The 48762-nt window shown below is 73.6% G+C and carries 40 protein-coding genes; 12 read left to right on the forward strand and 28 right to left on the reverse strand.

Annotated features, from left to right (window positions below):
* Together IE182_RS21175 and IE182_RS21180 are read right to left on the reverse strand one after the other, a co-directional pair.
* Window positions 1–460, reverse strand: a 460-nt coding sequence (locus tag IE182_RS21175) for a molybdenum cofactor biosynthesis protein MoaE (RefSeq protein WP_190111470.1), incomplete at its 3' end; no start/stop codon positions are given.
* 109 nt (window positions 461–569) lie between these two features.
* The gene (locus IE182_RS21180) at window positions 570–1694 is read right to left on the reverse strand and encodes an SDR family oxidoreductase (RefSeq protein ID WP_190111471.1); all 1125 of its coding nucleotides are present in this window, start codon (window positions 1692–1694) and stop codon (window positions 570–572) included.
* A gap of 204 nt (window positions 1695–1898) precedes the next feature.
* Between IE182_RS21180 and IE182_RS21185 the strand changes: the two genes are divergently transcribed.
* Together IE182_RS21185 and IE182_RS21190 are read left to right on the forward strand one after the other, a co-directional pair.
* Entirely contained in the window at window positions 1899–3314 is a 1416-nt protein-coding gene (locus IE182_RS21185; RefSeq protein ID WP_190111472.1) for a zinc-dependent metalloprotease, read from the forward strand.
* Window positions 3311–3832 (forward strand): NUDIX hydrolase, encoded by a 522-nt coding sequence (locus tag IE182_RS21190; RefSeq protein ID WP_190111473.1) that lies wholly within the window; start codon window positions 3311–3313, stop codon window positions 3830–3832. The genes IE182_RS21185 and IE182_RS21190 overlap by 4 nt, the downstream gene beginning before the upstream one ends.
* A gap of 87 nt (window positions 3833–3919) precedes the next feature.
* On the opposite strand, the gene IE182_RS21195 is transcribed toward IE182_RS21190, so the two are convergent.
* From IE182_RS21195 to IE182_RS21215, 5 genes are all read right to left on the reverse strand, one after another.
* Window positions 3920–4678, reverse strand: coding sequence for an AIM24 family protein (locus IE182_RS21195; RefSeq protein WP_190111474.1), 759 nt, complete (start codon window positions 4676–4678; stop codon window positions 3920–3922).
* 17 nt (window positions 4679–4695) lie between these two features.
* On the reverse strand, window positions 4696–5379 hold the full coding sequence (locus IE182_RS21200; RefSeq protein WP_190111475.1) for an AIM24 family protein: 684 nt from the start codon (window positions 5377–5379) through the stop codon (window positions 4696–4698).
* An 11-nt stretch (window positions 5380–5390) separates the two neighbouring features.
* A complete protein-coding gene (locus IE182_RS21205; protein ID WP_190111476.1) occupies window positions 5391–7058 on the reverse strand; it encodes a TerD family protein in 1668 nt (555 codons plus the stop codon).
* Between the two features lie 93 nt (window positions 7059–7151).
* Window positions 7152–7748 carry a M48 metallopeptidase family protein gene (locus tag IE182_RS21210; RefSeq protein ID WP_190111477.1) on the reverse strand — a complete coding sequence of 199 codons (597 nt, stop codon included), beginning with the start codon at window positions 7746–7748 and terminating at the stop codon, window positions 7152–7154.
* Between the two features lie 99 nt (window positions 7749–7847).
* Window positions 7848–8111, reverse strand: a complete 264-nt coding sequence (locus IE182_RS21215; RefSeq protein WP_190111478.1) for a hypothetical protein — start codon at window positions 8109–8111, stop codon at window positions 7848–7850.
* Window positions 8112–8133: 22 nt separating this feature from the next.
* On the opposite strand from IE182_RS21215, the gene IE182_RS21220 reads away from it, so the two are divergent.
* Both IE182_RS21220 and IE182_RS21225 read left to right on the forward strand, forming a co-directional pair.
* On the forward strand, window positions 8134–9297 hold the full coding sequence (locus IE182_RS21220) for a ThiF family adenylyltransferase (protein WP_190111479.1): 1164 nt from the start codon (window positions 8134–8136) through the stop codon (window positions 9295–9297).
* Between the two features lie 50 nt (window positions 9298–9347).
* Window positions 9348–10712 (forward strand): ABC1 kinase family protein, encoded by a 1365-nt coding sequence (locus IE182_RS21225; RefSeq protein WP_190111480.1) that lies wholly within the window; start codon window positions 9348–9350, stop codon window positions 10710–10712.
* Between the two features lie 63 nt (window positions 10713–10775).
* Here the strand turns inward: IE182_RS21225 and IE182_RS21230 are convergent, their stop codons facing one another.
* From IE182_RS21230 to IE182_RS21250, 5 genes are all read right to left on the reverse strand, one after another.
* Window positions 10776–10970: a hypothetical protein gene (locus IE182_RS21230; protein ID WP_372458477.1), complete on the reverse strand. Its 195-nt coding sequence runs from the start codon at window positions 10968–10970 to the stop codon at window positions 10776–10778.
* A gap of 117 nt (window positions 10971–11087) precedes the next feature.
* Window positions 11088–11411, reverse strand: a complete 324-nt coding sequence (locus tag IE182_RS21235) for a putative WhiB-interacting protein (protein ID WP_190111481.1) — start codon at window positions 11409–11411, stop codon at window positions 11088–11090.
* Window positions 11408–11770, reverse strand: a complete 363-nt coding sequence (locus IE182_RS21240; RefSeq protein WP_190111482.1) for a WhiB family transcriptional regulator — start codon at window positions 11768–11770, stop codon at window positions 11408–11410. The genes IE182_RS21235 and IE182_RS21240 overlap by 4 nt, the downstream gene beginning before the upstream one ends.
* A 132-nt stretch (window positions 11771–11902) precedes the next feature.
* A complete protein-coding gene (locus tag IE182_RS21245; protein WP_190111483.1) occupies window positions 11903–12190 on the reverse strand; it encodes a hypothetical protein in 288 nt (95 codons plus the stop codon).
* Between the two features lie 160 nt (window positions 12191–12350).
* Entirely contained in the window at window positions 12351–14567 is a 2217-nt protein-coding gene (locus IE182_RS21250) for an ATP-dependent DNA helicase UvrD2 (RefSeq protein ID WP_308432144.1), read from the reverse strand.
* Between the two features lie 178 nt (window positions 14568–14745).
* Here IE182_RS21250 and IE182_RS21255 point away from each other — a divergent pair, with 178 nt between their 5' ends.
* Complete coding sequence (locus IE182_RS21255; protein ID WP_190111484.1) at window positions 14746–14988, forward strand: mycoredoxin; 243 nt, start codon at window positions 14746–14748, stop codon at window positions 14986–14988.
* 180 nt (window positions 14989–15168) lie between these two features.
* Here the strand turns inward: IE182_RS21255 and nudC are convergent, their stop codons facing one another.
* From nudC to IE182_RS21280, 5 genes are all read right to left on the reverse strand, one after another.
* A complete protein-coding gene (gene nudC, locus IE182_RS21260) occupies window positions 15169–16098 on the reverse strand; it encodes an NAD(+) diphosphatase (RefSeq protein WP_190111485.1) in 930 nt (309 codons plus the stop codon).
* 66 nt (window positions 16099–16164) lie between these two features.
* Window positions 16165–17601 (reverse strand): dipeptidase, encoded by a 1437-nt coding sequence (locus tag IE182_RS21265; protein ID WP_190111486.1) that lies wholly within the window; start codon window positions 17599–17601, stop codon window positions 16165–16167.
* A gap of 47 nt (window positions 17602–17648) precedes the next feature.
* On the reverse strand, window positions 17649–21209 hold the full coding sequence (locus tag IE182_RS21270; RefSeq protein ID WP_190111487.1) for an ATP-dependent DNA helicase: 3561 nt from the start codon (window positions 21207–21209) through the stop codon (window positions 17649–17651).
* Between the two features lie 30 nt (window positions 21210–21239).
* A complete protein-coding gene (locus IE182_RS21275) occupies window positions 21240–24509 on the reverse strand; it encodes an ATP-dependent helicase (protein ID WP_190111488.1) in 3270 nt (1089 codons plus the stop codon).
* Between the two features lie 206 nt (window positions 24510–24715).
* Window positions 24716–25072 (reverse strand): MGMT family protein, encoded by a 357-nt coding sequence (locus IE182_RS21280; protein ID WP_308432145.1) that lies wholly within the window; start codon window positions 25070–25072, stop codon window positions 24716–24718.
* Between the two features lie 185 nt (window positions 25073–25257).
* Between IE182_RS21280 and IE182_RS21285 the strand changes: the two genes are divergently transcribed.
* The 7 genes from IE182_RS21285 (at window position 25258) to IE182_RS21315 (ending at window position 35719) form a co-directional block, all read left to right on the forward strand.
* Complete coding sequence (locus tag IE182_RS21285; protein WP_190111490.1) at window positions 25258–28011, forward strand: flippase-like domain-containing protein; 2754 nt, start codon at window positions 25258–25260, stop codon at window positions 28009–28011.
* Window positions 28012–28077: 66 nt separating this feature from the next.
* Window positions 28078–28470 (forward strand): TOBE domain-containing protein, encoded by a 393-nt coding sequence (locus tag IE182_RS21290; RefSeq protein ID WP_190111491.1) that lies wholly within the window; start codon window positions 28078–28080, stop codon window positions 28468–28470.
* A 13-nt stretch (window positions 28471–28483) separates the two neighbouring features.
* Entirely contained in the window at window positions 28484–29257 is a 774-nt protein-coding gene (gene modA / locus IE182_RS21295; protein WP_190111492.1) for a molybdate ABC transporter substrate-binding protein, read from the forward strand.
* Window positions 29254–31200 (forward strand): ABC transporter permease, encoded by a 1947-nt coding sequence (locus IE182_RS21300; RefSeq protein WP_190111493.1) that lies wholly within the window; start codon window positions 29254–29256, stop codon window positions 31198–31200. Before modA ends, IE182_RS21300 begins: the two co-directional genes overlap by 4 nt.
* Window positions 31201–31384: 184 nt before the next feature.
* Window positions 31385–32953, forward strand: a complete 1569-nt coding sequence (locus IE182_RS21305) for an alpha/beta hydrolase (RefSeq protein ID WP_229844993.1) — start codon at window positions 31385–31387, stop codon at window positions 32951–32953.
* A 144-nt stretch (window positions 32954–33097) separates the two neighbouring features.
* A complete protein-coding gene (locus IE182_RS21310) occupies window positions 33098–34129 on the forward strand; it encodes a hypothetical protein (RefSeq protein WP_190111495.1) in 1032 nt (343 codons plus the stop codon).
* 63 nt (window positions 34130–34192) lie between these two features.
* On the forward strand, window positions 34193–35719 hold the full coding sequence (locus tag IE182_RS21315; protein WP_190111496.1) for an alpha/beta hydrolase: 1527 nt from the start codon (window positions 34193–34195) through the stop codon (window positions 35717–35719).
* Window positions 35720–36335: 616 nt separating this feature from the next.
* Here the strand turns inward: IE182_RS21315 and moeZ are convergent.
* The 11 genes from moeZ to IE182_RS21365 all read right to left on the reverse strand — a co-directional run.
* Window positions 36336–37514, reverse strand: a complete 1179-nt coding sequence (gene moeZ / locus IE182_RS21320; protein ID WP_190111497.1) for an adenylyltransferase/sulfurtransferase MoeZ — start codon at window positions 37512–37514, stop codon at window positions 36336–36338.
* Window positions 37515–37598: 84 nt separating this feature from the next.
* A complete protein-coding gene (locus IE182_RS21325) occupies window positions 37599–38390 on the reverse strand; it encodes a spherulation-specific family 4 protein (protein WP_190111498.1) in 792 nt (263 codons plus the stop codon).
* Window positions 38378–39292, reverse strand: a complete 915-nt coding sequence (locus tag IE182_RS21330) for an NAD-dependent epimerase/dehydratase family protein (RefSeq protein WP_190111499.1) — start codon at window positions 39290–39292, stop codon at window positions 38378–38380. The genes IE182_RS21325 and IE182_RS21330 overlap by 13 nt, the downstream gene beginning before the upstream one ends.
* 46 nt (window positions 39293–39338) lie before the next feature.
* Window positions 39339–40514, reverse strand: a complete 1176-nt coding sequence (locus IE182_RS21335; RefSeq protein ID WP_190111500.1) for a hypothetical protein — start codon at window positions 40512–40514, stop codon at window positions 39339–39341.
* Window positions 40511–42040: a DUF3492 domain-containing protein gene (locus tag IE182_RS21340; protein ID WP_373303591.1), complete on the reverse strand. Its 1530-nt coding sequence runs from the start codon at window positions 42038–42040 to the stop codon at window positions 40511–40513. The genes IE182_RS21335 and IE182_RS21340 overlap by 4 nt, the downstream gene beginning before the upstream one ends.
* Before the next feature lie 161 nt (window positions 42041–42201).
* On the reverse strand, window positions 42202–43866 hold the full coding sequence (locus IE182_RS21345) for a dipeptide ABC transporter ATP-binding protein (protein WP_190111502.1): 1665 nt from the start codon (window positions 43864–43866) through the stop codon (window positions 42202–42204).
* Window positions 43863–44852: an ABC transporter permease gene (locus IE182_RS21350; RefSeq protein WP_190111503.1), complete on the reverse strand. Its 990-nt coding sequence runs from the start codon at window positions 44850–44852 to the stop codon at window positions 43863–43865. Before IE182_RS21350 ends, IE182_RS21345 begins: the two co-directional genes overlap by 4 nt.
* Window positions 44849–45850: an ABC transporter permease gene (locus IE182_RS21355; protein WP_190111504.1), complete on the reverse strand. Its 1002-nt coding sequence runs from the start codon at window positions 45848–45850 to the stop codon at window positions 44849–44851. Before IE182_RS21355 ends, IE182_RS21350 begins: the two co-directional genes overlap by 4 nt.
* Complete coding sequence (locus IE182_RS21360) at window positions 45847–47568, reverse strand: ABC transporter substrate-binding protein (RefSeq protein ID WP_190111505.1); 1722 nt, start codon at window positions 47566–47568, stop codon at window positions 45847–45849. The genes IE182_RS21355 and IE182_RS21360 overlap by 4 nt, the downstream gene beginning before the upstream one ends.
* A 164-nt stretch (window positions 47569–47732) precedes the next feature.
* The gene (locus tag IE182_RS32835; protein WP_311775271.1) at window positions 47733–47825 is read right to left on the reverse strand and encodes an Ms4533A family Cys-rich leader peptide; all 93 of its coding nucleotides are present in this window, start codon (window positions 47823–47825) and stop codon (window positions 47733–47735) included.
* Window positions 47826–47890: 65 nt separating this feature from the next.
* Window positions 47891–48762: DUF3152 domain-containing protein (locus IE182_RS21365; protein ID WP_190111506.1), on the reverse strand; the 872-nt coding region annotated here is incomplete at its 5' end.

The raw sequence follows: 48762 nt of genomic DNA on the forward strand, positions 1-48762 counted from the left end.
CGACCCATTCTTCTGTCCCGTCCGCGAACCTCTGGTGCTTCCAGATCGGCACCTCTCGCTTGAGGTCGTCGATCAGTCTTCGGCACGCCTCGAACGCCTCGGCCCGGTGCGCGCAGGAGACCGCCACCACCACCGCCAGGTCGCCGACGGTCAGCTCGCCCACGCGGTGCACGGCGGCCAGGGCCCGGACGGGGAAGTCGGCCGCGACCTTCTCCGCGACGCGGCGCAGCTCGGCCTCGGCGCTGGGGTGGGACGAGTAGCCGAGGCCCTCGACGTCCGCGCCGCCGTCGTGGTCGCGGACGGTGCCGACGAAGAGCGCGGTGCCGCCCGCGGCGTCGTCGCCGACCGCCGCGAAGACCTCGTCCAGGGACAACGGGGTGTCCCTGATCGCCAGAAGCCGGATCGGGTCGGCGGCCGTGCGTTCGCCGGGGTGCTCGGGGGTGCGCTCCATGCGGTCCATCGTGCCGTACGGAGGCCGCCGGGAGGAACGGCGGTTCGACCAGCGGCCGCCTGCGGGCCTGCGCGGGCTCCGGGCCCCCAGAGGGCCCTCCGTGGGCCGCAGGGCCGTCCTACAGCCGGCGGCGGGCCTTGCGGGCCCTGCGGACCAGGGCGGCGGTGCCCAGCAGGGCGACGGTCGCGCCGGCGGCGCCCGCGGCGGTGGCGTCCTTGCGGCCCAGCCGGCGGCCGGCGACCGTGTGCCGGCCGGCGACCTCTTCCAGCAGCTCCGCGAGGACCTCCTCGTTGGTCCAGCGGGGCCGCCAGCCGGCGTCGTGCAGGCGGTGGCCGCTGACCACCCAGGGGTGCATCGTGTATTCCAGGTCGCCGGCGGGCGAGGGGGTCAGGCCCAGGCGGTGCAGGCGGGAGGCCGCGCCGAGGGCGACGGCCGAGGGCAGCTCCATGCGCCGGATGCCGGTGAGCTCCTCCACCTCTTCCTGCTCCAGCCATCCGTCGCAGCCGACGGCGAGCTCTCCCTCCGCCTTTTCCAGGGCGGCGAACTCCAGGGCGCTGACCAGGTCCTCCACGTGGCAGAACTGCCAGGTGGGCCGGGATCCGGCGACCACCAGGAGGCGGGGCGACTCGAAGTAGCGGGTGAGCGCGGTGTCGGTGCCGCCGACCAGGACGGCGGGCCGCAGCACGGTCACGTTCAGGCCGGGGTGCGCGCGGGGCGCACGCCTGGCCAGCCGCTCTATCTCCAGCAGGTCTCCCACGCCCGTGGCCTCCGCGGTGGCGCGCAGCTCGGCGTCCTCGGCGAGGGGCACGTCGTTGTCGGGGCGGGCCCCGTAGACCATGGCGGAGGTGCACAGGACCACGCGGTGCACGCCGGCGGCGGCCGCGGCCGTGAGCACGGTCTGGGTGCCGCGCACGTTGTAGGCGGTGCGGGCCGCGTCGTCGGTCTCCAGGTCGAGGTCGAGCGCGAGGTGGACGACGACGTCGACGCCGCGCAGCTTCTCGGCGATCACCGGGTCGCGCACGTCCAGGACGTGCCACTGCGCCTCGGTCACGTCGCCGCGGCGCTCGTCGATCGCCACGACGTGCTTGATCTCCTCGGACGCGGCCAGCTGCCGCGTGAGCAGCGCTCCGACGCCGCGGGCGGCACCGGTGACGGCCACCACGGGCCGTCGGCCGTGGGCGGTCGCACCGCTCGGCGCGGAACCGTTTCGCGCTGCGCGAACTTCTCGATCAGGGGAACTCACCGGGCGTCTCCAGCGGTTGTCTTCAGTACGTATGTGCCATCACCTTTGTCATGACGCGTACGTACCAGGTGACGTCCATCCTGCCGCAGGCCCCGGGCGAGCGGAGCACCAAGCCCGGATAGCGGCGGGGTGTCTACGCTTGGTGGTGTTGTCGGGCATTTCGCCGCCGGTCCCTGCCGGCGGCCCTACGAGCCGAGGAAACCCGTGAGTGACACCCCATTCGGATTCGGTCTTCCGCCGGAGGAGCCGGAGAACGGCGACGACGGCAAGAAGAAGGGCGGTGGCCAGGGCGGCCAGCAACCCGCGAATCCGTTCGGGTTCGGCGGGCCCGCCGGCGGTGGGGACAACCCCTTCGCCGCGATGTTCGGGTCCATGAACCCGGGCGATCTTGGCGCCGCCTTCCAGCAGCTGGGACAGATGCTCTCCTACGAGGGCGGCCCGGTGAACTGGGACATGGCCAAGGACATCGCGCGCCAGACCGTGGCCCAGGGCACGGCGGACGGCAGCAAGGACGCCAGCGTCTCGGCGGGCGAGCGGGCCGCGGTCGAGGAGGCGGTGCGCCTGGCCGACCTGTGGCTGGACGGTGTGACGTCGCTGCCGTCGGGTTCGGGCACGGCCGTCGCCTGGAGCCGCGCGGAGTGGGTCGAGGCAACCCTGCCGGTGTGGAAGGACCTGGTCGACCCCGTCGCCGAGCGCGTGGGGGCGGCCATGGGCGGCGTGCTGCCCGAGGAGATGCAGGCCATGGCGGGCCCGCTGCTCGGGATGATGCGCAGCATGGGCGGTGCCATGTTCGGCACCCAGATCGGCCAGGCCGTGGGGGTGCTGGCGGGCGAGGTGGTCGGTTCGACCGACATCGGCCTGCCGCTGGGCCCCGCGGGCAAGGCGGCGCTGCTGCCGGTGAACATCGAGGCGTTCGGTTCCGGGCTGGGTGTCCCGCAGGACGAGGTGCGGCTGTACCTGGCCCTGCGCGAGGCCGCCCACCAGCGGCTCTTCGCGCACGTGCCGTGGCTGCGCTCGCACCTGTTCGGCGCCGTCGAGGGGTACGCCCGCGGCATCAAGGTCGACACCTCCAAGCTGGAGGACGTGGTCGGCCAGCTCGACCCGTCGCACCCGGAGCAGCTGCAGGAAGCGCTCCAGCAGGGCATGTTCCAGCCGGAGGACACCCCGGAGCAGAAGGCGGCGCTGGCCCGCCTGGAGACGGCGCTCGCGCTGGTCGAGGGCTGGGTGGACGCCGTCGTGCACGCGGCGGCCGCGCCGCACCTGCCGTCCGCCGACGCGCTGCGCGAGACGCTGCGCCGGCGCCGCGCCTCGGGCGGTCCGGCGGAGCAGACGTTCGCCACGCTGATCGGCCTGGAGCTGCGTCCGCGCCGGCTGCGGGACGCCGCCCGGCTGTGGGCCTCGCTGACGGACGCCCGGGGCCTGGAGGGCCGTGACGGCCTCTGGGAGCACCCGGACATGCTGCCGACGGCCGCGGACTTGGACGACCCCGACGGCTTCGTGCACCGCGAGCACCTGGACTTCTCCGAGCTCGACAAGATGCTGGGCGAGGCGGCCAGGGGCGCCGAGCAGAAGAAGCCCGAGGACGGCGACAAGGGCGACAAGGGCGAGGGCGGCCGGTGAGCCTGCACGAGAACGCGGTCCGCGTCCTGAAGGAGTACGGGGACCAGCAGGAGCTGCGCGGCCTCTATCTGGATCATCTGGCCGCGCACCCGGACGGCATGTGGAAGCCGTGCCAGGCAGGGCACGTCACGGCGAGCGCGCTGGTGATCGACCCGGCGGCCGGCAAGGTGCTGCTCACGCTCCACCGCAAGCTGCGGATGTGGCTCCAGATGGGCGGCCACTGCGAGCCCGGTGACGCCACGCTGGAGGAGGCCGCCCTGCGGGAGGCCACGGAGGAGTCCGGCATCGCGGGTCTGTCGCTGCTGCCGGGCGGTCCGGTGCGGCTGGACCGGCATCCGATCCCGGCGCCGTGCAACTGGCACCTGGACGTGCAGTACGCGGCCCTGGTGCCCGGGGGTGCGGTGGAGGCCATCAGCGACGAGTCGCTGGACCTGCGCTGGTTCCCGTATGCGGAGGTGGCCCAGGTCGCCGACGACTCGGTGGTCCAGCTGGTGCAGCGGACGCTCGCGCGCCTGTAGCGGTCTGCGCAGCAGTCGTCATCACTCGCCATCGGTAAGGGGCGGTCACCATGGGTGACCGCCCCTTACCGGCGTGAGGTGCGTCGTTCAGTTCGACCAGATGTTGCCCTGGTTCTGGCCGTGGGCGCCGTGCTGCCCGAAGCCGTACTGCGCGGCGACGCCCTGGCCGATCTGCGCGCCCTGGGGCGGCAGCAGTTCGCTGGGCTGGACGAGCACGTAGCCCTGGCCCTGGAAGGACAGCTCCCAGCCCTCGCCCGTGCTGCCGCGGCGCCGCCACACGCTCGACGAGGAGGTCTGCGCCTGCATGCTGACGCGCAGCGACGACGACCAGGCGACGACCGCGTCGGCGTCGGCGTAGACGTAGTTGTGCCCGGTGGAGTGGAGCATCAGCGGCTGCCCGGAGGTCATCAGGGCGACCTTGCCCTGCCCGGTGATGTTGAGGTTGTACGCGCCGGTGCCGGAGATGCCCTGCTGGCTGTCCACCATGATCGTCTCCCAGTGGAGGGTGGAGTCCAGCGCGAGGACGTAGCCGCCGTCGACGGTCAGGCCCTCGCGGTCGACGTCCACGACGTGGACGTACTGGGCGAGGTTGGCGAGGTAGACCGTGCCCTGGCCGGAGCAGCGCATGAGGTCGAGGCCCTCGCCGGTGTGCGCCTGGGCGTACTGCTGGCTGGGCGTGCGGTACTCGCCGTCGAACTCGATCAGGCCCTGGTAGGCGACCATCGATCCCTTGCGGGCGAGTACGTCGTCGTGGCCGGTGAGGGCGACGCGCAGCAGTTGCGGGTTCTGCAGGGCGTAGCGGTCCTGCGTCTGGGCCTCGGTGTGGGCGAAAAGCGGGCTCTGCATGTCTGTCGTCGTCCCCCTCAGCCCCGGGCCCGGAGCCGGTCGGTGCTGTCCTCGCTGGGCTGTACGACCACGAATCCCTGGCCGGAGAAGCCCAGTTGGTACGCCTCGCCGCTGCCGCGGCCGATCATCGAGGAAGCCTTGAAGCTGCGCTTCCCCTTCATCTTCAGGTTGGTGGACCAGGCGACGAGCGCGTCGGGGTCCACGTACGTCTCGTCCTCGCCGCTGCCGCAGTCGACGACGACGGGCGTGCCACGGGAGGTCAGCGCGACCCAGCCGGTGCCGCTGACCACGACGTTGAACAGGCCCTGACCGGCGAACTTGGCCATGCCCTTGACGCGTTCGACGCCCCACTGGAGGTGGGCGTCGAAGGCGAGCAGGTTGGTGCCGTTGACGGACACCGATTCGCCGTTGAGGTTGAGGCAGACGACGTCCGCGCCGTAGTCGGCGAGGTAGAGGATGCCGTCACCGGTGCACTTCATGAGCGGTGCGCCTTCGCCGGTGAGCCACTGGGAGGCCATCTGGCGGACGGCGGGGGCGTTCGCCTCGTACTGGATGTAGCCCTCGTAGGCGACCATCGAGCCGGTGCGGGCGAACAGGTCGTGGCCGCTCTGCATGGCGACCTTGAGCATGCTGTTGCCGTGGTTCTCCATGCGGGCGGCGGGCGGGGTCGGGGCGTGGCCCGCGATCAGCGACTGGTCCATGACGGGCTCCCTCAGACCTCGTAGGGCTGGACGACGATGAAGTTCCCGGGCGCACCCCGGAATTGGAGGTTCACGGTCTCTCCGCTCTGCCCCGGGTAGGGGGTGCGGCGCAGGCGCACCTGGCTGGAGACGACGACCTGGGCGCCGGCCGACCAGGCGACGATGGCGTTGCTGTCGGCGTAGGTGGTGGGCGTGACGGGCAGCACGACCGGGGTGCCGTGCGTCTTGACGACGACGGTGCCGGTGCCCTGGAACTGCATGGTGAACAGGGCGCCGCCGGGGATGCCGTGACCGTCGATCCGGCGGACCTCGTGGTGCAGCGACTCGTCGAAGGCGAGCACGGCGTCGGCGGAGACGCAGATCGCGTCGTTCTCCAGCTGGATGGGGTGCAGGTGCGCCGAGTTCTCGGCGAGGAAGACCTGCCCGCGGCCGGTGCAGCGCATCAGCTGCATCTCCTGGCCGGTCGCGTTGCCGACGATGCGGCCCATGAAGCCGGCGCCCTTGTAGCCGAAGTCGACCTTGCCCTGGTAGAGGACCATGCTGCCCTGCCGGGCGAGCACGGGCTGCGGGTCCGCGCCCAGGTCGACGCGGACGAGGCTGTGGTTCTGCAGGGTCCAGCGCTGCCCGTTGGGCGCCTCGCGGTACTTGTCGAAGGCCACCTGGACGCCGGGGGCCGGCGCGGCACCGGCGTGGTGCTGCGGGGCGGCCGGGGCGCCGTAGGGGGCCTGGGGCCCGGGGTGGTGCTGCGGCGGGGCGACCGGCTGGCCGTAGGACTGCTGGGCGGGGTAGGGCTGGCCGTACGGGCCGGGCTGGCCGGGCACGCCGGGCGGGCCGGGGGGCGGCGGGACGGTGCCGCCGGGCGGGGTCTGGCCGCCGGAGAAGAATCCGGGCGGGGCGAGGGGCGCGGCGAGGGTGGGGGCCGCGTGCACCTGCGGGGCCGGGGCGGCGGGGGCGACCGGCGGCGGAGTGCTGCCGGGCGGGGGCGGGAAGCCCTGCCCGGGGGGCACGGGGGCCTGGGGCGCGGGCGGCGGTGCGGCGGGCGGCTGAGCGGCGGGCGGCGCGAAGGCCGGGGGCGCACTGGCCTGCGCCGGGGGCGCGAAGGCGGGTGCGGGGGCGGCGGCCGGGGCGGGGGCCGCGGCGGGCTGCTCCTCTTCGAGGACCTCGCCGCCGAAGTTGTGCAACAGCGCTTCCAGGCCGCCGTCGAAACCCTGACCGACGGCGGCGAAGCGCCAGACGTCCTTCAGGTAGATGTCGCCGAGCATCACCGCGCGCTCGGTGCTGAATTCACTGCCGGTGAAGGAGTAGCGGGCCACTTCCGCACCGCCCGCGACGATGCGGAGGTAGCCGGGGCCGGCCTGCGACATCTGGCCGTCGCCGTCCACGGTCGCCGTGAAGGAGAGCTTGTGGATGTGCGCCGGGATGCTGTCGAGGGTGACGCGGAAGGACTCCGTGTCCCCGGCCTGGGCGCCGAGCTGCTGGATGGCTCCCTCGGGGGACTTCGGCTGGTTGAAGAAGACGAAGTACCGGTCGTCCGAGAGCCGCTCGGCGGCGTCGAGGCCGAAGCAGCTGATGTCGAAGGTCAGGCCGGGGCCGCCGATCTGCACTCCCACGTACAGATCGGTCCCCGCCGTCAGGTCACTGATCTTGGCCTTGTGGCCGCGCTGGAATTCCCTGGACATGCGTGACGACCGTCCCCCATCCGAACCTGTGGTGAATGCGTTGCGCCAGGCTAACGGCTGTGACGGGCAGGACGTGATTCCGGGCCCGGCCCCTCACTCGGCGCGGGCGGCGGGGAGGTGCGGCAGCCGGTCGGCGGCGACCACGCCCTCCAGGTATCCGCGGGCGCGCTCGGTGCGCGGGTAGGACTCCAGGAGCCGCCAGAATTCCGCCCCGTGGCCGGGCACCAGCAGATGGGCGAGCTCGTGCAGCAGGACGTAGTCGACGACGTACTCGGGCATGCCCTGGAGGCGGTGCGAGAGGCGGATGCTGCCCTCGGCGGGGGTGCAGGAGCCCCAGCGGGTGTTCTGGTTGGTGACCCAGCGGACGGTGTCGGGCCGGGCCCGGCCGTCGAGGTACTGCTCGGAGAGGCGGCGGGCGCGCTCGGCGAGCTCGGCGTCGCCCAGCATCCGCTTGCTCTCCTGCGCCGCGAGCTTGTCGAGCATCACGCCGACCCAGCGCCGCTCCTCGGCGTCCGACATGCGGGCGGGGATGAGCACGATCGTGCGGTCGCCCTCGCGGTAGGCGGAGACCGTCCTGCGGCGGCGCGCGCTCCGGCGGACCTCGACCGCGGCCGCCTCCGGCCCCCGGGTGAGCGGGCTCGGAGCGCTGCGCGGTGGTCTGGCGGCGCTGTGCAGTGGGTCGACGGGCACGCCACGACGTTACCCGCTGGCGGTGCGGGAAGTCCCGCCTCGCCGTCGGTTGTCGGGTGAAACACCCGCAGATCCCACGGCCCTCCGCTTATATGACAATCACTCCGTGCCTGTGGACAACTTCGCACGGTGATTTCCCTGGGCGGGCAAGCTGAAGCCCGACCGAGGGGGAACCATGCAGACGACGTCCACGAGCTCCACGCCGGTGAGCTCCACACACACGAGCTCCACGCTGGAAGGCTCCACGCCCACGAGCTCCACGCTGGAAGGCTCCACGCCCACGAGCTCCGTACGGGCGGGCTCCACGCCCACGAGCTCCGCATCCGCGGGCTCCGCATCCGCGGGCTCCGCGTCCGTGATCACGCCCGCGAGCGCTCCGCATCCGATGCTCAAGCCTGCTCTGCGCCGTGCCTGGCGCAACCGCGACACGGTGCAGTTCGGGGTCGCCCCCGCGCACGCGGTGGTGGTGGGGCCGGTCGACACGGCGACGGGCAGCTTCCTGGGCCTGCTCGACGGTACGCGGGGCATGCCCCTGCTGCGCGAGGAGGCGCGCGGGATGGGACTGCCCGACGGCCGGGCCGACGGGCTGGTGGAGCGGCTGTCGGGGGCCGGGCTGCTCGACGACCCCCGGGCCGGCGGTGAGGCCGCGGCCGCGTTGCGGAGCCGGGGCGGTGCCCTGGAGCGGATGCGACCGGACCTGGCCTCGCTGTCGGTGTTGCACGCCGGTCCCGGCGCGGCGATGCGGGTGATGGCGGCGCGTCAGGCGCTGCGGGTGCAGGTGCGCGGTGCGGGGAGGGTGGGTGCGGCCGTGGCGGCCCTGCTGTCGGGCTCGGGGGTGGGCAGGGTCGAGGTGCTGGACGGCGGGCGCGTCGAGCCCTGGGACGTCGCACCGGCGGGGTTGGGCCCGGACCGGATCGGGGAGCGGCGGGACGCCGCGGCACGTCAGGTGGTCCGGCAGGCCGCACCCGTACCGAAGCCGCGCGCCCGGCCGGGCGGCGCGGGGCACGGTGACGCGGGGAGAGGCGGCGCGGGGAGGGGTGGTGCGGGGGACGGGGCACCGTTGGCGCTGGTCGTCCTCGCGCCCCGCGACGGACTTGCGGCCTATGCGCCGGATCCTCTGGAGGCGCAGGAGCTGGTCCTGGCGGGCACGCCGCACCTGTACGCGGGAGTGCTGGAGGCCACGGGGGTGGTGGGGCCCCTGGTGCTGCCGGGCGGGTCGGCCTGCGCGGGCTGCATCGAGCTGGAGCGGGCCGGGCGGGACCTTGCATGGCCGCGGATGCTCGCCCAGTGGAGGTCCGGCCGAACCTCGGGGGTACCGTCATGCGACATGGCACTGGCCACGGTCGTGGCGGGGCTGACCGTGGTGCGGGCGCTTGCCTTCCTCGACGGTGGGTCCACGTCGGGTGCGGGGGTCCGGCTGGAATTGGCGCTGCCCGGTCCGGCCTGGACTCCCCGGCCCGTCGAGCCGCATCCGCGGTGTCCGTGCGGCGCGGCGCGGTCCGGTTCTCCGGAACGGGCCGGAGCCGTCGGGGCACACACGGGACAATGACCCGGTAACCGCCGTCCGCGGCGTGGCTGTTCAGCTAGTTGGAGGGGCGCATGTCTGATCTACCCCGCAAGGCGGTCACCCGTACCGTCAAGTTGGCCGCGCTGCCGCTGGGGTTCGCGGGGCGCACGGCGCTCGGCCTGGGCAAACGCATCGGAGGGCGGCCGGCCGAGCTGATCGCTGCGGAGCTGCAGCAGCGCACGGCCGAGCAGCTCTTCTCGACGCTGGGGCAGCTCAAGGGGGGTGCCATGAAGTTCGGGCAGGCGCTGTCCGTCTTCGAGTCGGCCCTTCCGGAGCAGATCGCCGGGCCCTATCGGGCGGCGCTGACCAAGCTCCAGGAGGCTGCGCCGCCGATGCCGGTCGCGTCGGTGCACGCGGCGCTGGCGGAGCGGCTCGGGAAGGACTGGCGGGATCTGTTCGAGGAGTTCGACGACCGGCCGGCGGCTGCGGCGTCGATCGGTCAGGTGCACCGGGCGGTCTGGCACGACGGGCGTGCGGTCGCGGTCAAGGTGCAGTACCCGGGTGCGGGCGAGGCGTTGCTCGCCGACCTGACGCAACTGGGCCGGTTCGCCAAGCTGCTGGGGCCGCTGGTGCCCGGCATGGACATCAAGCCGCTCATAGCCGAGCTGCGTGACCGGGTGTCCGAGGAGCTGGACTACGAGCTGGAGGCCAGAGCCCAGAGCGCTCACGCACAGGAGTTCGCGGGTGACCCCGACGTGGTGGTGCCGGGCGTCGTCCACCAGAGCGACCAGGTGCTGGTGACGGAGTGGCTGGAGGGCGTGCCGCTGTCCGAGGTGATAGCGAACGGCACCCGGGAGCAGCGGGACCGGGCCGGTCAGCTGATGGCCCGCTTCCTTTTCTCGGGCGCGGCCCGCACGGGCCTGCTCCACGCCGATCCGCACCCGGGCAACTTCCGGCTGGTGACGGGGGACGCCCCGGACGGTCCGCCGGAGAAGTGGCGGCTGGGCGTGCTGGACTTCGGCACCGTGGACCGGCTGCCGCGGGGTCTGCCCGTGGAGATCGGCACCGCACTGCGCATGACGCTGGACGGGCAGGCGGGGACCGTGCACGACCTGCTGCGGGCGGAGGGCTTCGTCAAGCCGGGGATCGAGCTGGATCCGGAGGCGGTGCTGGACTACCTGCTGCCGATCATCGAGCCCGCGCAGGTGGCGGAGTTCACCTTCACCCGCGACTGGCTCCGTGCGCAGGCGGCGCGGATAGCCGATCCCCGCTCCCCCGCGTATCAGCTGGCCCGGCAGCTCAACCTGCCCCCGGCGTATCTGCTGATCCACCGGGTGACGATGAGCACCATCGGTGTGCTGTGCCAGCTGGGCGCCACCGTGCGGCTGCGCGAGGAGATGGAGGCATGGGTGCCCGGGTTCGCGGCGGACAGCCGCACCCAGGACACCCCCGCCTGAGAGCACGACCGGGGGGAGGGGAGGGAGGGGGCGGGGGGCGGGGCCCCCTCCCCCCCGGCTCCTTCACCACCAGGAGGAGTCGAGTCGGCCTTCGATCGATCTGATGTTGGCGCGGGCGCAGTCGTCGCAGAAGTAGCGGCGGCTGCCGTTCTCGACGGAGCAGGTCCAGGTCGGTGGCGCGCCGTCGGGGGCCGCGGTGCCACAGCGAGCGCAGGTGACGGGCTCGGCGTTCTCGGTGGCCTCAGGGTTCAACTGCACTGGTTCATGCGTCTTCCGGTCCACTCCCAAACGGTATCTCCGTGGGCGGGCCGGGAGTGGGTGGCGCACCCAACGCGGCGCGGGGCCGGTCCGAACGGACCGGCCCCGCTGCTGTGCTCACTGCATGACGGCCATGGCCAGGGCGCGGCGGGCGCGCAGCGAGGCGCGCTCGGCGCGGCGCTGCATGCGGCGGGCGGCGGCCAGCCGGACGGCCCTGCGTTGGGACTCGGCCTCCCGCAGGCGGTCGTGCATATGCGCACGTGCCAGGGCTTCTGGGATGAGTTGCATTTCGAGGTTCCTGTTCTGGCGCGAGGCGGTCGCACCGGTGGTGTCGCAGAGGGGGGTGTGGGAGCCGAACGGCTCGGACGGGCGCTGCATCGTCGGGTCCTGCTTCTTGGGGTCGTGCGTCGTGGGGCGGTCGATGGTGCCGGTGGTGATCATGCGGTGACCGGGTTCTTGCGCGGGCGGCCACGGGGCCGCTTGCGGGCCACGACCACGCCCTGGACGAACAGCTCGCCGCCCCAGACGCCCCACGGCTCGCGGCGGTCCTTGGCGCCGGCGAGGCAGGCCGCGCGCAGCGGGCAGGTCTGGCAGAGCGACTTGGCGTACTCCACGTCCGCGGGGGACTCGGCGAAGAAGACCTCGGGGTCATAGCTGCGGCAGGGGACCGGGACGCCGAGGTTCTCGATGGCGTCGTCGAGGTCGGTCAGGGCGGTGAGGGGGGTCAAGGTGTCCTCCGTGGGGACAGGCGGGGGGATCAAGTCGGTCGCTACTGACGGGGTGTGTGCCTTGAGTTGCACGGTGTGTCGTTCCTCGTCTGTTGTTCCGGCTGGTGGCCGGGCTGGTTTCCCCAGGCTTGGGGGCAAACAAAAGGGCCGCGGATCCCGGTGTGGGTTCCGCGGCCCTGGAAGGTGCCGACCTGATCGCGCCGATCAGGCTGGATCTCTCCAGGGTTCGAGCCCACGGAAGGCCCACGTCTTGGGAAGGTGGTGCTGTGCGTTCAGGGATCCGGCGCCATTGGCCGCCGCTGCCGTGGCATAGGTCTGGGCCTGTGCCATTGCTGCTGCCTTGACCTCGGACGCCTGGGACGGTCGCTGTTCCGGACGCGATACCGCGACGGACAGACGGGTGCCCTGGAAGGAACCGAAGGAGAAGCCGAGCATGCTGGCGGAGCCGATCTGGCGATCGGTCATTTTGTTCGCGGCGATAAAGCTGATCATTGTCTCCGCCTCCCTTCGGCGTCTTCGGGGACCGGGGTAATCCGGTCCAGGTCTTCAGTTCGGTGTTCAGTACAGCACGGAACCAACGAATCCCGGTAGTACCGCAGAGCCGTCGCTTCCCTGCTCGGAAGGCTATGGGTATGCCGTCCGCGCGCGCAAACTATTTTTCCGGAGATTCTTCGGAGGTGTCCTGGGACACATCTTCCGAGGTCGGCTCCTCGCCTGCGCACAGGGCCAGGACGTCCGCTCCGAACGCGGCGAGCTTCCGTCCCCCGACTCCAGAGATGCCCGCAAGCTCCGATTCGGTTCCCGGAACGGCTTCGGCAATGGCGAGGAGCGTCTTGTCGGTGAAGACGCAGTAGGCGGGCTGGCCCAGCAGCCGGGCCTGCTCGGCCCGCCAGTCGCGCAGCCGTTCGTAGAGGGCCTCGTCGAGCTCGCAGGGGCAGTCCTCGCAGCGCATCAGCTTGATCTCGCCCGCGTCGGTGAGGGTCCGCCCGCAGACCCGGCAGCGCACGGGCCCCCGCCGCTTGCGGGTGGCCGGGGCGCCGCCGCGCTCGATGCCTCCGCGCCCGCCGGCAGCACCCGCCGAGCCCGGGCGCGGGGCGGCCGAGCCGGGCCGCAGGCCGTTCAGGAAGCGGCTGGGCCTCCTGGAGGGGCGGCCACCGGGGGTGCGGGACAGCGCCCAGGACAGGGAGAGGTGGACGCGTGCGCGGGTGACACCGACGTAGAGGAGCCTCCGCTCCTCCTCGATCTGCTCGTCGGTCTTGGCGTAGGTGATCGGGAGCATGCCTTCGGTGAGGCCGACGAGGAAGACGGCGTCCCACTCCAGGCCCTTGGCGGCGTGGAGCGAGGCGAGCGTCACGCCTTCCACGGTCGGTGCGTGCTGGGCGCTCGCCCGTTCGTCCAGCTCGGCCACGAGATCGGCCAGCGTGGCCTCGGGCCGGGAGCGCACGAAGTCCTCGGCGAGGCGCACCAGCGCTGCCAGGGACTCCCAGCGGTCGCGGACGGCGCCGGAGCCCGCCGGGGGGGCTGCCGTCCAGCCTCGGGTGCCCAGCACGGCGCGGACCTGGGAGGGCACGTCGTCGGCGTCGGCCAGCTGTGGGTCGGAGTGGCCGCCGGCGCGGGCCGCTCCGCGCAGCAGCAGTCCGGCCTCGCGCACCTCGGGGCGCTCGAAGAACCGCTCGGCGCCGCGGAGCTGGTAGGGCACGCCGGCGTCGGCCAGGGCCTGCTCGTAGACCTCGGACTGGGCGTTGATGCGGTAGAGGATCGCGATCTCGCTGGCGGGGACGCCGGCGGCGATGAGGTCGCGGACGCGGCGGGCGGTGCCCTCGGCCTCGGCGGGTTCGTCGGCGTACTCGCCGTAGACCGGCTCGGGGCCGGGGCCGCGCTGGGAGATCAGCTCCAGGCGGTGCTCGGCGGCCCGGCCGCGGGCCTGGGAGAGCAGGCCGTTGGCCAGGTGCACGACCTGGGGCGTGGAGCGGTAGTCGCGGACGAGCTTGACGACCGTGGCGTGCGGATGGCGGAGCCGGAAGTTGAGCAGGTGGTCGGGGGTGGCGCCGGTGAAGGAGTAGATGGTCTGGCTGGCGTCGCCGACCACGCACAGGTTGTCGCGGTCCCCCAGCCAGAGCTCCAGCAGCCGCTGCTGCAGGGGGCTGACGTCCTGGTACTCGTCGACCACGAAGTGCTGGTACTGGCGGCGCACGGTCTCGGCGATGTCGTGGCGGTCCTGCAGGACGCCGACGGTGAGCAGCAGCACGTCCTCGAAGTCGATCGTGCCGCGGTCGCGCTTGAGCTGTTCGTAGGTGCCGTAGATGCGGGCGGTCTCGGCGGGGTCGCGGGGGACCTCGCGGCCGCATTTGGCGGCTGCGGCGGGGTAGTCCTCGGGGACGGTCTGGGTGACCTTCGCCCATTCGATCTCGGCGGTGACGTCGCGCAGCTCGTTGCGGTCGAGGCGGACGCCGCAGCGGGCGGCGGCCTCGGCGACGACCTGGACCTTGCGCTCCAGCAGGCGGGGCAGCTCGCCGCCCACGGCCTTGGGCCAGAAGTACTGGAGCTGGCGGAGTGCGGCCGAGTGGAACGTGCGGGCCTGGACGCCGCCCGCCCCGAGCTGGCGGAGCCGGCCGCGCATCTCGCCGGCGGCGCGGTTGGTGAAGGTGACGGCGAGCACACTCGCGGGCTGGAGGAGGCCGGAGCGGACGCCGTAGGCGATACGGTGGGTGATCGCGCGCGTCTTGCCCGTGCCGGCTCCGGCCAGCACGCACACCGGTCCGCTGAGGGCCGTGGCCACCTCGCGCTGCTCGGGGTCGAGCCCGTCGAGCACCGCGTCGGCGGAGGCCGGCACCTGCGGGAAGAGGGTGGAGTGCGTTGCTGCTGTCACCCCGCCATGCTGCCAGGTTCACGGTGGCGACCGGGAATGTTGTCCACAGGGACACCCGGGTGGTCGTACGGTCCTACTTGTATGACCGGCGGGAATGGCTGCCTGCGGATGCGCGTTCTTCCTCCGGAACACGTCCGGGGGACCTGAGAGAAACCGAGAGAGAAGGAGCGCGGGTCGCATGTCGAGCAGCGTGACGATGTACAGCACCACCTGGTGCGGCTACTGCCGCCGGCTGAAGAGCCAGATGGACCGCGAGGGCATCACCTACAACGAGATCAACATCGAGCTCGACGCCGACTCGGCGGCGTTCGTGGAGAAGGCCAACGGCGGGAACCAGACGGTCCCCACCGTTCTCTTCCCGGACGGCTCCACCCTCACCAACCCCTCGCTGGCGCAGGTCAAGGCCAAGATCAGCGTCTGAGCCCCCGGGGCGGCCGGTACCGCGGCCCCGGCCCGCACGGCCACCGGCCCGCACAGTCCACGGCCCCCGGGCCGTGGGCACCGCGGGCCGCTGCGGGCCGCTGCAGGCCGCCGCGGCCCGCGGCGCTCCGGAAGAAGCTCGCCGTGCGGGCTACGGCTGGCTACTGCGGACTGCAGCGGGCTACGGCAGGGGCTCGCCGTACCAGAGTTCGATCAGCCGGGCCGCGATCGAGATGCCGGTCGGAGGCAGGACCTCCCCGGACGCGAACGCGGCCCGCAGCTCGTCCCGCGAGAACCAGCGCGCCTCGTGGATCTCCTCGCCGTCCACCTGGATGTCCGAGGACGTGGCCCGGGCCATGAAGCCCAGCATCAGGCTGGAGGGGAAGGGCCAGGGCTGGCTCGCGACGTACTCCACGTCGCCGACGGCCACGCCCGCCTCCTCGGCGACCTCCCGGCGCACCGCCTGCTCGATCGACTCGCCGGGCTCGACGAAGCCCGCGAGCGTCGAGAAGCGGCCCTCGGGCCAGTGCATCTGACGGCCCAGCAGCGCCCGGTCCTTCTCGTCCGTCACGAGCATGATCACGGCCGGGTCGGTGCGCGGGTAGTGCTCGGCGCCACAGGCCGGGCAGCGGCGGATGTGGCCCGCCGCCGCGATCACCGTGCGCTCGCCGCAGCGGGAGCAGAAGCGGTGCAGGCGCTGCCAGTTCTCCAGGGCGACGGCGTGGACGAGCAGTCCCGCGTCGCGCGGGGAGAGCAGCAGCCCCGCCTCGCGCAGCCCGGCCGGGCGCGCGGACTGGTCCATCCGGCCCGGCAGTGCGTCCTTCTGCAGGGCGAAGTAGGCGACGCCGTCCTCGTCCTGGCCGAGGAAGTAGCGGTGCGTCTCGGTGGGGGGCGCCTCGAAGGCGGGCGTCATGACGAGCTCGGTGCGGCCGTCGGGGGTGTCGTCGACCAGCGCCTGACCGCCGGAGACCACGAAGACACGCGTCGAGGGGTGGCTCCATGCCGCGGAGATCCACGCCTCGTCCAGGCGGTGGTGCGCGGCGCGGTCGATGCCGCTGGCACCGCTGAGCGTGATGGGCCGGGTGGCTGCGAAATCGGTCCAGGTGGTCACGGCTGCTTCCAACTCCCCCTACGGATGGTGGTTGTGCTCTGCCCGCGTCGTGGTGCTCTGCCCGCGTCAGCGGGCGGACGCGGTCTCGGCGAGGTCGTCCCACAGGTACGCGGCGGTCTCCACGCCCTTCATGAGCAGGTCCAGCTCGACCTTCTCGTTCGGTGCGTGCCAGCCGTCCGAGGGCACGGAGATGCCCAGGAACAGCACGGGTGCGCCGAGTGCGTCCTGCAGGTCGGCTGCGGGGCCCGAGCCCCCCTCGCGCGTGAAGCGGATCTTCTGCCCGAAGGCGCGGCCCATGGACCGGGCGACGGACTGCAGGTACGGGTGGTCGAGCGGGGTCAGGCAGGGGCGGGTCGCGCCCCAGAAGGTGACCTCGTGCCGGATGCCCTCCGGCAGGGAGGCCGTCACCCAGGCGCGCACCGACTCCTGGATGCGGTCCGCGTCCTGTCCCGCCACCAGGCGGAACGAAAGCTTCAGCTGGGCGGTCGACGGCACGATCGTCTTGCCGCCGGGGCCCTGGTAGCCGCCGCCGATGCCGTTCACCTCGGCGGTGGGGCGGGCCCAGATGCGCTCCAGGGTGCTGTAGCCGGACTCGCCGAGCGCTCCGTGCGAGTGGGCCGTGCGCAGCCAGCGCTCCTCGTCGAAGGGGAGCTCCGCGAACAGCTCGCGCTCGGCGTCCGTCAGCTCCACGATGCCGTCGTAGAAGCCCGGGATGGCCACGCGGCGGTCCCCGTCGTGCAGGGCCGCCGCCAGGCGGGCCGCTTCGGTCGCCGGGTTCGGCACGGCGCCGCCGAACGAACCGGAGTGGATGTCCTGGTCGGGGCCGTACAGGTCGATCTGGCAGTCGGTGAGGCCGCGCATGCCCGTGCAGACGGTCGGGGTCTGCGCCGACCACATGCCGGTGTCGGAGACGATCACGGCGTCGCAGGCGAGGCGGTCCGCGTGCTGATGGATCAGTGCGGGGAAGTTCGGGGAGCCGGACTCCTCCTCGCCCTCGATGAGGAGCTTGAGATGGACGGCGGGGGCGGTGCGGCCCGTGGCCGCCAGGTGGGCGCGGACGCCCAGGGTGTGGAAGAGCACCTGGCCCTTGTCGTCGGCGGCACCGCGGGCGTACAGCTTGCCGTCGACGGTGGTCGGCTCGAAGGGGTCCGTGTGCCAGCCGTCCTCGCGGGCGGCGGGCTGGACGTCGTGGTGGCCGTAGACCAGGACGGTGGGGGCGCCGGCGTCGTCGGAGGGCCATTCGGCGAACACCGCCGGGGCGCCGTCCGTGGCGTCCGTCTCCCAGATCTCCGCGGTCGGGAAGCCCGTGTCCTTGAGCTTCGCCGCCAGCCACTCCGCGCTGCGGCGCACATCGGTCGCGCGGGCCGGGTCGGCCGACACGGACGGGATGCGCAGCCACGCGGCGAGGTCGTCGAGGAACGCGGCGCGGTGCGCATCGATGTACGCGCGGACGCTCTCGGCGGGGCCGGTGGTTCGGACGGCGTTGTCCGGGGTGTTGCTCATGGCATCGAGCCTATCCGTACACATGGTGTGACCGGGACCGGGTTTCGTCATGCTTCCTCCCCCAGGAGGATCTTCTCCAGTGCGGCGCGGTCCGGCAGGGCGGGCGGGCGCACGGTTTCGCCGTCGCGGACGTAGACGAACGCGGCGGAGACGGCGTCCAGCGGAACGCCTTGTCGTTCGGCCCAGGCCAGGCGGTAGATCGCCAGCTGGAGGGGGTCCGCGGTGTGGGAGCGGTGCGTCTTCCAGTCGACGATCTCGTAGCGGACGGGGGTCGTGCCGTCACGGCCGGCGGGTGCGGCGGGACCGGCGGATGCGGTGTGGCCGTCGGTCGCCGTGGAGCCGTCGGTCGCCGTGGGGCGGTCCGGGCCCTCGCGGTAGACCGCGTCGATTCTGCCGCGGATCACCCGGCCCCCGAGGGTGAGCTGGATCGGCACTTCCACGCGGTACGGGATGCGGTGCGCGTACGGGGTGCGCTCGAAGGCCTCCTTGAGGGCGGCCAGGTCGCGCTCGTCGGCGATCTCGGGCTCGTCGTCCGGGCCGCCGGGGAGCTCGTCGGGGCCCAGGAGGGGCAGCGGGAGGGACTCGTAGCGGAAGTCCGCGAAGCGCGACTCGACCCAGGCGTGGAACCGGGTGCCGCGGCGGGCGGCCGGCTGGGGGCGGCGGGGCATGGGGCGGGCCAGGTCGCGGGCGAAGGCGTCGGGGTCCTGGGCGAGGCTGACGAGCTGGGACGCGCTCAGGGCCGTGGGTACGACGACGTCGCGCACCGTGGCGCGGGCGCGTGCGAGCTCGGTGGCCAGGGCGGTGAGGTCGCGGTCCCAGGAGGCCAGGATGCGGGCCTCCTCCGGAGGCAACCGGTGATCCTGGGCGGGGACGGCGCCGGGGCCGGGAGCGGGGCTAGGGACGGGGCCAGGGCCGGGGCGGGAAGGGCCCTGCTCCGTCGGCGGCTGCGGGCGCGTCTTGGACAGCGCTTCCCAGTCCGGCTCTCCGGCTTCCGCCCACTCCTCGTCCGCCTCCGGCCACTCCTCGTCCGCCTCCGCCCACTCCTCGTCCGCCTCCGCCCACTCCTCGTCTGCCTCCGGCGGCGGCAGGTCCGCCTCCGGGGCCCGGTCCGTGTGCGGCTGGTCGGTGAGGTGCTGCAGGTGTGCCCGTACCGCCTCCGCCGCCTGCCGGCGGCGGGCCAGGGACGTGGGGTCCAGCGGGAGGGGCCAGGAGTGGTCCCTGGCCTCCTCCTGCAGTGCCGGGTTCGTCGCGCCGTCCTCCGGGCGGTCGGCCCAGACCTCGATCTCGCCGTGGCCCGCCTCGCAGTGCGTGCGCAGGGCTTCGAGGAACGCGGACGGGCCGCGGGGCTTCAGCTGGTGGGGGCCCCACCAGTGGGCGGAGCCCAGGAGGAGGGAGCGGGGGCGGGTGAAGGTGACGTAGCCGAGGCGGAGTTCCTCGGTGTGCTGGTGGGACTTCAGGGCGGCCTTGAAGTCCGTCATGCCCTTGCTGTTCCAGGTGTCGATGTCCGGGAGGGTGGCCGCGTCGCCGCGCAGGGCGTGCGGGAGGACCTTGGCGTGGGCCGTCCAGGACTCGCGGGGCTGTTCGCTCGGGAAGGTCTTCGCCACGAGGCCGGGGACGGCGACGACGTCCCATTCCAGGCCCTTGGACTTGTGTGCGGTGAGGATCTTGACGGTGTCCTCGCCGCCGGGCAGGGAGCTGTCGAGGCCCTTCTCGTACTGCACGGCCGTGCGCAGGAAGCCGAGGAAGGCGGCCAGTGTCGTCTCGCCGTCGAGGGCGGCGAAGCCGGCGGCGATGTCGAGGAACTGGGTGAGGGTCTCGCGGCGGCGGGCGGCCAGGGCGTGCGGGGAGGCCGAGAGCTCGACCTCCAGGCCGGTGGTGGCGAGGACGCGGTGGAGGACGTCCATGAGGGGGTCGCCCAGGCTGCGGCGCAGGTCGCGCAGTTCGGCGGCGAGGCGGGCGAAGCGGATGCGGGCTTCCGGGGAGAAGGGCAGGCCGTCGTCGGGGGTGTCGGTGGTGAGGAAGGTGTCCAGGGCGTCGGCCAGGGAGATGACCTCGGCCGGGTCGGTTCCTTCCACGGCTTCGGCGAGGCGGCGGGCGGGGTCGGTGCCCTGGGTGCCGTAGGGGACGAGCGTGCGGGCGCGGCGGCCGAGGAGGGCGAGGTCGCGGGGGCCGATGCGCCAGCGGGGGCCGATGAGGAGGCGGACGAGGGCGGCGTTGGCGGTGGGGTCCTGGAGGACCTCGCAGACGGCGGTGAGGTCGGCGATCTCCGGCAGATGGAGGAGGCCGGACAGGCCGACGACCTCCACCGGGAGGTCGCGTTCGACCAGCGCCGCCTGGATCTGGGCGAAGTCGGTGGCGGTGCGGCACAGGACCGCGATCTCCCCGGGGCGGGTGCCGGTGCGCACGAGGTGGGCCAGGGAGTCGGCGAGCCAGGCGAGCTCCTCGGCGTGGGTGGGCAGCAGGGCGCAGCGCACGATGCCGTCGCGTTCGGCGCCCGGTGCCGGGCGCAGGGCCTCGACGCCTTCGTGGTGGGCGCGCAGGGGGGCGGCGAGGGTGTTGGCGAGGTCGAGGAGGCGGCCGCCGCTGCGGCGGTTCTCGCTGAGGCTGTGGCGGTGGGCGGGGCGGCCGTCGGGGTGGGGGAAGTGGTGGGGGAAGTCGTCGAGGTTGGCGACGGAGGCGCCGCGCCAGCCGTAGATGGCCTGGCAGGGGTCGCCGACGGCGGTGACGGCGTGGCCGGTGCCGCCGCCGAAGAGGCCGGCGAGCAGGATGCGCTGGGCGACGGAGGTGTCCTGGTATTCGTCGAGGAGGACGACGGCGAACTCCTCGCGCAGGATGCGGCCCACTTCGGGCCGGGTGTCGGCCAGTTCGGCGGAGAGGGCGACCTGGTCGCCGAAGTCGAGGAGGTCGCGGCTGCGCTTCTCGCGGCGGTAGTCCTCGACCAGGTGGAGCAGTTCCAGGCGGGCGCGGGCGGTGTCGGGCACCTTGCGCAGGTCGGCGTTGGTGAGCCGGGCGCCGTCGAGGGTGGTGAGCAGCTCCTGGTCGTGGGCGCGGAGGCGGGCGGGGCGGACGAGGTGTTCGGCGAGCTCGCCGTCGAGGGCGAGGAGGTCGGCGACGAGGTCGGCGAAGGAGCGGGTGAGGGCGGGGTGGGGGCCCGGGGAGGAGCGCAGGACGCGGGCGGCGAGCTGGTAGCGCGTGGCGTCGGCGAGGAGGCGGGTGGTGGGCTCCAGGCCGATGCGCAGGCCGTGTTCCTTCAGGAGGCGGCCGGCGAAGGCGTGGTAGGTGGAGATCTGCGGGTCGCCGGCGGTCTCGCTGTCCTCGGGGGCGAGGGGGGCGATGCCGGCCTGGGCGAGGGCCTTGCGGACGCGTTCGGAGAGTTCGCCGGCCGCCTTGTTGGTGAAGGTGAGGCCGAGGACCTGCTCGGGTGCGACCTGTCCGGTGCCGACGAGCCAGACGACGCGGGCGGCCATGACGGTGGTCTTGCCGGAGCCGGCGCCGGCCACGATGACCTGCGGGGCGAGCGGCGCGGTGATGCACGCCAGCTGCTCGGGGGTGAAGGGGATGCCGAGGAGCTCCTTGAGCTCGTCGGGGTCGGTCAGGCGCGGGGTCACACCGGAAACGCTAACGGGGGGCACTGACAGTCACTCCACGATCTGGCGGCCCTCGGGCCGGGCCGTGCAGGAGGTGCGGAAGGAGCAGTGGGTGCAGTGCTGGCCGGGGCGGGGGGAGAAGCGTTCTTCGAGGACCCGGCCGGCGGCCTCGGCGAGGAGGTCGCCGATCCACTCCCCCTCCCCCAGCGGCTGCTGTGCCTGCACCTTGGGCAGGGTGTCGCCGCCGTCCTTCTTCGGGGCGCCCTGGCGCAGCTGGACGAGTTCGGCGCCGCCGGCGGGCGGGCGGGGGCCGGGGAAGAGGTCGTCGACGGCGCCTTCCTCGACGGCGAGCTGGTAGACGGCGAGCTGGGGGTGGCGTTCGACGTCGGGTGCGGAGACGGTGCCCTTGCCGGTCTTGAAGTCGACGACGTAGGCGCGGCCCCGGTCGTCGGTTTCGACGCGGTCCATGGAGCCGCGGATGCGGACGAGGTGGCCGGCGGCCTTGAGGGTGAGGTCGAAGCCGTGTTCGGTGGCGACGGCGGTGCGGCCGCGTTCCATGACGTGCCAGCGCAGGAAGCGTTCGAGGGCGGCGCGGGCGTTGTCCTTCTCCTGCCGGGACTTCCAGGGGGCGTCGAAGGCGAGGGAGTCCCAGACGGATTCGAGGCGTTCCATGAGGACGGCGAGGTCGGCGGGGGTGGTGCCGGAGGCGACCTCGTCGGCGAGGACGTGCACGACGTTGCCGAAGCCCTGGGCGGCGGTGGCGGGTGCGTCGGCCTTCACTTCGCGGCCGAGGAACCACTGCAGGGAGCAGCCGGTGCCGGTGAGCTGGCCGAGGGCGGAGCCGGACAGGGCGACGGGGTCGGCGGGGTCGCGCAGGGGGGCGCGGGTGTGGGTGGGTTCGTCGAGGCCCCACCACCGGTCGGGGTGGGCGGAGGGGACGAGGGGGGTGCCTTCGTCGTCGCGGAGGGCGGCGAGCCGGGCGAGGCGTTCGGCGGCGGCGGCCCGCAGGGTGTCCGGGGCGGCGGGGTCGACGGTGGTGGCGCGCAGTTCGGCGACGAGGGCGGGGACGGCCAGGGGGCGGCGGGGGCGCTGGGTGACGTCGACGGGTTCGGTGCCGAGCTCGGTGAGGAAGCGGGAGGGCTGGTCGCCGTCCTCGGCGGCCGCCTTGACGGCGGTGACGACCAGGCGCCGGCGGGCGCGGGTGGCGGCCACGTAGAACAGGCGGCGTTCCTCGGCGAGGAGGGCGCCGGGGCTGAGGGGTTCGGCGAGGCCGTCGCGGCCGATGCGGTCGGCTTCCAGGAGGGAGCCGCGGCGGCGCAGGTCGGGCCAGAGTCCTTCCTGGACGCCGGCGACGACGACCATCCGCCACTGGAGGCCCTTGGAGCGGTGGGCGGTCATCAGGCGTACGGCGTCGGGGCGCACGGTGCGGCGGGTGAGGGTGTCGGCGGCGATGTCCTGGGCGTCGAGTTCGTCGAGGAGGTTGAGGGCGCCGCGGCCGCCGGTGCGTTCCTCGGCGCGGGCGGCGGTCTCGAAGAGGGCGCAGACGGCGTCGAGGTCGCGGTCGGCGTTGCGGCCGGCGGCGCCGCCGCGGTGGGCCGCGCGCTGCAGGCGGGTGGGCCAGGGGGTGCCGTCCCACAGGGTCCACAGGGCGTCCTCGGCGGTGCCGCCGGCCGTGAGGAGTTCGCGGGCGGTGCGCAGGAGGGCGCCCAGGCGCTGGGCGCCGCGGGCGTACGCGGGGTCGTGTGCGCCGAGGCGTTCGGGTTCGGTGAGGGCTTCGGCGATGAGGGTGTCGGAGGGGCGCGGCACGGTTTCGCCGGCGGCGCGTTCCTCGTCGCGCAGGGCGCGGCCCAGGCGGCGCAGGTCGGCTGCGTCCATGCCGCCCAGGGGTGAGGTGAGCAGGGTGAGGGCCGTGTCGGGGGCGAGGGGCGGGGGTGTGGGTGCGGCGGCGGATTCGGCGACGACGCGCAGGGCGGTGAGGAGGGGGGCGACGGCGGGTTCGTGGCGCAGCGGCAGGTCGTCGCCGTCGACGTCGACGGGGACGCCGGCGGCGGTGAGGGCGCGGCGCAGGCCCGGTATCGAGCGGGCGCCGGCGCGCACGAGGACGGCCATCTCGTGCCAGGGGACGCCGTCCTCCAGGTGGGCGCGGCGCAGGATGTCGGCGATGTTGTCGGTCTCGGCGCCGGCGGTGGGGTAGGTGTACGCCTCGACGCGGCCGCCGTCGTGGACGGCGGCGAGGTCGCGGTGGGCGCGTACGGCTGCGGCGGGGAGCCGGGTGAGGGGCATCCGGCGGGTGAGGAGGCGGGTGGCGGCCAGGAGGCGGTCGGCGGAGCGGCGGGAGACGGTGAGGACCTCGACGGGGGCGGCGGTGCCGTCGCGTCGGGGGAAGAGGTGGGGGAAGTCGAGGATGCCGTTGATGTCGGCGCCGCGGAAGGCGTAGATGGACTGGTCGGGGTCGCCGAAGGCGACGAGGGTGCGGCCGTCGCCGGCCAGGGCGCGCAGCAGGCGTACCTGGGCGGCGTCGGTGTCCTGGTATTCGTCGACGAAGACGGCGTCGTAGCGCTGTGCGAGGTCGGCCGCGACGGCGGGGCGTTCGGCGAGGAGCACGGCGCGGTGGACGAGCTCGGCGTAGTCGAGGACGCCGCGCATGTCGAGGACGTCGAGGTACTCGGCGAGGAAGTGGGAGGCGGCGAGCCAGTCGGGGCGTCCGCCGCGGCGGGCGAAGTCGCCGAGGTCGCGCGGGCCGAGGCCGAGCTCGCGGCTGCGGGCGAGGACGGCGCGCACTTCGTCGGCGAAGCCGCGGGTGGTCAGGCAGGCGCGCAGGTCGTCGGGCCAGCGGACCCGGCCGCGGCCTTCCTGGGCGAGGGCGACTTCGCCGGCGAGCAGTTCGCGGACCATGACGTCCTGCTCGGGTCCGGACAGCAGCCGGGCGGGTTCGGCGAACAGGCCGGTGTCGTGGTGGGCGCGGACCAGTGCGTGGCAGTAGGAGTGGAAGGTGGTGGCCCGGGGGGCGGGTGCGCCGCCGAGCCGGGCCGTCATGCGGTCGCGCAGTTCGACGGCGGCCTTGCGGCTGAAGGTGAGGACGAGGATCCGTTCGGGGTCGGTGCCCCGGCGCACGCGGGCGGCCACCGCTTCCACGAGGGTGGTGGTCTTGCCCGTTCCGGGTCCGGCGAGCACGAGCAGGGGTCCCTGCCGGTGGTCAACCACGGTCTGCTGCCGTGCGTCCAGCTCTGGAGGGGTGACCGCGCCCGGGCGGGTGCGTACCAGGCGGTACGCGCCCGGGGCGGGCGGGTGCGCCGAGCGGGACGACGGGGAGGAGCTCACGTGTGTTGCCGGTCCTGGTGGGGGTGCGGGGTGGGGTGCTGCGGGAGGGCCCGGTGCGAAGGGCGGTCACCGACGCTACGCCAGGAGGGGGGCGGGGCGCAGGGCGTCCGGTGAGTCGTCGTCGTCCTTCCGGGGCCTCATCCGTTCGGGTAATGCCTTGGGGGCGTGGGCCGGGGTGCGGGTGGGCGGCCGGTGGGCGGGTGCGGTCAGGTGTGCGGAGTCACATCCGCGGGGGCGTCTTCGGTGCCGTCCCAGCGGGCGCGGGTCATGGCGAGTCGTGGCACGTGGCCCTCGGTGGCGGGTCCGGCCTGCCGGAGGGGGGTGCCCTCGCGGCGGTAGTGGTCCAGGGCCCGCAGCTCGTGGCCGGGCAGGAGCACGCCGTCGGCGCGGACGACGCGCCACCAGGGGACTGCTGCGCCGTAGAGGGCCATGACGCGGCCGACCTGCCGGGGGCCGCCCTCGCCGAGCCATTCGGCGACGTCCCCGTAGGTCATCACCCGGCCCGGCGGGATGCGCTCGGCGACGGCCAGCACGCGCTCTGCGTACTCGGGAAGCTCGCTCACCGGTCCATACTGCCGCAGCCGCCCGTGTCCCTTCCCGCCACCCACCGGAGCCGGACATTCCACAAGATCACTCAGAGTGCATCCCGACGCTACAGGGCGTACGATCCGGAGTCCGCGCCCCCGAAATGCACCCTGATACCCCCTTGCCCGGCCGGGTCGTGCCACCATCTTCCGGGCGGTGACTGGTGATACGAGACAGAGAAGAGACCGACAAGCAGCAGGGCGCGCAGCCTCCCGAAGAGGCCCGCGCCCCCGCAGTGCTGCCCTGCCACGACGACCCCGGGGGCCGCGGCCTGTCCGGTGAGTCCGGGAAGCCGGGCAGATACCAGTGCGAAGGCGGCGAGGTCCACATCGACAAGGTCTCCGGCGACGAGCCCCTGCTCCCCGCCCGTGTCCACCGCCCTGCCGACCTCGTGCGGCTGTTCCTGGGCATCGTCGGCATCGCCCTCGTGCTCGCCCTCGCGGCGTTCGCCCACGGCACCACCACGGGCCTGGCGCAGGACGTCAACGAGAGCACCGGCAAGGCGCCCCAGCTGCTGGCCAGCTTCGCCGGGCTCACGGCCAACGTCGCGGTCTTCATCGTCCCGGTGGCCTTCGCCATCGAGCGGCTGATCAAACGCGACGGGCTGCGCATCGCCGACGGCGTCCTGGCCGCCGTGCTGGCCCACGGCGTGTCCCTGGCCACCGCCCTCTGGGTGGCCGAGGCCGCGCCCGAATCCATTCGCGCCGCGCTCACCCAGCAGGCGCCCACCGGCGGCCTCACCGACCCGGTCCACGGCTACCTCGCCCCGGTGATCGCCTACATGACGGCCGTCGGCATGTCCCGCCGGCCGCGCTGGCGCGTGGCCATGTGGGGCGTGCTCCTCCTGGACGCCTTCGCCGTCCTGGTCAACGGCTACACCACGCCGTTCTCGATCGTCACCACCGTCCTGATCGGCTGGACGGTCGCCTACGGCACGCTGTACGCCGTCGGCTCGCCGAACGTGCGCCCCACCGGCCAGCACCTCCTCGCGGGCCTGCGGCGCGTGGGCTTCACGCCCGTCAGCGCGCTGCGCACCGAGGAGGACACCCCGGAGGCCGAGCCGTCCGCGCACCCCGACCGCGGCCGCCGCTACCTCGTCACCCTGGAGGACGGCCCGCCCCTCGACGTCACCGTCGTCGACCGGGAGCAGCAGGCCCAGGGCTTCTTCTACCGCGTCTGGCAGCGGCTGGCCCTGCGCGGCATCATCCAGCGCCGCAGCCTGGTGTCCCTGCGCCAGGCGCTGGAGCAGGAGGCGCTGCTCGCCTACGCGGCGATCGCCGCCGGCGCCAACGCGCCCAAGCTCATCGCCACCTCCGAGCTCGGCCCGGACGCCGTGATGCTCGTCTACGAGCACATCGGCGGCCGCACCCTGGACGCCACCGCCACCGAGGAGATCACCGACGAGCTGATGGCAGGCGCCTGGCGGCAGGTCCAGGCCCTGCAGTCGCGCCGCATCGCCCACCGCAGGCTCGACGGCGACGCCCTCCTGGTGGATCGTTCCGGCAATGTCGTCCTGACCGACCTGCGCGGCGGCGAGATCGCCGCCGGCGACCTGGTGCTGCGCATGGACGTCGCCCAGCTGCTCACCACCCTCGGGCTGCGCGTGGGCGCCGAGCGCGCGGTCGCCGCGGCCGTGTCGGTCCTCGGCCCCGAGGCCGTCGCCGACAGCCTGCCGCTGCTCCAGCCCATCGCCCTCACCCGCGCCAGCCGCGCGACCCTGCGCCAGCTCGCCCGCGAGCGCGCCCACCGCGAGCGCGAGGCCGCCCTGGAGGCGTCCCGCATCGCCCGCGAGGAGAAGGCCCGCGAACGCGCCGAGGCCGGCGCGACCGAGCCCAAGGACGACCGCAAGACCCTCAAGGCCGAGCGCAAGGCGGAGAAGCAGCTCCTCGACGACGCCGCCGAGGAGGCCCGCGAGGAGGACCTGCTCGCCCAGATCCGCCGCCAGGTCCTCCTCATCCGCCCCCAGGCCCCCATAGAGCCCGTACGCCTGGAGCGCATCAAGCCCCGCACCCTCATCAGCTCCCTCGCGGGCGCCATCGCCGCCTACGTCCTGCTCTCGCAGCTCGCCCACGTCGAGCTCGGCAAGCTCGTCGACCAGGCCAACTGGTACTGGGTGGCCGCCGCGGCCGGCTTCTCCGCGCTGAGCTACGTGGCCGCCGCGATGAGCCTGCTCGGCTTCGTACCGGAGAAGGTGCCCTTCGGCCGCACCCTCCTGGCCCAGGTCGCCGGCTCGTTCGTGAAGCTCGTCGCCCCGGCGGCGGTCGGCGGCGTGGCCCTGAACACCCGCTTCCTCCAGCGCGCGGGCCTGCGCCCGGGCCTGGCCGTGGCCAGCGTGGGCGCCTCCCAGCTCTTCGGCCTGGCGAGCCACATCATCCTGCTGCTGACCTTCGGCTACATCACCGGCACCGAACGCACCTCCTCGGCGCTCCCGCCCTCCCGCACGGTCATCGGCGGCCTGCTCACCGCGGCCGTCCTCGTCCTCGTCGTGACGGCGGTCCCCTTCCTGCGCAAGTTCGTCTCGACCCGCGTGCGCTCGCTGTTCGCCGGCGTGGTGCCGCGCATGCTGGACCTGCTGCAGCGCCCCCGGAAGGTCATCCACGGCATCGGTGGCTGGGTGCTGCTGTCGGCCGCGTTCGTCATGTGCCTCGACACCTCCATCCGCGCGTTCGGCGGCGACCTGAGCTACGCGAGCGTCGCGGTGGTCTTCCTCGCCGGCAACGCCCTCGGCTCGGCGGCCCCGACGCCCGGCGGCGTGGGCGCGGTGGAGGGCGTCCTGATCGGCGCCCTCACCCTCGCCGGACTGCCGGCGGAGACGGCGGCGCCGGCGGTGCTGCTGTACCGGCTGATGACGTTCTGGCTGCCGGTGCTGCCCGGGTGGCTGTGCTTCAACCAGCTCACACGAAAGGGTGCGATCTAGCAGAAGCCAGGCAGCCCCCGGAGATCGCCTTGCATATGCGGACCGTATGGCCATACGGTGCCGCGCATGCGGTCGTACACCATCGGGCAGGCAGCCCGTCTGCTCGGCGTCAGTCCCGACACGGTCCGGCGCTGGGCCGATGCCGGGCGGATCCCCACCGACCGCGACGAAGCGGGCAAGCGGCTCGTCCAGGGCCCGGACCTCGCCGCGTTCTCGGTGGCGCTCGCCGCCGAGGCGCAGAGCGAGGACACGGCGCACACCAGCGCGCGCAACGCCTTCCCGGGGATCATCACCGCCGTCAAGCTCGGCGACGTCGCCGCGCAGGTGGAGATCCAGGCCGGGCCCCACCGCCTCGTCTCCCTGCTGACCCGCGAGGCCGTGGAGGAGCTGGGCCTGGCCGTCGGCATGGAGGCCGTGGCCCGGGTCAAGGCCACCAACGTGCACATCGACCGCGCCTGAGCCAGGAGAGACCATGCGCCGCACCACCGCCCCCGTCCTGGCCGCCGCCCTGCTGATCGCGCTCACGGCGTGCGGCGGCGGGAGCAAGGACACCGACGCCGCGGACACCGGCGCCAAGAAGCCCACCCGGCTCACCGTCCTGGCCGCCGCCTCCCTCACCGACGTCTTCAAGACCGCCGGCGCCGCCTACGAGAAGGCCCACCCGGACACCGAGGTGACGTTCTCCTTCGCCGGCTCCCAGGAGCTGGCCGCGCAGGTGCGCCAGGGCGCACCCGCCGACGCGCTCGTCACGGCCGACACCAAGACGATGGACGGCCTCCGGCAGCAGACGGACACCCCCGCCACGATCGCCAAGAACCGCCTGACGATCGCCACGGCACCGGGCAACCCCCACAAGATCGAGGGCCTCGCCGACCTGTCCAAGGAGGGCCTCAAGGTCGTCCTGGCCGCCCCCGAGGTCCCCGCCGGCCGCTACAGCAAGCAGGTCCTCGAAGCGCAGCACGTCGACGTCCGGCCGGTCTCCCAGGAGCCGAACGTCCGCGCCGTGCTCGGCAAGGTCTCCCTGGGCGAGGCCGACGCGGGGATCGTGTACGTCACCGACGCCGCGGCCGCCAGGGGCAAGGTCGCCACCGTGACCGTCCCGGACGCGCAGAACGCCGTGGCCTCCTACCCGGCGGCGGCGCTGAAGGCGTCCCGGCACGGCGACGCGGCCAGGGAGTTCGTCACCTGGCTGCGCTCGCCCGAGGCCCAGAAGATCCTCCGGGACGCCGGCTTCCAGCAGCCGTGAGGTTCCGCGCCCCCCTGACCCTCGCCGTGCCGGCCGTGCTGGCGGTGGCCTTCCTGCTGCTCCCGCTGACCGGCATCCTGGCCCGCACGCCCTGGCACACGCTCCCCGCCCGCCTCACCTCGCCCGGGGTCACCCAGGCCCTGACCCTCAGCCTCACGGTGTCGGCCTGGGCCCTCGCCCTCTCCCTCGTCCTGGGCGTCCCCCTGGCGTGGCTGCTGGCGCGGGGGGAGTTCCGGGGCAAGGCGCTGGTGCGCTGCCTGGTGATGCTGCCGATGGTGCTCCCGCCCACGGTCGCGGGCGTGGCGCTGCTGCAGGGGTACGGCCGGCGAGGAGTGCTGGGCGCCTGGCTGGACGAGACCCTGGGCATCACGCTCCCGTTCTCCACGGCGGGGGCGGTGGTCGCGTCGGCGTTCGTGGCGATGCCGTTCCTCGTGATCAGCCTGGAAGGAGCGCTCAAGGGCCTGAGCCCCCGGTACGAGGAGGCGGCGGCGTCCCTCGGCGCGGGCCCCCTGCACGTCTTCCGCACGGTCACGCTGCCCATGGTGACCCCGGGCCTGTTCGCCGGAGCGGCGCTCTGCTGGGCGCGCGCACTGGGCGAGTTCGGGGCGACGATCACGTTCGCGGGCAACCTCCCGGGCGCCACGCAGACGCTGCCGCTGCAGGTCTACCTCCTGCTCCAGGACGACCCCGAGGGAGCGACGGCGGTATCCCTGCTCCTCCTGGCGATCGCCACGCTGGTCCTGCTGTCGTTGAGAGGCCGCTGGCTGACGCCGCACACGGCGCCCGGAGCCGGGCGGGAGGAGAAGGATGCGGAGCAGTCGTCCCCCGACGCCGGAGCCGTCGGTGCAGGGGCCGTGCGGCCTGCAGCCGCAGAGGGCCCTCCCCGCCCCGGCCCCGCCCCCACCGGACACCGGCTGCGCACCACCGTCACCGGCGCCACCCAGGCAAGCCTCGACGCCGCACCCGGCACCACGATCGCGGTCGTGGGCCCGAACGGCGCAGGGAAGACGACGCTCCTGCGAGCCCTCCTGGGCATGACGACCCGCGCCACAGCAAGCACGCTCCACCTGGGCGAGGAGGACACGGCGTCCGCCCCCACCCATCACCGCCGCATCGCCTGGGTCCCGCAGGACAACGCCCTCTTCCCCCACCTCACCGCCCTGGCGAACACGGCCTACGGCCTGCGCGCCCAGGGCACCCCGAAGAAGGCCGCCCACCGCGACGCCCGGGAGTGGCTCGACCGCCTGGGCGTCGGCCACCTGGCCCACCGCAGGCCCGCCCGCCTCAGCGGCGGCCAGGCCCAGCGCGTGGCACTGGCCCGCGCCCTGGCCTCCCGCCCCCGCCTGCTCCTCCTGGACGAACCGCTGGCGGCACTGGACCAGTCCACCCGGGCCCACGTCCGCCGGACCCTGCGCACCCACCTCGCCGGCTTCCCCGGCGTCTGCCTGATCGTCACCCACGACCCCGTGGAGGCCGTGGCGCTGGCGGACCGGGTGCTCGTCCTCGAAGACGGCCGGACCGTCCAGTACGCCACTCCCGCCGAGCTGACCCGCCACCCCCGCTCCCCGTGGGCGGCCCGCATGCTCGGGCACAACGCGTGGTCCGGCAGGGCGACGGAGGACGGAACGATCCTGCTGGACGACGGCGCCCGCCTGCGCACGGCGGAAGCCCCGGCCGCCGCAACGACCGGACTGGCCGTCGTGCCGCCGGAGGCCGTCGCAGTGCACACGGCCGAGCCGGCGGCAGGCAGCCCCCGCAACGCCTGGCCGGGCACGGTTCACGAGCTCACCGCCCAGGGCGGCAGGCTCCGCGTCCTCGTCGCCGGGCAGCCGGACGTGATCGCCGAGATCACCCCGGCGGCGGCCGCGGCACTGGAGCTGAAGGAGGGCACCCGCGTCTGGGTGACCGTCAAGGCGACCGAGATCAGGTTCGTCCCCCACTGACCCACACTGACCGCACCGACCGCACCCGGAACGTCCCGCCCCCACCGATGGGCGGCCGGAGCGCCAAGCGGGCCGGGGCATCCCGTACGCTCCGCCCGGCCCGCCCGGCCCGCCCGGCCCCGCGGTAACCCGTACGCCCCGCACCGCGCGCGGCCCTCCCCCTCCCGCCCGGAGGATGGGAGGCGTGCCCAGATCCCCACGAGTCGGCGTCCTGCTGGCCGCGACCGTCCTTCTCCTCGCCACCGCCACGGGCTGCGACGGCGGCGTGGGTCCGGGCAGCAGCAGCGAAGCCGCCCCGGGCACGGGCGCGAGTGCGGGCAGCGGTGACACCGCCCGCCTCGCGGCCGCCGCACAGAAGCTGGAATGGAAGCAGTGTCCCGCCCCCGCCCGCAGCGAGGACAGCAGCGCGGGCCGGCCACCGGGGCGCGACTGGGAGTGCGCGACGCTGCGCGCCCCGCTGGACTACGCCCACCCCGACGCCGACACCATCGGCATCGCCATGATCCGGGCCAAGGCCACCGACCAGGCCCACCGCATCGGCTCGCTGATCTTCAACTTCGGCGGTCCGGGCGGCTCGGGCATCACCACCCTCCCGGCCTTCGCCGACGACTACCGCACCCTGCGCTCGCGTTACGACCTGGTCAGCTTCGACCCGCGGGGGGTGGGCCGCAGCAGCGGCGTGACGTGCCTGGACGACCGGCAACTCGACGCCTACTACGCCGCGGACGCCACCCCCACCGGTCAGGACGAGGAGCGGTCCCTGGTCGCCAGGATCGACCAGTACGCGGCGGCCTGCCAGAAGAACTCCGGCAAGATCCTCCCCCACGTCGGCACGACGAACGCCGCCCGCGACATGGACCTCATGCGGCACGTACTGGGCGACGCCAAGCTGCACTACTTCGGCATCTCGTACGGCACGGAACTGGGCGGCGTCTACGCCCACTTGTTCCCGAAGAACGTGGGCCGCGCCCTCCTGGACGCCGTGGTGGACCCGTCCAGCGACCCCGTGCAGAGCGCACTCGCGCAGGCGGGCGGCTTCCAGCTGGCGCTCGGCAACTACATGGCCGCCTGCGTGAAGACGTCCGACAACTGCCCCACCGAGCAGCAGATCACCGGCCTGCTCGACCGTCTCGGCAAGGACCCGGTGCCGGGTGGTTCCGGCCGTGACCTCACCCAGTCGCTGGCCACCAGCGGCATCGCCCAGTCCCTGTACTCGAAGGACTTCTGGGACTACCTCACGGAGGGCGTCGAGGACGCGGAGAACGACGACGGGAAGATCCTGCTCGCGCTCGGCGACTCCATGAACGGCCGTGGCCAGGACGGCAAGTACAGCTCGCTGCAGGCGTCGCTCAACGCCATCACCTGCGCGGACTTCGCCCAGCGCTACACGGCGGCCGAGATCGAGGGCAAGGTGCCGGAGTTCCGCAAGGCGTCCCCCGTCTTCGGGGAGTTCATGGCGTGGAGCCTGCTGCAGTGCACCGGTTGGCCCGTAAAGGGCGAATGGCAGACGCCGGACGTCAGCGCGAAGGGCTCCGCACCCGTGCTCGTGGTGGGCAACACCGGTGACCCGGCCACCCCTTACGAGGGAGCGCGCAAGATGGTGCAGGAACTGGGCCCGGGAGTGGGCGTGGAGATGACGTACCGGGGCGAAGGCCATGGGGCGTACGACAGCGGCAATGCGTGCGTGAAGAGCGCTGTTGACGCATACCTGCTGGAAGGTACCGTTCCGGAAGCCCATAAGATCTGCTCATAAGGTGTGCTGATAGCACCCATAGCACATCACACCGGTAATACGAACTCCGCCGGCTCGAATGTCAGTGGCCCGCACTACGATCGCCCGCACAGAAGTTCCGCACGCGACAACGGAGTTGCACCGGGGGACGAAGGGGGGCACGTCATGCCGAACACCACCGCAGCCGGCCGCACCGCCCGGCGGGCCCGCACGCTGACCGGCGCCCTGGCCATCGCGGCCCTGCTGGCGGCCTTGATGGCGCTGTGGCAGACGCAGTTCCGGCCGCTGTCCAAGCCGGAGTACTGCTGGGGCACCTGGCGCGCGGACGGCGGCCCGTTCCGCACGGACGCCGGGCGCGACGGCGGCGCACACCGCCGCACCGCCCGGGAGACGGCCCCCACCCCCGCCCGTCCCCACGGCCGCTGCTCGCTGAGCTGGAGCGGCGGCCGGGGCCGGGACGCCCCCCGCCGGAGCCTGGAGGTCCGCTACGAGACGGGCCCCAGCGCGGCGAAGGAGCGCCGGGCGTGGCTGGCGGAGCTGTTCGCCGGAGGCGACGCCGCCCTGCCGGACGACCTCCCCGGCTTCGTCACCGCCGCCACCGGCACCCTGGTCCTGCCCGCTTCGTGCGACGTGGACGGCCGGCCCTCGGTGGTGACGGTCTCGGGCTCGTTCGACTCCAGCCCGGACCGGACGGGCAGGATCCTCCTGGAGGCGGCCAACCGCGCCACGAAGGTGACGGGCTGCGCCGGCGAGGTGCGCACCACGGGCCCCACGACCCCCACGGGCTGCAGCCTCCCGCTCCCGGCTCCGCGGCCCGCGCCGGCATCCGCCTCGGCTCCCCCGGCCGCACCCGGGACCGCGGCGGGCAGTGCCCACGACGGCTTCCAGACCTGCGCCGTCGCCGGCGGCGGTCAGTGGGCGGCCCGGTTCACGATGGTCGCCCGGCCCCGCATCGTCACCCTGTTCGACGGACTGACCGGCGACAGCCCGCCCGCGCCCGGCTGGCGCGCCCTGGGCCGGATCGAGGCCACGGCCGCGCTCATACGGGCCGACTGCGCCGGCCGTCCCACGGTGTTCACCATGCGCACGGGCCCCGGCCGCACCGGGACGCGCCTGGACGACGCGCGCGAGGCGTTCCCCCCTCTCGTGGAGGCGGCGGCGGACCGCATGGGCTGCGCGCCCCTGCACTCCGTCTGACGGCGACCGTACGCCGGGGGGCGAAGGGCCTCCGGCGAGCGATTTCTCCGTAAAGTCGGTGGAATGAGTCCCACACGGCCCCGGGCCGCCGCCCTCGCCTCCGCCGCCCTCGCGCTCGCCCTCACCGCCACCGCGTGCGGGCGGGGAAGAGACGGCGACGGGTCCGGCGGCACCGACAGCAGGAACCGTTCGGCGGGCGCCCAGCTCACCTGGAAGCGCTGCGAGGCGCCCACCGCGCCCCAGGGCGGCGGCAAGGCGCCCGGCAAGGGGTGGGAGTGCGCGACGCTGCCCGTGCCCCTGGACCACGCCAAGCCGGACGGCGAGAAGATCGGCCTGGCGCTGATCCGCAGCAAGGCCCGGAACTCCTCCGGCCGCATCGGCTCGCTCGTCTTCAACTTCGGCGGCCCCGGCGGCTCCGGCGTCGCGGGCCTGCCGTCGCTGGCCGACAGCTACGAGAAGCTGCAGGGCCGCTACGACCTGGTGAGCTTCGACCCGCGCGGCGTGGGCGAGAGCGCGGGCGTGCGGTGCCAGAGCGACAAGGAGCTCGACGCCTCCTACCAGATCGACGGCACACCCGACGACGACGCCGAGCTCAAGGAGACCCTGACGGCGAACAAGGCGTACATCGACGCGTGCGCCAAGAACTCCGCCAAGGTCCTCCCCCACGTGGACACGATCAGCGCCGCCCGCGACCTCGACCTGATCCGGTCCGCGCTCGGCGAGCAGAAGCTGCACTACTTCGGCATCTCGTACGGCACGGAACTGGGCGCGGTCTACGCCCACTTGTTCCCGAAGAACGTCGGCCGGGCCGTCCTCGACGCGGTCGTCGACCCGACCCAGGACCCGCTGCAGGGCAACCTCGGCCAGACCAAGGGCTTCCAGCTTGCCCTCGACAACTACCTGAAGGACTGCGGCACTTCCGGCGGCTGCCCGACGCAGGCGCAGATCACCACCCTGCTCAAGGACCTCGACGCCAAACCCCTGCCGACCACGCAGGGCCGCAAGCTCACCCAGGACGAGGCGGTCAACGGCATCGCGGCCGCGCTGTACTCGAAGGACACCTGGAAGTACCTGACGGCCGGGCTCCAGGAGGCCCTGCGCAAGGGCACCGGCAACACCCTGCTGCTGCTCTTCGACTCCCTCGTCGGCCGCGCCCCCGACGGCCGCTACAGCAACCTCCAGGCCGCCAACCGGGCGGTCTCCTGCGCCGATGCCGAGCAGCGCTACACCGTGGCCGACGTGAAGCAGCGCCTGCCGGAGTTCCGGGCGGCGTCGCCGGTCTTCGGGGAGTCGGCGGCGTGGTCCCTGCTGTCCTGCACGGACTGGCCGGTGAAGGGCAAGTGGAAGACCCCCGACGTGAGCGCGGACGGCTCGGCGCCGATCGTGGTCGTCGGCAACGCGGGCGACCCGGCGACGCCCGTGGCCGGTGCGGAGCGCATGGCGGAGAAGCTCGGCAGGGGCGTCGGCGTCCGCCTCACCGTCAAGGGCGAGGGCCACGGCACGTACGGGGTCGACGAGTGTGCGACCAAGGCCGTGGACGCCCACCTGCTGGAGGGCAGGACCCCGGCGGACGGCACCGTCTGCTCCTGAACGCCGACGGCCCCCGCTCGCGCGAGGCGAACGGGGGCCAGCGGGCGGCCGCTCCTATGCTGTTGCTCGCCCGAAGGGTCAACTGTTGGTTTCGCAGAGGGCAAGCGCCTGGATCTCGTCAGGGCTGCTGGCCGCCCAGGTATTGGGCGTGTCAGGCGATGGGCCATTCATGAATATGATCGGGCCCCGTTCAATAGGCACGAAACCCTTCACCGCGTATCCGCCGCCGATCAAGTGGGTGCCCTCCGGACACGTTGCCTCGGAGTGCTGGCCCACGGGCCCGGCAACCGTCGTCGACGTCACAGCCTCAGCTGTACTAGCGGTCGCCAAACCGAAGGCGGTTGTGATCAGTAGAGTGCCGACCACAACGGCGCTCGCGCGCGAGCGCGCTGAGTTCATTCGAGTCATGGCCTGGTCCTTCTCGCGAAGAACCCCCCTTTCGGACCAGCGTAGACGTGCTCGCCGCCCCTCGCACGGCAGACCGGATCGCAGCCGTCCGTGGGCCGTCCGTGGGTGACTGACGGCAGCCGACAACGACCAACAACACATGCGGCGTGGCAGCAATGTGGGGGGCTGCGACACAACTCCGCAGCCCCCCTCCCCAAAAAACGGTCGATCAGTAGACCGGCTTCTGCGGCTCGACCTGGTTGACCCAGCCGATCACGCCACCGCCGACGTGCACGGCGTCGGCGAAGCCGGCCGACTTCAGCACGGCCAGCACCTCCGCCGAGCGGACGCCCGTCTTGCAATGCAAGACGATCTTCTTGTCCTGCGGAAGGTCCTGGAGGGCGTTGCCCATCAGGAACTCGTTCTTGGGGATCAGGCGGGCGCCGGGGATCGAGACGATCTCGTACTCGTTCGGCTCGCGGACGTCGATGACGTCGATGTTCTCGCCCGCGTCCATCCACTCCTTGAGCTGCGCGGGAGTGATCGTCGAGCCGGCCGCCGCCGCCTGCGCCTCCTCGGAGACGACGCCGCAGAACGCCTCGTAGTCGATGAGCTCGGTGACGGTGGGGTTCTTGCCGCAGACCGCGCAGTCGGGGTCCTTGCGGACCTTGACCTGCCGGTAGGTCATCTCCAGGGCGTCGTAGATCATCAGGCGGCCGACGAGCGGGTCGCCGATGCCGGCCAGCAGCTTGATGGCCTCGTTGACCTGGATGGAGCCGATCGACGCGCACAGCACGCCCAGCACGCCGCCCTCGGCGCAGGAGGGGACCATGCCCGGCGGCGGGGGCTCGGGGTAGAGGCAGCGGTAGCAGGGGCCATGCTCGCTCCAGAAGACGGACGCCTGTCCGTCGAAGCGGTAGATCGAGCCCCAGACGTACGGCTTGCCCAGCAGCACGCAGGCGTCGTTGACCAGGTAGCGGGTGGCGAAGTTGTCCGTGCCGTCCACGATCAGGTCGTACTGCGCGAAGATCTCCATGACGTTGTCGGCCTCAAGGCGGCCCTCGTGGAGAACGACGTTCACGTACGGGTTGATGCCGAGCACCGTGTCGCGCGCGGAGGCGGCCTTGGAACGGCCGATGTCCGACTGGCTGTGGATGATCTGGCGCTGCAGGTTCGACTCGTCGACCTCGTCGAACTCCACGATGCCGAGCGTGCCGACGCCGGCCGCGGCCAGGTACATCAGGGCTGGGGAGCCGAGGCCGCCGGCGCCCACACAGAGCACCTTCGCGTTCTTCAGGCGCTTCTGCCCGTCCATCCCGACGTCCGGGATGATCAGGTGGCGGGAGTACCGACGGACCTCGTCGACGGTGAGCTCGGCAGCCGGCTCGACCAGGGGTGGCAGCGACACAGGGGCTCCAGGGTCATCCCCACGGGTGCGGGGAACATAGAGGCAGCGTTCTGTTCTTCCCCTGCAACACTGCCACGCCCCGTCTCATTCCGAGACACCAGGTCCGATGCGCGAGACGATCTCGTCCCAGTAGCCGGGCAGGGACTCCCAGGGGTCGACGTCGTCGTGGTCGGTGCGGTCGGTGAGGTAGACGGTGCCCGCGCCCTGCCAGCGGGCGATGCGCAGCGCCTCGTCGAGGTGGTGGCGCGGCACGCCGTGCACGAGGTGGCAGAACCGCTCGGGCGGGTGCTCGGCGGTCCATTCGGGGGCCTGGGACCAGCGGTAGCGGGACCACGGCCCGGCGAAGGTCACCAACTGGTCGGCGAGGGCGGCGTATCCGGAGCAGGCGGGCCCGCCCTGCACGAGCACCACGTGGGCCGCGTCGAGCAGGGTCCGCAGGGCACCGACCGCGCGCCGGGTGCCGGGGAGCCCGGCGGCGTCGGTGGGGCAGCGGCCCAGGGCGAAGCCGTCGACGCGGTACCAGTTGAGGTAGCGCTGTGCGTCCGAGAGCAGTTCGCCGAAGGGACGCGTGCCGTGACCGGCGTCCAGGTGGCCGAGCACCCGGACGCCGGAGGTGCGCAGCGGGACGACGGCGGACAGGCAGTACGGGTCCTGGCGGAAGCCGGGGCCGCCGACGGATCCGCCGGTGGGTCCGCCGGTGCCGCGCAGGGTGCCGGCGCCGAGCACCACCCAGTCCAGCGGGAGCCCGGTCCGCTGGAGGCCGCCCCATTCGACGGGGGCGACCAGGGGGTGGGCGAAGCCGGGCACGGCGATCCGGAGGGGGGCCTTGCGGGCGGCGGGGGCGCGTCGGTGGCCCGGCGAGATCAGATACGACACGCCGCCTCCATCCAGATGTCGGCCAGTGATTCCTCCAGGCCGATGCGGGGGCGCCAGCCGAGCCGGTCGCGGGCGGTGCGCACGTCGGCCTGCTGCCAGCCGCCGCAGCCGTCGGGGTAGGGGTAGGCGGGCGGGCTGCCCAGGTGCGGGTCGTCCAGTTCGTGGAGGGCGCCGCCGAAGCCGGCGACGCGGGCGAGGAGGGTCGCCGCGTCGCGCAGCCGGACGGCGCGGCCGGTGCCGATGTTGACGGCGCCCTGCGCGGCGGACAGGGAGGCCGCGTGGACGGCGCGGGCGATGTCGCGGACGTCGACGAAGTCGCGCTGGACGCCCAGGCCCGTCAGTTTGAGTTCGTTGTCGCCGCTCTGCATGGCCCGCCGCATGGCCTCGGCGAGCCGGCCGAGCGGTGAGCCGGCGGGGGTGCCGGGGCCGACGGGCGAGAAGACCCGCAGCACGATGGCGTCCAGGCCGGAGCCGAGGACGAGTTCGGTGGCGGCGAGCTTGCTGACGCCGTACGGGCCGCCCGGGCGGGGGACGGCGTCCTCGGCGGTGGAGGAGCCGGGCTGCGAGGGCCCGTACTCCGAGGAGCAGCCCACCTGGACCAGCCGGGCGCCGCAGCCGCTGCGGCGCAGCGACTCGCAGATGGTGGCGACGGCGACGGTGTTGTGCCGGGTGAGTTCGCGGGCGCCGCCCCGCGTGGCGCCCGCGCAGTTGATGACGACGCCGGGGTGGACGGCGTTGAGGAACCGGGTGAGTGCACCGGGGCTGCCGCTGGCCAGGTCGAAGCGGACGTCCGCGTCGTCGCCGCGGCCGAGCGCGGTGAGCTGGACGGCGGGGTCGGCGAGCAGCCGGTCGGCCACGAAGCGGCCGAGGTAGCCGTTGGCGCCGAGCAGCAGGACTCTCATCGGTCGTGCCCTCGCTCTCGCCCGGTGGTGCCAAGGGGGTGAACGGTCATCTTCCTTGCTCTCCTCTGACGGGGTGTGGGGTCGCCGGGCGAGGGCTCCTGCCCGGTGCCCGGGGCACCGGCGGCGCCCCCGGGGGCAGGGCGGTTCGGGAGGGGTGCGGGGCGTCCGTGCGGCCGTGGACCGAGGCCCTCGACAGCGCGGGGACGGCGTGGGCCAGCAGGGCGAGGGCCGGCAGGGTGCACGCGAGGAGCGGGACGACGGCCGGGCCGTAGGCGCCCGCCGCCCAGCCGACGGGCCATCGCAGGGCTTCGCAGCCGGGCAGCCGGGCGGCGAGCAGGCTGGCCAGCGGCAGGGCCTCGGCGGTGGCGGCGGCGAGGGTGGCGGTGACGGCGGCCCGGGTCAGGCCGTGCGCGGACAGCAGCCGGGCGAGGAAGAACAGTGCGCCGAGGGCGGCCACGGCGGCGCAGTCCAGGGCGGGCCGGGCGGGGACGCCGAGCAGGCCGCCGGGGGGCAGGGCGGTGCGGGCCGGCCAGAGGCAGGCGAGCAGGGCGCCGAGGAAGAGGGCGAGGGCCACGAGCAGGGCGGGCCGGACCTGCCGTGCGAATTCGTCCAGGCCGCGGCTTCGGGCGAGGACGCGCCGGGCCCGTTCGGTGAACCAGTGGGCGCACCATGCGGCGGGTGCCACGGCGCAGGCCAGGGCGAGCGCGGTGGGGGCGGCGGCGTTCACGGCGGCCGCGGCCAGGGCGTGGGCGGACCGGCCGTGGCGCCCGTGCAGGAGCAGGGTGACGGCGCAGTCGCCGGCCAGGGCGTAGGCGGTCAGCCAGAGCCAGGCGGGCAGGCCGGCCCTGCCCCGGCCGGCGCGCAGGGCCGCGCAGGTTGCGGGCCGGTGCTCGCCCGTGGCCGTTCCGTCGTGCCGGGTGGACGGCGGGGCCTGACCGTAGGTGTCCTCGTCGCGCTCCACACGCGCGTGGAGCTCCTCGGCGAGGGAGAAGACGTCGCGGTGGCGGTACTCGGCGGCGACGCGGTCGCCGATGCCGTGCTTCTCCAGGGCCGCGGCGATTTCGAGCGGGTGGACGGCGCCGGCGCACAGTGCGTGGTGGCGGCGCAGGAGTGCCTTGACGGGGTCTGCCGGTGCCCGGTCCGGTGCGGGGGCGTCCGCCGGGTCCTCGGCTATGCCGACGGGGGTCGCTGCGCTGGTGCCGGGCCGCAGTGATGTGGTCATGGGCGCCCTGCCCAGGTGGGCGAGGCGGCGCGGGGCGAGACGGCGAGCGGGGGCTGGGCGCCGGCGGCGTGGGAGAAGGGGACGGCGGGGTCGGGGGCGGTGTGCTGGACGGGGGCGCGGGAGAGGACTTCGAGGTAGACGGCGCCGAAGGCGGAGACGTTCTGCTCGACGGTGAAGAGTTCGAGGGCGCGGGCCCGGGCGGCGGCGCCGAGCCGTGCGCGGCGTCCGGGGTCGCCCAGCAGGGCCCGGCAGGCGGCGGCGAGGGCGGCGGGGTCGCGCGGGGGGACGATCAGGCCGGTGCCGCCGATGACTTCGCGGACGGCGCCGACGTCGGGCGAGACGGTGGCGCGGGCGCAGAACATGGCTTCGGCGAGGGCTGCGGGGAAGCCGTCGTGGGCGCCGGAGAGGAGGACGACGCTGCCGTCGGCGTAGTCCTCGGGGCCGCAGGCGGGTCCGAAGGTGACGCCTTCGGGGCCGTGGAGGGTGTCGGGGGGCGCTCCGACGACCTTCAGCCGGATGGCGGGTTCGGCCGTGCGGAGGGTGGCCAGGGCCTCCCAGAGGTGGGGTTCGACCGGGCCGCCGGTCCAGACGAGGGTGAGTCCGTCGTCGGCGGCCTCTCCGTCGCCCTCGCCGACCGCTTCGTAGAGGCTGGCGTCCATACCGGGGTGGACGGTGCGCAGCCGGGCGCGGTCGGCGCCGCAGCGCTCCTGCCAGCGGCGGCCCTGCCCGTCGCCGGCGGTGATCACGGCGGCTTCGGCGTAGATGCGGGCGGCGAGCTGCCGGTGGAAGGCGGACATCAGGGTGCGTACGGGAAGGGAGAGGTCGCCGGGGCCGGAGAGGTAGTGCTCGCGCAGCCGGACCTCGTATTCGGTGACGAGGAGGGGGGTGCCGAAGAAGCGTTTGGCCAGCAGGCCCGGGAGGGCGGCGGGTCCGGCGGAGGTGGCGTGGCAGAGGTCGACGGCGGCGAGGCCGCGGTCGCCGCCCGCGGTGCCGTACCAGTCGAGGGAGAGGGGGCGCAGGGCGCGTTCGAGGAGTTCGGAGACGACGAGGAGGTCGGCGACGCGGGTGCCGTAGACGGCGGGGTGGGCGCCGGGGGCGCGGCAGGCGGTCTCCAGAGCGCGCAGGGCCTGTTCGGAGCGGAGTGCGGCGGCGAGGCCGCCCTCGTCGCGGGCGAGGCCGGCGAGGCCGTCGAGCCCGTCGGCGAAACGGTACGCCTGATCTCCCGGCAGGGTGATCGCGGCTGCCAGGTCACCGAAGTGGGCGGAGAACCGGCGGCGCTGGTCGCGTCCGTACGAGCCGTAGGCGCGGCTCGCACAGCCGGGGGCGGGTCCGCCCCACAGGGGTGCGGCCCGGACCCGCCGGACGTTGCCCGGCAGGGCGTGCCAACCGCTGTCCTCCTGGCGGGCGCTGCGGCTCAGGGCGTAGAGCTCGAAGTCGTGCTGGCCCAGTCCGCGCACCAGCCGGTCGCACCACTCCCCGCCCTCGCCGGCGGCATACGGATACCCGCCCTCGGAAAGCAGTCCCACACGCACGAACGCACCCCCGTTCTCCCTTGTCGGAAGCCGCCGTTAGGGCAGCGGGGAGCACGCTATGCGCGCTTCCCGGTGGCGCGGCGGACGGTTGTCCGTCGCGCCACCGGAAGGGGTGAACGGGAGTGACTTTCCAGCAGGCGGGGCGTTTGATCGCGCTATGCGGCGGGGCCGTGGCCGGCCGTGGTGGCGGGCCGCTCCAGGGTGGGCACGGCGGCCAGCAGGGCCTGGGTGTAGGCGTGCCGGGGGCGTTCGTAGACGTCGTCCGCCGGGCCCTCCTCCACGATGCGCCCGCCGCGCATGACGACCAGCCGGTCGCTGACCTGGCGCACGACGGCGAGGTCGTGGGCGATGAAGACCAGCGCGATGCCCAGGTCGCGCTGCAACTCGCCCAGCAGCCGCACGACCTGCGCCTGGGTGGTGACGTCCAGGGCGGAGACCGGCTCGTCGCACACGATCAGCTTCGGCTCGGGGGCGAGGGCGCGGGCGATGCCCACGCGCTGCCGCTGGCCGCCGCTGAACTCGTGCGGGTAGCGGTGGTAGGCGGCGGGGTCGAGGCCGACGCGCTCCAGCAGTTCCCTTACGCGGCCGACGATCTGAGCCTCCCCCAGCTTTCCGGCGGCCCGCAGCGGGTCGGCGATGGACTCGCCGATGCTGCGGCGCGGGTTGAGCGAGGAGACCGGGTCCTGGAAGACCATCTGCAGTTCGCTGCGGAAGGCGCGGAGCTCGCGCTCCTTGAGGCCGCCGATGGAGCGGCCGCGGTAGTACAGTTCGCCGCCGGTGGGCTCCAGCAGGCGGACCAGCATGCGACCGAGGGTGGTCTTTCCGCTGCCGGACTCGCCGACGATGCCGACGGTCTCGCCGGCCCGTACGGTGAGCGAGGTGCCCTCCACGGCGGTGACGGTCTGCTTGCCACGCCCGAACTCGCGCCGCAGGGCGGTGGCTTCGAGCAGGACCTCACCGTCGGCGTCGGCGCCGGCCGGGCGCTGCCGCCGTTCGGTGATGCGCGGGACGGCCGCCAACAGCTCGCGGCTGTAGGGCTCGCGGGGCGCGCCGAGCACGTCGCGCACCGGCCCGTGCTCGACGGCCCGTCCGTCCTTCATCACGAGCAGTTCGTCGACGCTGTCGGCCGCGACGCCCAGGTCGTGGGTGACCAGGATCAGGCCCATGCCGTTCTCCTCGCGCAGTTCGCGCAGGAGGCCGAGGATCTGGTCCTGGACGGTGACGTCGAGGGCGGTGGTGGGCTCGTCGGCGACCAGGAGGCGGGGTGCGCAGGCCAGTGCCATGGCGATGAGGGCGCGCTGGCGCATGCCGCCGCTGAACTCGTGCGGGCGCAGGCGGGCGCGGCGGGCGGCGTCCGGGATGCCGACCCGGTCCAGGACCTCGGCCGCGCGGGCGCGGGCGGCGCGGCGGGAGGCGCCGCGGTGGTGGAGGCGGTGGACCTCGGCTATCTGGTCGCCGACGGCCCGGTAGGGGTCGAGGGAGGAGAGCGGGTCCTGGAAGACCATGGCCGCCGTGCCGCCGCGCAGCCGCCGCAGTGCGGCGTCGTCGGCGGCCTGCACGTCGTGCCCGGCGACGCGCACCGAGCCGGTGACGTGGGCGCCGGTGCCCCGGTGCAGGCCGAGGAGGGCGTAGGCGGCGGTGGACTTGCCGGAGCCGGATTCGCCGACGATGCCGAGGGCCGCGCCGGGCCGAAGGGTGAAGGAGAGGTCGTCGACGGCCCGGACGAGACCTGCGGTCGGGTGGGAGCCGGCCTCCGGGCCGGGGCCGGCCGGGAAGGCGACGGACAGGCCGTCCACCGCGACCAGGGGCTGGGGCGTCATCGCAGGACCACCCTTCGGTCGGCGGCGGCGTGGAGCACGTCCGCCACGATGTTGGCGAGGACGACGGCCGTGCCGGTGACCGTCACCACGGCGACGACCACGGGCAGGTCGAGGGTGGTGGTGGCGTGCACGAGCAGCTGTCCGATGCCGGGCAGGCCGAACATCATCTCGGTGAGGACGGCGTTGCCGAACATCGACCCGAAGTCGGCCGCGGACAGCGCGATGACGGGGGCGACGGCGCCGCGCAGGGCGTGCCGCCCGACGAGCGAGCGTTCGGTGGCCCCGTAGGCGCGGAAGGTGCGGATGTGGTCCTCGGCCAGCGTCTCCAGCAGGGAACTGCGGGTCAGCCGGGCGTACTTCGCCGATTCGAGCAGGCCGAGCGCGGCCCAGGGCAGCAGCATGTTCCAGGCCCACTGCTCGGGGTCGTCGGTGAGCGGGACGTAGGTGGGGAAGGGCAGCCAGGCCAGGTAGGCGCAGAACAGCATGAGCAGGCCGAGGCCGCTGATGAAGACGGGGGTGGCCGTTCCGGCGAGGGTGAGCCAGGTCAGGACGCGTTCGGTGATCCCGCCGCGGCGCAGTGCGGAGAGCAGGCCGGTGCCGGTGCCCAGGAGCAGCCACACGGCCATGGCGCCGACCGCGAGCGAGGCGGTGGCGGGCAGCCGCTCGACGAGCATGTCGGTGACCTGCTGGTTGTTCTGGTACGAGAGGCCGAAGCAGGGGGCGTCGCAGTGCAGCACCCCGGCGCCGGTGGAGTAGTCGTGGCCGGTGACGAGGCCCTGCAGGAAGTGCCAGTACTGCGTGTGAACGGGGTCGTCGAGGGAGAGCTGTGCCCGGACCTGGGCGATCTGCTCGGGGTTGCAGCGGGGGCCGCAGGCCAGGCGGGCGGGGTCGCCGGGGGCGATGTAGAAGGTCGCGTAGACGACGGCGGTGAGCACGAGGACGACGGCGAGCGCCCCGGCGAGGCGCCGCAGGAGGTAGCCGGTCATGCCGCACCTCGCGCGCTGCTCGTGCGCGCCGTGCGCCGCTTCGTGCCGACGCTCAGCCGTGAGGCCGCGCGCGGGTCGAGGGCGGTGCGCACCCCGTCGCCGAGGACGGTGAAGGCGAGGGTGGTGAGGAACAGCATGAGGGCCGGCAGCAGGACGTACATGGGGTCGGCGCGGAACCAGGTGGTGGCTGACGAGAGCATGTGTCCCCAGGAGGGGGTCGGGGCCTTCACCCCGACGCCGAGGAAGGACATGCTCGATTCGAGCACGATGTTGGTGGGCAGCAGGACGGCCGCGTAGGTGATCACGGGGCCGGCGAGCGAGGGCAGCAGTTCGCGCCGGGCCACCCGCCAGGTGGAGCCGCCGGTCAGCCGGGCGGCCGAGACGAAGTCGAGCTTCTTCAGGCTCAGGGTCTGGGCGCGCACGAGCCGTGCCATGCCGCCCCACTGGAGGAGTCCGATGGCGATGACGAGGAGCACCGGGCGCGGGAAGTCCGCCGGGACGACGGCCATCAGGGCGATGGCGAAGACCAGCAGGGGCATCGCCACCATCACGTCGGTGACGTGGCCGAGCGCGCTCTCGACGAAGCGGTTGCCGAGCGCGGCCGCCAGGCCCACGCCGAGGCCGATCAGGATCTGGACGAGGGTCGCGCCGAGGGCGACGAGCAGCGAGACGCGGGCGCCGTACAGCAGGCGCACGAACATGTCGCGGCCGGTGCCCGGTTCGACGCCCAGCCAGTGCTCGGCGCTGATGCCGCCGAGGTCGCCGAAGGGCACGCCGCCGCGCGCGGAGTCGACGAGGGCGTCGTGGTACGTGTTCGGGTCCTGGCCCTCCAGGGCGGCCAGCAGCGGTGCGGCGAGGGCGAGGAGGACGAGCAGGCCCAGCACGGCGCCGGCCGCGAGCGCGGACCTGCGCGCGCGCAGCCGCCGCCAGACCTGCCGGGCGCCGGAGACGGGAGCGGCTCCCGTCTCCGGTTCCTGGGTGGTGATCGGGTCCGTCACTTGACCGCGACCTGCGAGACGTCGAGAACACCGGTCCAGTTGCTGATGACGACGTTCTTGACGTCCTTGCCGAAGAGGCGCTTGTAGACGGGGTTGAAGAGCGGCACGGTCAGGGCCTGCTCACCGATCTTCTTGTCGAGGGCGCCCCAGCGCTCGGCGGCCGCGTCATGGTCGGTGATCTTGTTGATCGCGTCGATCTCGTCGTTGGTCGTCGCGTCGTCGAGGCGGGCGGTGTTGAAGTTGGCGCCGTCCTTGACGATCTGCCGGCCGTCGAAGATCGGGGCGAGGAACGGGCCGCCGGAGGGCCAGTCGGCGCCCCAGTGGGCGATGAAGAGGCCCGGCTGCTTGTCGAAGCTGTGGATCTTCTCGTCGTAGTCGTTGTCCTCCAGGCCCTCCAGCTTCACGGTGATCCCGGCCTCCTTGAGCGCGGCCTGGACGGCGGTCGCGATCTCGGGGCCGGTCTCGAAGTTCTGGGCCGTGGAGTGGGTGAGGGTGATCTCCAGGCCACTCTCGTGACCGGCGTCCTTCAGCAGTTCCCTGGCCTTGGCGGCATCGCCCTTGGCGCCCGCCGGGAAGTGGTCGTACGGCGTGTGGCCGAGGGGCTTCTGGGGCGGCAGGAAGGTCGTGGTGGGCTCGGCGAGCGAGGAGCCGCCCGCGGCGTTGACGACGCTGGTGCGGTTGATCGCGTACGAGATCGCCCGGCGGACCTTCGGGTCGTCGAAGGGCTTGACCGTGGGGTTGAACGCCAGGTACGAGGTCTGGCCGAAGTGGCCGGTGCCGACCCGCTCGGCGAGCTTCTTGTCGCCGGTGACCTGGGCGAGTTCGGCCGGGCCGAGGTTGGTGTCGGTGGTCACGGCGGCCGCGTCGGCGCCGGAGCCGGTGGACAGCCGCTGGTTGATGACGGCCGGGGACAGGCCGGACTTGACCTCGATGCGGTCGGGGTAGGCGTGCCGCTCCTTGTCGGTCTCCTCGGACCAGTGGGGGTTGCGCTCCAGCGTCATCTGCTCGCCGTCGCCCACGTTCTTGACGACCTTGTACGGGCCGGACGAGACCGGGTGCTCGGCGTACCTGGCGCCGGTGTCCTTGGCCTTGGGCACGGGCGCGAACTGGGTGGAGGTGGCGAAGTAGGGGAAGTCGCCCTCGGACTTCCTCAGCTTGAAGACGATGGTCTTCTCGTCGGGCGTCTCGATCGAGTCGAGGCCCTTCTTCTCCTTGTACGGGCCCTGGTAGGTGTCGCCGCCGATGAGCCAGTCGCGCAAGTAGGGGGCGCCGCCGGAGAGTTCGGCGGCGAAGGAGCGCTCGACTCCGTACTTGATGTCGGCGGAGGTGATGGGCGAGCCGTCCTCGTACTTCAGCCCGTCCTTGAGCTTGTACGTCCACGTCTTGGCGTCGTCGCTGGGGGTGCCGGTGTCCGTGGCGAGGTCGGGGACCACCTTGGTGCCCTCGGCGCCGTTCTCACGGTTGCGGGTGGTGAGGGTGCGGTAGACCAGCGAGGGGATGTTGCCGCCGCCGGAGGTGTAGAGGCGGGCGGGGTCGAACTGCTTCTGCGGCGCCCGGTTGAGGACAGTGAGCGTGCCGCCCTTGGCGGGTGCGCCGTCGGCGCCGCCGCCCCCCGCACCGTCGCTCTTCTCCGGGCCGCACGCCGCTGCGCCGCCGGCCAGGACCACACTGACGGCGGCAGCGGCCACCCGACGGGATATGACGGACATGTGACGCATGACAGGAAAAGCCTTTCGCGGGGGGGGGCAGCGAGGAATGCCGAAGGAAGGACGGCAGGAAGCACCCACGGAAGGCGGTTGGAGGAGCGCACGGGGACGCAGGACCGCCCCCGGCGGACGCGACGCTGCCGGGCAGCGCGCAAGAGCGCGGGGGAAGGGCGGTCTCAGCGACAGAGGATGTCGGCGACTGCGTGCGCGGCCACGCCGATCAGCGCCAGCTCGAAGCCGGCGATCTCGGAGGCGTGGTGGTGCGACATGCGCAGAAGACTGAACGAATTTTCGCCCCCTGGCAAAGATGTCTCACATGGAGAGACCGAACGGCTCAGGATGCGGAACGGGGCGCGGCCTCCGGATACGGCCAGGGGTTGGGCCGGCAGGTCTTGTCGTCCGTCGTCAGGAACTTCGTCTGCTGCATCATCACCGGCGCCAGGGCGCCCTGTGCGCTGCAGGACTCGTGGTCGCGGCCGAGCCGGTGGCCGACCTCGTGGTTGATCAGCATCTGCCGGTAGGCGTGCATCTCGTCGCCGTAGGTCTGCGACCCCTGCGCCCACCGGTAGGCATTGATCATCACGCGGTCGGTGGCGGCGGAGTCGCAGGAGACGTTGTCCTCGGTGGTGTCCAGGCCGGACTTGGCGCACCAGGTCGCCGTCGTCCGGGGGCTGGCCAGGGTGACCACGAAGTCGGCGTCGCCGGAGGAGACGCGCTCGAACGTGCGCTTGGCTCCGTGGCCCCAGCTGCGCTCGTCGTTGAGCGTGCGGTGCACGGCCTCGGCGAAGAGGGCGCCGTCGAGCGGCAGTCCCTTCTCCACGTCAACGCGGTAGCGCACCACATCACCCTTACCGGGGGCCTGGTCGGTGCCCGGCACGACCTCGAATTCACCCGAGGCGCCGGCCTGCTCCTCCAGCGGGTACTTCCCGGCCATCTTCTGCTCGTACGTGACGGGCACCTGGGCGCCGCCGTAGGGCGTGGGCCGGGCGTCGGAGCGCGAGGCGGTGTCGGCGCCGGAGCGGTTGCCGATGCCGGCGGGCCGGGCCTGCGCCGTGTCGTCGCCCCGCTGCACCTGTCCGGCCACCATGACCGCCAGCACGGCCGTCACCAGGGCGGCGGTCACGCCGGTCACGGTGCGGGCCACCGTCCGGCCGGGGCCGCGCGGGGCGGCCGCGGCGTGGGAGCCGCCGCCCGCCGGGGCCGCGC

Origin of the sequence: Streptomyces cinnamoneus (assembly GCF_014650495.1) — a bacterium.
GTDB classification, from domain to species: Bacteria; Actinomycetota; Actinomycetes; order Streptomycetales; family Streptomycetaceae; genus Streptomyces; species Streptomyces cinnamoneus.

Excerpts from the sequence above, each read along its gene's own strand:
- IE182_RS21335 (WP_190111500.1), bottom strand. The coding sequence starts at position 40,514 with ATGACCACATCACTGCGGCCCGGCACCAGCGCAGCGACCCCCGTCGGC.
- IE182_RS21225 (WP_190111480.1), top strand. The coding sequence starts at position 9,348 with ATGTCTGATCTACCCCGCAAGGCGGTCACCCGTACCGTCAAGTTGGCC.
- IE182_RS21350 (WP_190111503.1), bottom strand. The coding sequence starts at position 44,852 with ATGACCGGCTACCTCCTGCGGCGCCTCGCCGGGGCGCTCGCCGTCGTC.
- IE182_RS21310 (WP_190111495.1), top strand. The coding sequence starts at position 33,098 with ATGCCGAACACCACCGCAGCCGGCCGCACCGCCCGGCGGGCCCGCACG.
- modA (WP_190111492.1), top strand. The coding sequence starts at position 28,484 with ATGCGCCGCACCACCGCCCCCGTCCTGGCCGCCGCCCTGCTGATCGCG.
- IE182_RS21200 (WP_190111475.1), bottom strand. The coding sequence starts at position 5,379 with ATGGACCAGTCGCTGATCGCGGGCCACGCCCCGACCCCGCCCGCCGCC.
- IE182_RS21205 (WP_190111476.1), bottom strand. The coding sequence starts at position 7,058 with ATGTCCAGGGAATTCCAGCGCGGCCACAAGGCCAAGATCAGTGACCTG.
- IE182_RS21235 (WP_190111481.1), bottom strand. The coding sequence starts at position 11,411 with ATGATCACCACCGGCACCATCGACCGCCCCACGACGCACGACCCCAAG.
- IE182_RS21360 (WP_190111505.1), bottom strand. The coding sequence starts at position 47,568 with ATGCGTCACATGTCCGTCATATCCCGTCGGGTGGCCGCTGCCGCCGTC.
- IE182_RS21195 (WP_190111474.1), bottom strand. The coding sequence starts at position 4,678 with ATGCAGAGCCCGCTTTTCGCCCACACCGAGGCCCAGACGCAGGACCGC.
- IE182_RS21245 (WP_190111483.1), bottom strand. The coding sequence starts at position 12,190 with ATGATCAGCTTTATCGCCGCGAACAAAATGACCGATCGCCAGATCGGC.
- IE182_RS21255 (WP_190111484.1), top strand. The coding sequence starts at position 14,746 with ATGTCGAGCAGCGTGACGATGTACAGCACCACCTGGTGCGGCTACTGC.
- IE182_RS21330 (WP_190111499.1), bottom strand. The coding sequence starts at position 39,292 with ATGAGAGTCCTGCTGCTCGGCGCCAACGGCTACCTCGGCCGCTTCGTG.
- IE182_RS21315 (WP_190111496.1), top strand. The coding sequence starts at position 34,193 with ATGAGTCCCACACGGCCCCGGGCCGCCGCCCTCGCCTCCGCCGCCCTC.
- IE182_RS21345 (WP_190111502.1), bottom strand. The coding sequence starts at position 43,866 with ATGACGCCCCAGCCCCTGGTCGCGGTGGACGGCCTGTCCGTCGCCTTC.
- IE182_RS21265 (WP_190111486.1), bottom strand. The coding sequence starts at position 17,601 with ATGAGCAACACCCCGGACAACGCCGTCCGAACCACCGGCCCCGCCGAG.
- IE182_RS32835 (WP_311775271.1), bottom strand. The coding sequence starts at position 47,825 with ATGTCGCACCACCACGCCTCCGAGATCGCCGGCTTCGAGCTGGCGCTG.
- IE182_RS21290 (WP_190111491.1), top strand. The coding sequence starts at position 28,078 with ATGCGGTCGTACACCATCGGGCAGGCAGCCCGTCTGCTCGGCGTCAGT.
- IE182_RS21220 (WP_190111479.1), top strand. The coding sequence starts at position 8,134 with ATGCTCAAGCCTGCTCTGCGCCGTGCCTGGCGCAACCGCGACACGGTG.